General features: G+C 42.7%; 52 protein-coding genes, 1 tRNA gene and 1 other annotated feature (2 of these 54 only partly in view). Of the genes, 3 read left to right on the forward strand and 50 right to left on the reverse strand.

The genetic code is table 11. The features are described from left to right. Window positions 1-79: the start of a tyrosine-type recombinase/integrase gene (locus DWW70_RS01540; RefSeq protein ID WP_055144446.1), read on the reverse strand. Its footprint begins 986 nt before the window's first position; only the first 79 of its 1,065 coding nucleotides appear in the window; its start codon is at window positions 77-79; its stop codon lies off the left edge, out of view. A 273-nt stretch (window positions 80-352) separates the two neighbouring features. Further along, a complete protein-coding gene (yneA, locus tag DWW70_RS01545; RefSeq protein ID WP_015534940.1) occupies window positions 353-682 on the reverse strand; it encodes a cell division suppressor protein YneA in 330 nt (109 codons plus the stop codon). A 312-nt stretch (window positions 683-994) separates the two neighbouring features. On the opposite strand from yneA, the gene lexA reads away from it, so the two are divergent. Beyond that, window positions 995-1,615: a transcriptional repressor LexA gene (gene lexA, locus DWW70_RS01550; RefSeq protein WP_055272991.1), complete on the forward strand. Its 621-nt coding sequence runs from the start codon at window positions 995-997 to the stop codon at window positions 1,613-1,615. 295 nt (window positions 1,616-1,910) lie between these two features. Here the strand turns inward: lexA and DWW70_RS01555 are convergent, their stop codons facing one another. The 38 genes from DWW70_RS01555 to DWW70_RS01740 form a co-directional block, all read right to left on the reverse strand. Beyond that, the gene (locus DWW70_RS01555) at window positions 1,911-3,098 is read right to left on the reverse strand and encodes an HD-GYP domain-containing protein (RefSeq protein ID WP_055222651.1); all 1,188 of its coding nucleotides are present in this window, start codon (window positions 3,096-3,098) and stop codon (window positions 1,911-1,913) included. Window positions 3,099-3,152: 54 nt separating this feature from the next. Further along, window positions 3,153-3,503, reverse strand: a complete 351-nt coding sequence (rsfS, locus tag DWW70_RS01560; RefSeq protein ID WP_022216461.1) for a ribosome silencing factor — start codon at window positions 3,501-3,503, stop codon at window positions 3,153-3,155. A gap of 1 nt (window position 3,504) precedes the next feature. Further along, window positions 3,505-4,083 (reverse strand): bis(5'-nucleosyl)-tetraphosphatase (symmetrical) YqeK, encoded by a 579-nt coding sequence (gene yqeK, locus DWW70_RS01565; protein WP_082418046.1) that lies wholly within the window; start codon window positions 4,081-4,083, stop codon window positions 3,505-3,507. A gap of 69 nt (window positions 4,084-4,152) precedes the next feature. Continuing rightward, on the reverse strand, window positions 4,153-4,776 hold the full coding sequence (nadD, locus tag DWW70_RS01570) for a nicotinate (nicotinamide) nucleotide adenylyltransferase (protein ID WP_022216459.1): 624 nt from the start codon (window positions 4,774-4,776) through the stop codon (window positions 4,153-4,155). Between the two features lie 13 nt (window positions 4,777-4,789). Then, the gene (gene yhbY, locus DWW70_RS01575) at window positions 4,790-5,077 is read right to left on the reverse strand and encodes a ribosome assembly RNA-binding protein YhbY (protein ID WP_022216458.1); all 288 of its coding nucleotides are present in this window, start codon (window positions 5,075-5,077) and stop codon (window positions 4,790-4,792) included. A 14-nt stretch (window positions 5,078-5,091) separates the two neighbouring features. Beyond that, a complete protein-coding gene (gene obgE / locus DWW70_RS01580) occupies window positions 5,092-6,387 on the reverse strand; it encodes a GTPase ObgE (protein WP_055144437.1) in 1,296 nt (431 codons plus the stop codon). A 193-nt stretch (window positions 6,388-6,580) separates the two neighbouring features. After that, window positions 6,581-6,868, reverse strand: coding sequence for a 50S ribosomal protein L27 (gene rpmA, locus DWW70_RS01585; RefSeq protein WP_004850948.1), 288 nt, complete (start codon window positions 6,866-6,868; stop codon window positions 6,581-6,583). Window positions 6,869-6,873: 5 nt separating this feature from the next. Further along, window positions 6,874-7,200 (reverse strand): ribosomal-processing cysteine protease Prp, encoded by a 327-nt coding sequence (locus DWW70_RS01590; protein ID WP_118649147.1) that lies wholly within the window; start codon window positions 7,198-7,200, stop codon window positions 6,874-6,876. Window positions 7,201-7,228: 28 nt separating this feature from the next. After that, complete coding sequence (gene rplU / locus DWW70_RS01595; RefSeq protein ID WP_004850943.1) at window positions 7,229-7,537, reverse strand: 50S ribosomal protein L21; 309 nt, start codon at window positions 7,535-7,537, stop codon at window positions 7,229-7,231. Between the two features lie 156 nt (window positions 7,538-7,693). Continuing rightward, window positions 7,694-8,860, reverse strand: a complete 1,167-nt coding sequence (locus DWW70_RS01600; RefSeq protein WP_055222656.1) for a ribonuclease E/G — start codon at window positions 8,858-8,860, stop codon at window positions 7,694-7,696. A gap of 46 nt (window positions 8,861-8,906) precedes the next feature. Beyond that, on the reverse strand, window positions 8,907-9,605 hold the full coding sequence (locus tag DWW70_RS01605; protein WP_055222657.1) for a TIGR03936 family radical SAM-associated protein: 699 nt from the start codon (window positions 9,603-9,605) through the stop codon (window positions 8,907-8,909). Beyond that, window positions 9,589-11,457 carry a TIGR03960 family B12-binding radical SAM protein gene (locus DWW70_RS01610; RefSeq protein WP_055144429.1) on the reverse strand — a complete coding sequence of 623 codons (1,869 nt, stop codon included), beginning with the start codon at window positions 11,455-11,457 and terminating at the stop codon, window positions 9,589-9,591. The genes DWW70_RS01605 and DWW70_RS01610 overlap by 17 nt, the downstream gene beginning before the upstream one ends. 167 nt (window positions 11,458-11,624) lie before the next feature. Then, window positions 11,625-12,989: a PFL family protein gene (locus DWW70_RS01615; protein ID WP_022216453.1), complete on the reverse strand. Its 1,365-nt coding sequence runs from the start codon at window positions 12,987-12,989 to the stop codon at window positions 11,625-11,627. A gap of 36 nt (window positions 12,990-13,025) precedes the next feature. Then, window positions 13,026-13,298 carry an ACT domain-containing protein gene (locus DWW70_RS01620; protein WP_015534945.1) on the reverse strand — a complete coding sequence of 91 codons (273 nt, stop codon included), beginning with the start codon at window positions 13,296-13,298 and terminating at the stop codon, window positions 13,026-13,028. 73 nt (window positions 13,299-13,371) lie between these two features. Further along, the gene (locus DWW70_RS01625) at window positions 13,372-14,169 is read right to left on the reverse strand and encodes an MBL fold metallo-hydrolase (protein ID WP_117548954.1); all 798 of its coding nucleotides are present in this window, start codon (window positions 14,167-14,169) and stop codon (window positions 13,372-13,374) included. Continuing rightward, window positions 14,166-15,605 carry an ASKHA domain-containing protein gene (locus DWW70_RS01630; RefSeq protein ID WP_118649332.1) on the reverse strand — a complete coding sequence of 480 codons (1,440 nt, stop codon included), beginning with the start codon at window positions 15,603-15,605 and terminating at the stop codon, window positions 14,166-14,168. The genes DWW70_RS01625 and DWW70_RS01630 overlap by 4 nt, the downstream gene beginning before the upstream one ends. A 15-nt stretch (window positions 15,606-15,620) precedes the next feature. Continuing rightward, window positions 15,621-16,865 (reverse strand): threonine ammonia-lyase, encoded by a 1,245-nt coding sequence (ilvA, locus tag DWW70_RS01635; protein ID WP_015534949.1) that lies wholly within the window; start codon window positions 16,863-16,865, stop codon window positions 15,621-15,623. A gap of 107 nt (window positions 16,866-16,972) precedes the next feature. After that, window positions 16,973-17,950 carry a signal recognition particle-docking protein FtsY gene (gene ftsY / locus DWW70_RS01640; RefSeq protein ID WP_022216450.1) on the reverse strand — a complete coding sequence of 326 codons (978 nt, stop codon included), beginning with the start codon at window positions 17,948-17,950 and terminating at the stop codon, window positions 16,973-16,975. Between the two features lie 30 nt (window positions 17,951-17,980). Beyond that, complete coding sequence (gene smc / locus DWW70_RS01645; RefSeq protein WP_118649148.1) at window positions 17,981-21,538, reverse strand: chromosome segregation protein SMC; 3,558 nt, start codon at window positions 21,536-21,538, stop codon at window positions 17,981-17,983. Window positions 21,539-21,541: 3 nt separating this feature from the next. Then, complete coding sequence (gene rnc, locus DWW70_RS01650) at window positions 21,542-22,231, reverse strand: ribonuclease III (protein WP_117548951.1); 690 nt, start codon at window positions 22,229-22,231, stop codon at window positions 21,542-21,544. Further along, complete coding sequence (gene plsX / locus DWW70_RS01655; RefSeq protein ID WP_118649149.1) at window positions 22,231-23,241, reverse strand: phosphate acyltransferase PlsX; 1,011 nt, start codon at window positions 23,239-23,241, stop codon at window positions 22,231-22,233. The genes rnc and plsX overlap by 1 nt, the downstream gene beginning before the upstream one ends. 229 nt (window positions 23,242-23,470) lie before the next feature. Beyond that, on the reverse strand, window positions 23,471-23,653 hold the full coding sequence (gene rpmF, locus DWW70_RS01660) for a 50S ribosomal protein L32 (protein ID WP_004850916.1): 183 nt from the start codon (window positions 23,651-23,653) through the stop codon (window positions 23,471-23,473). Between the two features lie 13 nt (window positions 23,654-23,666). Beyond that, window positions 23,667-24,182 (reverse strand): YceD family protein, encoded by a 516-nt coding sequence (locus DWW70_RS01665; protein WP_117548949.1) that lies wholly within the window; start codon window positions 24,180-24,182, stop codon window positions 23,667-23,669. 118 nt (window positions 24,183-24,300) lie between these two features. Further along, on the reverse strand, window positions 24,301-25,494 hold the full coding sequence (locus DWW70_RS01670) for an acetate/propionate family kinase (RefSeq protein WP_117548948.1): 1,194 nt from the start codon (window positions 25,492-25,494) through the stop codon (window positions 24,301-24,303). A gap of 57 nt (window positions 25,495-25,551) precedes the next feature. Next, on the reverse strand, window positions 25,552-26,583 hold the full coding sequence (gene pta, locus DWW70_RS01675; protein WP_055222666.1) for a phosphate acetyltransferase: 1,032 nt from the start codon (window positions 26,581-26,583) through the stop codon (window positions 25,552-25,554). A gap of 132 nt (window positions 26,584-26,715) precedes the next feature. Continuing rightward, complete coding sequence (gene coaE, locus DWW70_RS01680; protein WP_242857267.1) at window positions 26,716-27,324, reverse strand: dephospho-CoA kinase; 609 nt, start codon at window positions 27,322-27,324, stop codon at window positions 26,716-26,718. After that, window positions 27,311-29,956 carry a DNA polymerase I gene (gene polA, locus DWW70_RS01685; RefSeq protein WP_118649150.1) on the reverse strand — a complete coding sequence of 882 codons (2,646 nt, stop codon included), beginning with the start codon at window positions 29,954-29,956 and terminating at the stop codon, window positions 27,311-27,313. Before polA ends, coaE begins: the two co-directional genes overlap by 14 nt. Window positions 29,957-29,998: 42 nt before the next feature. Then, window positions 29,999-30,538: an anti-sigma factor family protein gene (locus DWW70_RS01690; RefSeq protein ID WP_022216444.1), complete on the reverse strand. Its 540-nt coding sequence runs from the start codon at window positions 30,536-30,538 to the stop codon at window positions 29,999-30,001. 9 nt (window positions 30,539-30,547) lie between these two features. After that, complete coding sequence (greA, locus tag DWW70_RS01695; RefSeq protein ID WP_015534956.1) at window positions 30,548-31,045, reverse strand: transcription elongation factor GreA; 498 nt, start codon at window positions 31,043-31,045, stop codon at window positions 30,548-30,550. Window positions 31,046-31,248: 203 nt separating this feature from the next. Continuing rightward, complete coding sequence (gene ilvC / locus DWW70_RS01700) at window positions 31,249-32,274, reverse strand: ketol-acid reductoisomerase (RefSeq protein WP_015534957.1); 1,026 nt, start codon at window positions 32,272-32,274, stop codon at window positions 31,249-31,251. Window positions 32,275-32,344: 70 nt separating this feature from the next. After that, the gene (gene ilvN / locus DWW70_RS01705; RefSeq protein ID WP_015534958.1) at window positions 32,345-32,821 is read right to left on the reverse strand and encodes an acetolactate synthase small subunit; all 477 of its coding nucleotides are present in this window, start codon (window positions 32,819-32,821) and stop codon (window positions 32,345-32,347) included. A gap of 186 nt (window positions 32,822-33,007) precedes the next feature. Continuing rightward, window positions 33,008-35,434, reverse strand: coding sequence for a homocysteine S-methyltransferase family protein (locus DWW70_RS01710; RefSeq protein WP_118649151.1), 2,427 nt, complete (start codon window positions 35,432-35,434; stop codon window positions 33,008-33,010). A gap of 17 nt (window positions 35,435-35,451) precedes the next feature. Then, window positions 35,452-35,934 (reverse strand): ribonuclease HI, encoded by a 483-nt coding sequence (rnhA, locus tag DWW70_RS01715; protein ID WP_022216442.1) that lies wholly within the window; start codon window positions 35,932-35,934, stop codon window positions 35,452-35,454. Between the two features lie 15 nt (window positions 35,935-35,949). Next, window positions 35,950-36,765 carry a purine-nucleoside phosphorylase gene (locus DWW70_RS01720; protein WP_243017636.1) on the reverse strand — a complete coding sequence of 272 codons (816 nt, stop codon included), beginning with the start codon at window positions 36,763-36,765 and terminating at the stop codon, window positions 35,950-35,952. Between the two features lie 68 nt (window positions 36,766-36,833). Beyond that, window positions 36,834-36,921 (reverse strand) — tRNA-Ser (locus DWW70_RS01725). 9 nt (window positions 36,922-36,930) lie between these two features. Continuing rightward, on the reverse strand, window positions 36,931-38,535 hold the full coding sequence (locus tag DWW70_RS01730) for a L,D-transpeptidase family protein (RefSeq protein ID WP_055279944.1): 1,605 nt from the start codon (window positions 38,533-38,535) through the stop codon (window positions 36,931-36,933). 126 nt (window positions 38,536-38,661) lie between these two features. Beyond that, a complete protein-coding gene (locus DWW70_RS01735; protein WP_055222678.1) occupies window positions 38,662-39,516 on the reverse strand; it encodes a metallophosphoesterase in 855 nt (284 codons plus the stop codon). Between the two features lie 10 nt (window positions 39,517-39,526). Beyond that, a complete protein-coding gene (locus DWW70_RS01740) occupies window positions 39,527-40,774 on the reverse strand; it encodes a D-alanyl-D-alanine carboxypeptidase family protein (protein WP_118649153.1) in 1,248 nt (415 codons plus the stop codon). Window positions 40,775-40,923: 149 nt separating this feature from the next. On the opposite strand from DWW70_RS01740, the gene DWW70_RS01745 reads away from it, so the two are divergent. Next, entirely contained in the window at window positions 40,924-41,952 is a 1,029-nt protein-coding gene (locus DWW70_RS01745; RefSeq protein ID WP_022216437.1) for a 3-deoxy-7-phosphoheptulonate synthase, read from the forward strand. A 109-nt stretch (window positions 41,953-42,061) separates the two neighbouring features. Here DWW70_RS01745 and DWW70_RS01750 read toward each other — a convergent pair whose 3' ends face one another. From DWW70_RS01750 to DWW70_RS01785, 7 genes are all read right to left on the reverse strand, one after another. Further along, window positions 42,062-42,391 (reverse strand): SCP-2 sterol transfer family, encoded by a 330-nt coding sequence (locus DWW70_RS01750; RefSeq protein WP_015534963.1) that lies wholly within the window; start codon window positions 42,389-42,391, stop codon window positions 42,062-42,064. Window positions 42,392-42,405: 14 nt separating this feature from the next. After that, window positions 42,406-43,068, reverse strand: a complete 663-nt coding sequence (locus DWW70_RS01755) for a DivIVA domain-containing protein (RefSeq protein WP_055144408.1) — start codon at window positions 43,066-43,068, stop codon at window positions 42,406-42,408. A gap of 166 nt (window positions 43,069-43,234) precedes the next feature. Beyond that, on the reverse strand, window positions 43,235-43,681 hold the full coding sequence (gene dtd, locus DWW70_RS01760) for a D-aminoacyl-tRNA deacylase (protein WP_055144406.1): 447 nt from the start codon (window positions 43,679-43,681) through the stop codon (window positions 43,235-43,237). Between the two features lie 76 nt (window positions 43,682-43,757). Next, on the reverse strand, window positions 43,758-44,264 hold the full coding sequence (ilvN, locus tag DWW70_RS01765; RefSeq protein ID WP_022216434.1) for an acetolactate synthase small subunit: 507 nt from the start codon (window positions 44,262-44,264) through the stop codon (window positions 43,758-43,760). 81 nt (window positions 44,265-44,345) lie between these two features. After that, a complete protein-coding gene (ilvB, locus tag DWW70_RS01770) occupies window positions 44,346-46,070 on the reverse strand; it encodes a biosynthetic-type acetolactate synthase large subunit (protein WP_022216433.1) in 1,725 nt (574 codons plus the stop codon). 101 nt (window positions 46,071-46,171) lie between these two features. Next, window positions 46,172-46,460: a binding site (T-box leader), on the reverse strand. Window positions 46,461-46,534: 74 nt separating this feature from the next. Beyond that, on the reverse strand, window positions 46,535-47,845 hold the full coding sequence (locus tag DWW70_RS15070) for a GNAT family N-acetyltransferase (protein ID WP_243017638.1): 1,311 nt from the start codon (window positions 47,843-47,845) through the stop codon (window positions 46,535-46,537). Between the two features lie 15 nt (window positions 47,846-47,860). After that, window positions 47,861-49,237, reverse strand: a complete 1,377-nt coding sequence (locus DWW70_RS01785) for an MATE family efflux transporter (protein ID WP_118649154.1) — start codon at window positions 49,235-49,237, stop codon at window positions 47,861-47,863. A gap of 210 nt (window positions 49,238-49,447) precedes the next feature. Here DWW70_RS01785 and asnB point away from each other — a divergent pair, with 210 nt between their 5' ends. Further along, window positions 49,448-51,304 carry an asparagine synthase (glutamine-hydrolyzing) gene (asnB, locus tag DWW70_RS01790; protein WP_118649155.1) on the forward strand — a complete coding sequence of 619 codons (1,857 nt, stop codon included), beginning with the start codon at window positions 49,448-49,450 and terminating at the stop codon, window positions 51,302-51,304. 106 nt (window positions 51,305-51,410) lie between these two features. Here the strand turns inward: asnB and DWW70_RS01795 are convergent, their stop codons facing one another. The 3 genes from DWW70_RS01795 to DWW70_RS01805 form a co-directional block, all read right to left on the reverse strand. Next, window positions 51,411-56,621 (reverse strand): leucine-rich repeat protein, encoded by a 5,211-nt coding sequence (locus DWW70_RS01795; RefSeq protein WP_118649156.1) that lies wholly within the window; start codon window positions 56,619-56,621, stop codon window positions 51,411-51,413. Between the two features lie 42 nt (window positions 56,622-56,663). Further along, window positions 56,664-57,317, reverse strand: a complete 654-nt coding sequence (locus DWW70_RS01800) for a TetR/AcrR family transcriptional regulator (protein ID WP_117548933.1) — start codon at window positions 57,315-57,317, stop codon at window positions 56,664-56,666. A 163-nt stretch (window positions 57,318-57,480) separates the two neighbouring features. Next, window positions 57,481-57,671: the 3' end of a HipA domain-containing protein gene (locus DWW70_RS01805; RefSeq protein WP_117548932.1), read on the reverse strand. The gene runs 760 nt beyond the window's last position; the window shows 191 of its 951 coding nt (coding positions 761-951); its start codon lies off the right edge, out of view — the gene reads right to left on this strand; its stop codon occupies window positions 57,481-57,483.

Genomic DNA, 57,671 nt, shown 5'->3' on the forward strand with positions numbered 1-57,671 from the left:
GTGGTAACTCGGAAAGAATATCTCTGAGCAATAATATATTATTCTCATCGACCTGTTTGTTGTATGGCTTGGCTGGCATCGTTATATTTGAAACCTCCTGATATATGTTAATTTGTGGGCATATTCATGTATATGACTAAATGGATTATAGCATAATCTAATAAAATATGCTATATTTTTTCGTAAAACCTGAGTTTAGCGAATAGAAACATATAGACTAAAATACATTCCAACTGCACTGCTTTCACTGATTCTTACGACTCTTTAAGCAAAAATCTAAACAGAAAACGCATATAGAATCTATCATTTAATAGAATCTATATGCGTTGATCAAGAACATCTAATTCCTTGTTTAATTGAGATCAGTCACTTCATAATATGGTATTACCAGGTTGGTTCCGGCTACTATCGATGAATCGTTGTTCAGATTGTTGATCGAGACAACTTCATCGATATAATCCTGGGTTGATGTATATTCATCAGTCATATACTTCTGGGCTATATCCCAAAGTGAATCGCCAGACTCAACGGATATACATGTGTAATACTTGGTGCTGGCATTGGTGGCATCAGCTTCGGATGCATCCATGTGTGTGATCGAAACATATAATACTGCTGCTATGATTATGGCTACAATTATTGTCACCTTTTTATTGCTAATGAAATTAAATAATCTATTCATCTCTATCCCTCCTGAACGTATGTTTGTTACTATGTTCGTATTATATCGAACAGATGTTTTGTTGTCAAGTGATTTTCGAACACTTGTACGACTGCAGTTCGTATTGTAACTCTGAATCCTTAATACTCCTATATTATGCACTATCAAGTGTCCATTTTTATTCCCACGAAAGAATAGATCCGGTCAAGAATATTCAAAACAAAGCAAAATTAAAACAGAACATTCGTTTGCAATATCAGAACATATGTGCTATCATATTTTGTATATAACAGATTATGTTAAATAGAATTTATTTGTGGAGGTTCAATATACATGGGAAAAGGAAAGATATCTGATAAGCAGACAGAGATTTTGGAATATATCAAGGAAGAACAGCTTAAGAAGGGCTATCCACCTTCAGTAAGAGAGATCTGCAAGGCTGTTGGACTCAAGTCTACATCATCAGTACATGCTCATCTCGCATCTCTTGAGGAGAACGGATATATAAGGCGTGATCCAACAAAACCAAGGGCTATAGAGATAATAGATGATGATTTTGCATTGTCAAGGCGTGAGGTTATTAATATACCTGTTGTTGGACAGGTTGCAGCTGGACTTCCTATCCTTGCCACACAGAATATTATGGATTATTTTCCTATTCCACCGGAATATTTACATAACACCAATAATCAGACATTCATGCTTCGCGTTAAGGGCGAAAGTATGATCAACATCGGAATCAACGATGGTGATCTCCTTATTGTTGAACAATGCTCTTCTGCTTCCAATCGTGATATTGTGGTTGCACTTATCGATGACGGGGCTACAGTAAAGAGATATTTTAAGGAGAATGGTCATATAAGACTTCAGCCGGAGAATGATTATATGGATCCAATTATCGTAGGCCACTGCGATATACTCGGAAAGGTTATCGGATTATTTAGGCAGATGTAATTACAATATAATATAATAAATCCATTAAGAAAGAGATCCCCAGGTCAACATACGTCAGCAACATTTACGTATATGACCTGGGGATCAATTTATGTCATATTTTTTAAGAGGGGGCTTATTAAAAGTAAATTAACTTCAAAAATAGTTAATTTATATCAACTTGTTAATTACATTATACCAATTAATTAGCTTATTTCAAGTCTAAATCCAACAAAAATAGGCTAAAAAACCATAAAAGCAGTTTTTTAGCCTATTAGCTTAATGTATATTTAGCCTATTTTTAAGTAATCACATTTTAGTATATGTGCTTATCAGCATTCTGTTCTGCTATCTGTTTGAATTCCTTGAAATGAGCCTGGAATAATAATACCACCTTTGGATCAAACTGTTTACCACTCTGGCTTACTATCTCGGTATAAGCCTCCTCCATAGACCAGCCTTTCTTGTAGTATCTTGCTGATGTAAGGGCATCGAATACATCACATACAGCCATAAGCCTACTGATATATGCGATCTCTTCTCCCTTCATATGCAGATATCCAGAGCCATCCCACTTCTCATGATGTTCCTTGGCGATCGTTCTTGCAATCTGAAGGATCTGTCCCGGACATTTTGAGAGAAGTGCGTCGCCATATAATACATGACTCTTCATAATGGCGAACTCCTCATCTGTAAGACGGGAAGGTTTGTTGAGTATTTCTTCGCTGATCATCAGTTTGCCGATATCGTGCATCATGGCTGCGGTTGAAAGCATGTCAACATAATCGTCATCAAAACCGGATGCCTTTCCAAGAACCTCCATGTATTTTGCAACTCTCTTGATGTGCTCACCTGTTGATTTTGACTTGCTCTCAGAGAGCTCGGCAAACGCATATATGAGTTCCTTCTGATTAGTCTTGACCTCTTCAGCATGGTCTATAACATTATTGAGCATTGTTGAGTTTCTTGATACTATGAAATATGATACAAATGACATGATAAAAATGGCTATAACACATGGCGCTATGACCAGTATCATATTGTCAGCAAAATCATCATGTGCGGGTGGAATAACAAGATCACATAATCTGTAATTGACTATATCTGCAGCGAATACACCGACTGTAGATAAAAGCGCAGTATAGAGAACCATTGTCTTGTTATAATAAAGGGAAGCTACAAGCATAGGAAATATCCAGACGATCATAGCTGTGTACGATAAAGTTGTATTGAGTATGGAGCATATGAGTACAGCCAATGCAATTACCACATATTTTATACATTTGCCCTCATTGTTCTTAAGTAGATCAATAAAAATCGTAGGTATAAGGGTCAGAATACAGCATACTCCCATGCAGGAACACAGGAGCACTATATTGCACTGCCCTCCAATATATGTAAATACCCAGTACAAAAGTATCAATATAGCAAAAAGCCTCATACATTTGGAGGCAATATGATTGATCTTGATATAATTGTCGCTTAATAGCCTGTTACTCTCCATGTTTTAATCCCCAAATTCTTACTTGCAACCCAATCTTATTTTAAACTGAATATCTTATATGCTGTCCAGAGATACAATATCTCCGTCACTCCATATCTTCTCTATGTTATAGAATCTTCTTGATTCTTCAGAAAATATATGGATTATTATATCATAATAATCCAGCAAAATCCATCCACCTTCAGAATATCCCTCCACTCCCTTGTGGGAATATCCAGCTTCGTGCATATTGTCCTCAACATTATCGCTGAGTGCCTGAACCTGTTTTTTATTTGTTCCGTCAGCTATCACTATATAATCACATAAGGTTGAAATTCTGCTTATGTCTATGATCTTAATGTCAAATGCTTTTTTATCCTCAAGAGCAGCACATGCTATCTTGAGCATCTCTCTGGAATCTGCCATATTAGTCCTCACTGTTCAATGATGTATAATATTTATATGTCCGGACAGACATTTCGTCCGTGTCTCCACAGCTGCCACTGTCCAGATAAGTTAAAGTATTCTTTAATATGTGGGCCACCGAAGCGTCAATATCGGAGAATGCCTCATTTCTTATTTCATCTATCTCCGGCAAAGGCTTACGGTTCGGCTCTATATAGTCAGCCACAAAAACAATCTTTTCCAGAAGCGACATAGCCGGTCTTCCAGTTGTATGGAATTCTATAGCCGATCGGATGTCCTCATCGTCAACTCCGTATTTTTCTCTTGCGTAATATGCTCCCAGCTTTGCGTGTAAAAGCTCAGGGTTAGCAAATTCGACCTGGCTTATTGGAAGTCCGTGTTTTTTGCATCTTGCTATCTTCTCGTCTGCAGGCAGACATTTGGCGCAGTCATGTAGAAGTCCGGCAGTCAAAGCTTTGTTCACATCTGCTCCGTGAACCATGGCCAGGCAGCCTGATACATATTCCACACCAAGTGAATGTTCAAATCTTTTCTTTGTGAGCTTGTTTTCAAGGCGCTCACGCATCTCAAATCTGTTCATCTTATCTCCTATCTGTTGCAAATGTTCAAGTATAAGTAATATTCAATATATGTTGTTATACCTGCCAGATCAAACGTGATATAGACCATTGTCCCTGATATATGTTATCACGCTGTCGGGAACCATATCCCTGATATCTTCTCCTGACCGCACAGCAGCTCTTATATCACTTGAGGATATATCGTGCTGGTGGATGTACTCCCGGCGGATATCAGAAGCCGGAAACAGGCTTTGCAGGCTTGCTATCTTGTCGTTGATCATATCCTCAGGAGCTCCACTTCTTGTTGTGACAAGCAGCGTTGCATGCCTTGATATGATGTCAGGTCTGTGCCAGTGGTCAAAATACATAATGGAATCCCCGCCCATGATAAAATACCAGTGAACGTCAGGATATAACTCATGAAGGGCCTCAAGCGTATCTGAGGTGTATGTGATCCCGGGACGTCTGAGCTCAAAATCAGAATACTCCAACCCTTTTATGCCATCTATGGCAAGTTTTATCATGTTGACCCGGTGATCTGTTGTAACTTCGTTGGAAATATCTTTATAACCAGGCTTATTGTTGGGCATCACAAGCACTTTATCCAGTCTAAACTGTTCCAGTGCCTGTACGCCAAGCTCTATATGTCCATAGTGTATAGGATTGAATGTTCCGCCGAGTATACCTACATGTCCTGCTTTTTGTGCCAGCATGGCTTATTCCCCCCTATGGAAGTTCGATTTTCTTATGTTCCTTTGACTCCTTGTACAGAACGATCTTTCTGCCGATCACCTGAACTACCTGTGAGTGGGTTCTCTCACCGAGCATAGCTGCTATCTCACGAGGATCGTCAAGACAGTTCTTGAGAACAGAGATCTTGATTAGTTCTCTCGCCTCAAGAGCCTCTGCAACAGATTCTGTGAACTCAGGTGTGAGTGATGATTTGCCTATGTTGAGTATAGGCTGGATGGTCTGTGCCAGCCCCTTTAAATATGCTCTCTGTTTGCTATTCATACGTGTTTATTCCTTTACTTATAATAATCAAATTCAAGGAAATACATTCTTACAGTATCTCCGTCTACACAGCCAAGCTCCTCAAGCTGTGCAAGTATTCCATTGTCTCTGAGGAACTTCTGGAAGAAATCAAAGCCCTTCTCAGATTCAAGGTTCGTATATCCGAGCATCTTCTCGATTCGTGGACCCTCGACGATATATACACCCTCTTCCTCGTCTGACTTTCTGACTTCAAATGGAAGCTCAGGATCATCCTGCATGGACAGATCTATCTCAGGTTCAAATTCGATGATCTCCCTTGGAGACTGCTTTACAAGGTCATTGACATACCAGAGAAGTTCATTGATACCCTTTCCTGATACTGCAGATATAGGGAATATCTTATATCCTTCATCCTCCGGGAATTCCTCCTTAAGCATCTCTATGACAGTCTCATAGCCCATATCATCCAGAAGATCGACCTTGTTGGCTGCTATAACCTGTGGACGGTTCTCGATGTCTTTATTGTACTTCTTGAGCTCTTCATTGATTACGTGGATATCATTGATCGGATCTCTTCCATCCACCGAGGCTGCATCCACGATGTGGATTATAACCTTTGTACGCTCTATATGTCTTAAGAACTGAAGTCCAAGACCTGTTCCTTCTGACGCACCTTCAATTATGCCTGGAATGTCTGCGATCACGAAGCCGTTCTTATCCCCGAGATCCACCACACCCAGGTTCGGAACTAAAGTGGTAAAATGATATGCCGCGATCTTAGGACGGGCATTCGTAACTCTTGCAAGGAAGGTTGATTTACCTACACTTGGGTATCCGACAAGTCCTACGTCAGCTATACACTTGAGTTCAAGATCTACTGTAAGCTCCTTGGCTGGCTGACCAGGCTGTGCATACTTTGGCGCCTGCATGGTCGAAGTTACATATGTTCTGTTGCCACGGCCACCACGGCCTCCTTTAAGGAAAACAACAGGTTCCTTCTTGTATGCCATATCGAGAATAACCTTACCTGTCTCTGAATCTTTGACAACAGTTCCAGGTGGAACCTTGAGCACGATATCGGCACCATTGCTGCCATGGCAGTTCTTCTTGCCGCCCTCTTCACCGTCTCCGGCTTTGTATTTTGTCACATGTCTATAGTTAGTGAGCGTGTTCATTCCCTCGTCGACAACAAAGATAACGTCACCGCCATTACCGCCGTCACCGCCGTCAGGACCGCCGTTTGGAACATATTTCTCTCTTCTGAAGGATACATGTCCGTCACCGCCCTTGCCTGATCTCACATATATTCTGGCTCTATCGGCAAACATAATATACCGCCTTTCTATGTCAGATATTCTATACCGAATATTCAATGTCTAAACTACCTGTGTCAAGTTCTGCAGATACATCTGCACACTATTTCATAGTATACCCCATATCTGCACTTTTGTCTGTAAAAAAAGACTGGAATAATAAAAATTACTCCAGTCTCTTGATAGTATTACTTATATATATCCAATATTACTCGTTAACTACTGGATAGATAGAAACCTGCTTCTTGTCTCTACCCTTTCTCTCAAATCTAACGATACCATCAGCTGTAGCGAACAGTGTGTCATCTCCGCCGATACCAACGTTAAGACCTGGATGAATCTTTGTTCCACGCTGTCTGTAAAGGATGTTACCAGCCTTTACGAACTGACCGTCAGCTCTCTTAGCGCCAAGTCTCTTGGACTCTGAGTCTCTGCCGTTCTTTGTAGAACCTACACCTTTCTTATGAGCGAAAAACTGAAGTTCCATCTTCATCATGTCAATTACACCTCCTTAAAGGTCATACAAATATAATCGCCATAGGATTCTTCGATTCCGGATATACCGATCACAAGCGCCTGCATCAAAGTCTGTGCCTTGATATCCGGCTCCTCTGTGAATATGAAATCCATATTTCCGCTCTCCTGATCGCAGTCAAGTGTGAAATTCACATCTGAAAGCTTCTCAACAGAGTTCAGGATGGTTATCGTGATCGCTGAAACTGCGCTACAGACGATATCTTGTCCAGGATCATCATATTCCGCATGTCCATCTGTCTTAAATCCTATATATTCCGAATTGCTGTTCTGATAAATAACTACATCAATCATGTCTTATAATCGATACAATCAATACCAATTAAGCGTTGATCTTCTTGATCTCAACCTTAGTATATGACTGTCTGTGACCATTCTTCTTGTGATAGCCAGTCTTTCTCTTGTACTTGTAAACAATAACTTTCTTAGACTTGCCTTCACCAACTACTGATGCTGTTACAGATGCATTAGCAACTGCATCTCCACACTTAACGTCTGAATCAGTGCTTACTAAGATAACATCATCAAATGTTACTTCGCTTCCAGCCTCTGCTGCGAGCTTCTCAACCTTGATCACGTCTCCTTCAGCTACCTTGTACTGCTTACCGCCTGTTGCTATAATTGCGTACATGGTTAATACCTCCTTAATCAAACTCGCCAGTTTTGGTGGTGTCTGTTGACACACTTATACCTAACTGTGCGGCATACTCATATAATCTACCATTGAGATGATTATTTGTCAATAATTTTCTGATATATTTTTACAATATTTTTTGATTTATATTCATCAAAGCTTAACCATTTCGTGAAGCGGTCTCTTTAACTTCTTTCTGGTCAGCTCTATAAGTCCAAGCTTGGTGATATCTACGAATTTGGCTGGTACAGGATCGTCTGCCAGCTCTCTTATCAGGGTATCACGTATCCTGAGAATATCATCGGGATTCTTCATGTTTATAAAGTCTATGACTACTATCCCTGACAGATTGCGGAGTCTTAACTGACGGCAGGTTTCGATGGCAGCCTCGGTGTTGACCTTCAGCATGTGCTGTTCCATATCTCTGCCTGATATAGCCTTGCCTGTATTCACATCCACAACTACCATGGCCTCAGTCTGCTGGATTATAAGGTAGGCACCTGACTTAAGCCATACTCTCTCCTTTAGAGCTCCCTCCACTTCTTTATTGAGATTGTAGATTGCCGTAAGCGGACATTCTGTATCGGTATGAAGCGTTAAGTCTATTGTTCCAGGCTGTTTTTTCTCTATGTAATCCTCAAATACGTGGAATATTTCTTCATCATCGGTTACCAGTGAATCTAGCTTATTACTTCCCATGAAAGTTATGTTTTCTATATATTCCGGTGGATTCCGGTACAGACAGGAAAAGCATTTTCTGGTTGCTGCGGCCTTCAGGATCTGCGTGAGACGACCGCCCAGCTCATTCAGTTCACGTTTTATGAGTTCAGGGTCCGCATCCACAGCATTTGTCCTAATGATACAACCTATACCCGCCGGGAGGGTATTTCGCGCGATGTCCTTAAGCTCGTCCCGGAGCTTTCTGCTGCTTATCTTGTTCGATACACCGATCTGTTCCCCGGTGTGGACCACACAGTAATCCCCGCGGAGGGTGAGCTCCGATGAACCAACAGGGTTCTTGGTCTTGACTGCGTCACGGCTGATCTGAACGACTATCTCATCGCCGATCCTGAGCTTTGTGTGCTCCCTGCCATCGGCGTATATAATATCATTGTCATCCAGACTGTAGTAGCAGGGAAGTCTGTCACCGTAATCCACGAAGCAGGCATTTATATTGTTTACGATGTTGGCCACCTTGCCCACATAGATATTGCCGAGGACTGTACTGCCCTCTGACAGGTTAAGATCTGTGACTTTGCCAGCCTGTATAACAGCCTGTAATATTTTGTTGTCGTAGTGTGTAACTACCAGCTTTCTCATGTGATATTCCCCTTATAATCTTTCAAATATACGGTCAGGCAGACTCTTAGAATGGTGAACCGGCCTTGTATAGAGGTATTATATTGCCATCAGGGCCATCCATGTACGTCTCCAGTCTGTGAATATGATAATGGAACTGGTTGTGACTGACACCCGCATACGCGCAGAGAGCCTGCATGACGAGCTCCGGCTTGAGGTTGTATTCACTTCCGGTTGACAGCAGCATATATATCTGATCGTCCCTCAGCTCGCAGGTCATGATACCAGGTTTTATATTCTCCTCGCGTTCGCTCTTCTTTGTTTTTTTCAGAATGACGATCTGATCCTGCGACATGAAGGATTCCACACTGTCCAGTATATTATGCCGTTCTTCAGTTCCTGCTTTGTCAAGGAATGAGATGACATAGTCCGATGCTGACACAACTGACATGGAGTTCTTTGCATCATCGGGAAGAAGTACACACTCAGTGACCTTCATCTCATCAACCGATACGGCATTCAATGCGTCGATCATCTCTCTGGATGTTGTAACGGATTCAAATTCTCCGTCAAAGTATTCGCCATCAGAAGTGATCCCCATGGCCAGCGGAGCGGCAAACGAGATGATCTGGTGAGGCGAATATCCCTTGGAATAGCTCACATCCAGACCGGCACGTCTTATCTCCTTCTGGAAATATCTCATAACGTCAAGGTGTCCTATAAATCTGAGGTTACCGAGCTTGGAGTATTTAATTCTTATTTTCAAAACATACACCTCCTCCAAATCTTGCGGCACCACAGCCGGAACACTGCTGTCTGCAGTTAGGGGTTACCTTTTCGTTCTGGGCGTTCTCCCACTCTCTCTCAAGGAACTTTCTTGTGACTCCTATATCAATGAAATCCCATGGAAGTATCTCATCAACATTTCTGTCCCGGTATGTGTAGAAATCTATATCCAGACCGTGCTTTGCCATGGCGTTGTCCCAGTTTTCTTTTTTGAAGAACTCTGTCCATGCGTCAAATATCTGACCGGCCTTATAGACATCATATATTACATCGCAGAGCTTCCTGTCGCCTCGAGCAAGCAGTCCCTCAAGTATGGTGATATCTGCTTCGTGGTACTGGAACTTAAGACTCTTATGGTTTTTCTCTGCGCGGAATCTGTCCTTCACAAAGTATGCACGCTTGACAAATTCCTCAGGCCTTATCATCGGAGCCCACTGGAACGGAGTAAATGGCTTTGGCACAAAATATGATGCCGATGCGGTGACCATGACACGTCCATTTCGTTCTTCTCTTGGGATATTTGCAAAGAAAAGCTCAGTGATCTCCTCCGACAGGTCTGCAATCCCGGCAATATCGTCATATGTCTCAGTAGGAAGGCCCATCATGAAGTACAGCTTCACCTTATCCCAGCCGCCTTTGAAGGCCTTCAGGGCACCATCCATTATGTTCTCCTTTGTGAGACCCTTGTTTATAACATTTCTGAGTCTCTGCGTTCCTGCCTCAGGGGCAAATGTAAGTGAACTCTTCTTCACATCCTGGATCTTGCTCATGACATCCAGAGAGAAGGCGTCTATACGGAGCGATGGCAGAGAGATATTTACATGCTCATTGTCCATCTTCTCGATCAGGCAGTCTGTGAGCTCCGGAAGCTCCTCGTAATCACTCGACGACAGACTGCTGAAGGTTATCTCCTCGTGTCCTGTACTTGCCAGCATTTTCTCAGCATAGCCCTTTAACAGATTGACATCCTTAGGTCTGGTTGGTCTGTATATCATTCCAGCCTGGCAGAATCTGCAGCCTCTTATACATCCGCGCATGATCTCAAGAACAACTCTGTCCTGAGTGAGCTTCATGAATGACACAACAGGCTTCTCTGGGTATGTGACTTTGCTGTGATCCATGACGACTGTCTTGGTTATCGTGGCAGGCACATCTTCAAATCTAGGAGCAAATGAAGCTATCGTGCCATCTTCCTTGTATGTGACTTCATAGAGCTCAGGAACGTATAATCCCGGAATGTTGGACACCTTTATGAGAAATTCTTCCCTGGTCATATCAGAGTGCTTATACACCTTGTAAAGCTCCAGAAGTGCATCATATGATACTTCACCCTCACCCATATAGAATATGTCAAAGAAGTCTGCTATAGGCTCAGGATTGTATGAGCATGGGCCTCCGCCTATAACAAGTGTGTCTCCCTTTTTTCTGTCTCTTGTACGGAGTGGGATCCCTGCCAGATCAAGCACCTGAAGAATATTGGTGTAACACATCTCGTACTGGAGTGTTATTCCAAGGAAATCAAAATCCTTTATAGGATCCTGGGATTCCAGCGCGAACAGAGGGATGTCATGTTCTCTCATCTCCGCGTCCAGATCAGGCCATGGCGAATAAACTCTTTCACACCATGTGTCCTCTCTCCTGTTGAACATATCGTACAGTATCTGAATTCCGAGATGGGACATACCTATCTCGTATACATCAGGAAAACACATGCAGAAACGCACATCAACCTTGTCTTTGTCCTTCATAACACTGTTGTATTCTCCACCTATATATCTGGCGGGCTTTTCAACCTTCATCAGTATTTCATCCGGTAAAGCTAATCTTCTCATAAAATAATATCCTTAAATAATTTTCTTGTAATCATATTATCTGATATCTCCAAATGGAAATATTCAATTACAGCAAAAGAGATGCGCACGGAATATCCGTATTCAGTGCGCATCCTCTATATCTATATCGTATCAGGAACTGTGATCCTATACCGCATTATCCAATATTAGTTTTTGAAACTATGGATAGGGGCTGGAATACGTCCACCTCTGTTGACAAACTTATCACATGCAAATCTGTTGACAGGCATGATAGGTGCGTATCCGAGAAGTCCGCCAAATTCAGCCTGATCTCCAACTGTCTTACCGATAACAGGGATAAGTCTTACAGCGGTTGTCTTCTGGTTGATCATACCAAGAGCCATCTCATCAGCGATAATTCCTGATATGGTTGCAGGTGATGTATCACCAGGAATTGCTATCATATCAAGACCTACTGAACATACACATGTCATGGCCTCAAGTTTCTCAAGAGTTAATGCTCCTGCGGAAACTGCATCGATCATTCTCTGGTCCTCAGATACAGGGATGAATGCACCGGAGAGTCCTCCGACGTATGATGAAGCCATAACTCCACCCTTTTTAACCTGATCGTTGAGGAGCGCAAGTGCTGCTGTTGTACCAGGAGCTCCGGCGTATTCAAGACCGATCTCCTCGAGAATCTCACCTACACTGTCTCCGACTGCAGGAGTAGGGGCAAGTGACAGGTCAACTATACCAAATGGTACGCCGAGCATCTTGGATGCCTCTTTTGCAACGAGCTGTCCAACTCTGGTTACCTTGAAAGCTGTCTTCTTGATGGTCTCGCAGAGTTCCTCAAAGTTTTCTCCTCTTACCTTCTCAAGGGCTTTCTTTACAACACCAGGGCCGCTGACTCCGACATTGATGACACAGTCTCCCTCGGTAACACCGTGGAATGCACCGGCCATAAATGGGTTGTCATCAGGTGCGTTACAGAATACTACAAGCTTTGCACAACCGATGGAATCTGCTTCTTTGGTGAGCTCGGCAGTGTCTTTGATCATCTCTCCGAGAATCTTGACTGCATCCATATCTATACCGGTTTTGGTTGAACCTACATTTATGGAGCTGCACACCTTTCCTGTGCTTGAGAGTGCTTCAGGAATTGAACGGATAAGAAGCTCATCAGCAGGAGTCATGCCCTTATTTACAAGCGCTGAATATCCTCCGATGAAGTTGACTCCTATGGTGTCTGCAGCCTTGTCAAGAGCCTTTGCTATCTTTACAAAATCTCCGGTGGTCTTACATACGGAACCACCAACCAGTGCTATAGGTGTTACAGAAACTCTCTTGTTGACGATTGGTATACCATATCTTCTTGATATCTCCTGACCTGTTGATACAAGATCCTTGGCATATGTTGTTATCTTGTTATATATCTTTGTACATGTATCATCCACATCTGTGCCTACACAATCCAAAAGACTGATTCCCATTGTGATGGTACGAACATCCAGATTCATGTCTGAGATCATCTTATTGGTCTCGATTACTTCATTTATGCTAATCATGTATATCCTCTTTTCTGTCTGTCAGACTGTATATTATTAGATTCTGTGCATTGTCTCAAAGATCTTCTCGTGCTGTACCTTTATCTGTACTCCAATCTCTTCTCCGATCTGTCCGAGCTCTGATGCGATGAGCTCTGTTGATTTGGATGACTCCTGTGTATCAACCACCATCATCATGTTGAAGTACCCTGCAACTATAGTCTGTGATATGTCAAGTATATTGATCTGGTTGTTTGCCAGATATACACATACCTTAGCTGTGATTCCCACGCTGTCCTTACCTACTACAGTTATGATTCTCTTTTTCATTTCATTTATCCTCCTTGTTGATGATGGAGCCTGTACATACAGAACCCATCTTTATTCACTCCTAAAAATCAGCCTACGCTTCTATGGCAGCCATAGGCATGTCTCTTCTGGCTACTGCCAGCCCAAATTCCCTTACATCGTTGGCGTATGAATTGTTTTCAAGCTCCAGCTTGACTGTCTCGTATGCCAGCTCTTCAAAATTGTTCTCCTTGCTCAGATGTCCCAGAATGATACCCTTCACATGGTCATTCAGAAGTCTGTATATGAGCTGCCCTGATAATTCGTTGGACAGATGACCATAGTTGCCAAGGATTCGTCTCTTGAGATAATAAGGATATGGTCCCGCCTCAAGCATTCTGACATCATGATTGGCCTCAACTACCATTATATCTGAGTTGTCAAGCTTATCTACAATATAATCATTATAATTGCCCATATCAGTCGCTATGGACACTTTTTTGCCATCTCCATACAGGCTGTAGCATACCGGATCCGCTGCGTCATGCCAGATGGATGACGGATCAACGGTTATATCCTTTATCAGTATCTTTTCATCAGGACGAATCTCATGAAACAGTCCCTCATCGATACTGCCAAGGGAGGTCATCTTCTTCATCTCAGCTATGGTTCCTGCAGTGGCATATATAGGAACACCGTGCTTTCTTGCCAGAACACCTATGCCCTTCACATGATCTATATGCTCATGCGTTACAAGAACACCATCGAGTTCAGACGGCTTTATTCCCTCATCCTTAAGGGCGTTTTCAACCCTCTTGCAGCTTATGCCTACATCCACAAGAAGATGGGTATCGCTATTGCCGACGTAATAGCAGTTACCGCTGCTACCGCTTGCTATACTTAGTAATTTCATAATCTACTCTTCTGTTGTAATTTATTTGTACCATGTGACTGTGCGGTCCATGGTCTGAGATCCATATGACTGTAATATCTTCTGTCAAAGCCCTCAAGCTCACCGAGATTCACAGCAGTCAGGGTCTCTTTAAACGCATATATTCTATCAATAAAACTCTTATCAATCAAGCACTTATGTGCTCCGTGCAGGGATGTATTTCCTGCAAATTCTGATTTTTCCTGAAAACTGTCCGGAAAAAGTCCAAGGCTTACCGCACTTGATATATTAAGACTGCACCCGAAGCCTCCTGCCAGATATACACGTGATACGTCCTCTGCCGTTATCCCCGCCATATCCATGAGGGATTCTATCCCTGCACATATGGCTGCCTTTGCAAGGAGAAAGCTTCTGATCATATCCATGTCAATTGTCACTCCACCCGCAAGTCTGTAGCCGCCGTCTATATACTGATCAACCAGGACTCCATCGTCATTCACTATGTGTAGCAAATTAAGTCTGTTCAGCAGATCAAAGGCTGTGGTTGGAGCTGCAACACCTCTCCTCAGCATTCCCTCAAATGCCGGACCACATGCACATGAGGTGGCATAACCGATGCCCTGCTTTGCAAGTATGAGTTCTCCGTTTGTTCCGAGATCTGCAAACAACTGATATTTGTCAGACCTGTCAATGTTACAGACGACTGCACCGCACAATGCGTCAGCTCCAACAAATGCGCTGAGGTTAGGAAGACATGTGACTTCTGCACTGCAAAATCTTTCATCATCAAAGAAATCCTTCCCTGATACTGTTATACTGTCAGGATTCCTGATCTCAAATGGTGCATGCCCGAGATTGTCCAGAAGCAGCCGCTCCAGTATTGCATTCATGGTGGTGTTTCCGGAAATAATTATCCTTGATATATCTGCAGGGGCATCCCCCATTCCGGCCAACTCTGAGGAAATCCTTGTGACTACTGAGCTTCTGAGCTTTGTCAGTCCATCTTCTGTGGAGCCTGTTCGGATCCTTGATATGACATCGCTGCCATATTCAATTTGCGGATTCATAAATCCACATCTGTCCGTGACACTTCCATCAGACATATCTATCTGTTCTATGGCGATGGTGGTAGTGCCTAAATCTATAGCTATGCCTATACCACGACCATCGCCATTATATACGTTGTTGGATTCATCAGCACCCTTGTACGAAGCAAGGACTGACATGTTATCCTCACCTATGGTTATCTGTATGTTATCAGTGATAGTGTAGGTACAGCTTTTTACCGTGCCCGCACCTTTTACATCCACCAGACATCTCTGACACCTTCCAAGACCTCCGCAGTTTCCACTGAACACATATCCGGCGCTGCACAGCACCTTGAACAGATTGTCACCGCGTCTGCAGGCGATTATTTTGTTGTCATTTACGGTTAAAGTGAGTTCATTGTTAATCATCGATATCAACTACAATTAATTGTATATTCCCTTTGTCATGACTTCCTTTGGCTTGTAGCCCTTATCAGCAAGTGTGTTGATGATGAGCTGCTTGTGCTCAGGGCCAAATGCCTCCATAGTGATAACAAGCTCAACTGCTGAATTCCTGTTGATGGATACGAACTGGTTGTGCTCAAGCTTGATAACATTTCCCTGGAGATCAGCGATAACCTTTGAAATGTTCATGAGTGCACCCGGCTTGTCAGGAAGAAGTGTTGAAACTGTGAAGATCCTGCTTCTTGCGATAAGTCCGTGCTGTACAAGTGAGGCAAATGTTATCATATCCATATTGCCGCCCGACAGTATGCTTACGACCTTGGCACCCTTTACATCGAGATGCTTAAGTGCTGCCACTGTGAGAAGACCTGAATTCTCAACAAGAAGCTTGTGGTTCTCAAGCATATCGAGGAATGAAACGATGAGTTCGTTATCCTCTACAGTTATAATATCATCTATGTTCTTCTGTATATATGGGAAAATCTTGCTTCCCGGTGTCTTTACTGCAGTTCCATCTGCAATGGTGTCGACATATGGAAGTGTTGTAACCTTCTTGTTCTTCAGTGAGACCTGCATACAGTTTGCTCCGGCAGGCTCAACACCTATGACCTTGATGTTCGGATTCATCATCTTGGCAAGTGTGGACACACCTGTTGCCAGACCGCCACCTCCGATAGGAACAAGGATATAGTCAACGAAAGGAAGCTCCTTTATGATCTCCATCGCAACCGAGCCCTGTCCTGTGGCAACATCGAGATCATCGAACGGATGAATGAATGTATAACCCTTGTCCTCTGCAAGCTCAAGAGCGTATGCACATGATTCATCATATACGTCTCCATACAGTATAACCTCTGCGCCGTATGCCTTAGTTCTGTTAACCTTGATGAGAGGTGTAGATGAAGGCATAACGATGGTCGCCTTTACTCCATATGCTTTTGCAGCATATGCCACACCCTGGGCATGATTTCCAGCCGAAGCTGTTATCAGTCCCTTCTGTCTCTCTTCATCTGAAAGAGTGCTTATCTTGTAATATGCACCCCTGATCTTGTATGCACCAGTCTTCTGAAGGTTCTCAGGTTTGAAGTATACCTTGTTGCCTGTTATCCCACTGAAATAGTCACTGTATATGAGCTTTGTAGGGAGAACCACCTTATGTACAATGTCGTAGGCCTCCTCAAATTTCGCAAGTGTCAGTTTGTCTGTTGTGTTCTGTTCTGCCATTTGTTAATGTCTCCTTATGTAAAAATCCTTTTGAAAATCATATATGGTTGTGCACAGATATAAGTACATTGGCATACATACATATGATCATTATATATGCCGTAGTATTACATGTCATCGCCGATGAGCATATCGATCTCGGATCTGTCCTCGTCAAAATCTGCGAACAATGCGTTGACATATTCCTGAGGGTCAAATCTCTGGAGATCACCGATCTTCTCACCAACTCCGATAAACTTGACCGGTACGTCAAGCTCTGCCTGGATCGCTATCGCAATACCACCCTTGGCAGTTCCGTCAAGCTTGGTGATAACTATACCGTCAAGCTCAGTTACATTGCTGAACTGTCTTGCCTGTTCAAGGGCATTCTGACCTGTTGTTCCGTCCAGAACTATGAGCGCCTCAACATTTGCCTCCGGATAATCCCTTGTGATGATCCTTCTCATCTTTGCAAGCTCGTCCATGAGATTCTTCTTGTTGTGAAGTCTTCCCGCTGTATCAACGAGAAGGATATCCGTATCTCTTGCCTTGGCGGCAGCCACTGCGTCGTATACAACTGCAGCGGGATCAGCGCCCTCATTGTGTGAAATTATATCAACCTGTGCCCTGTCAGCCCAGGTCTTTAACTGATCTATGGCGGCAGCTCTGAATGTATCGGCAGCAGCCATGAGAACCTTCTTGCCTCTCTGGCGGTACTGGGCAGCAAGCTTTCCGATGGTCGTTGTCTTGCCGACACCATTTACCCCGATGACCAGCACAACAGACTTCTTATTCTCGAAGTCGTACGCTGAATCGTCCACAGACATCTGGTTCTTGATTATATTGATCACAAGTTCCTTGCAGGCAGCAGGTTCTTTGATGTGTGAATCCTCAACCTTCTGCTTAAGTCCCTCTATAACCTTCTCAGTCGTCTCATATCCCATATCAGCCATGATAAATGTCTCTTCAAGATTCTCATAGAAATCATCATCTATATGGGATGCACCGAATACATCTGTAAAGCTTTCTACTATATTATCTCTTGTCTTTGCAAGACCTGCCTTAAGTCTCGCAAAAAATCCTTTTTTCTCTTTTTCCTCTGCCATGACATACCTCCTGTTTAATATCTTCTATTGTTATTTATCCAGATCGTTCTCAATAAGGTTGACTGATACGAGGGTAGATACACCCTTCTCCTGCATAGTTATACCGTACAGGATATCAGCAGCCTCCATGGTTCCCTTTCTGTGTGATATAACTATGAACTGCGTATCCTTTGTAAGCCTGTTGAGATACTGTGCAAATCTTCTTACGTTCGAGTCGTCAAGAGCCGCCTCTATCTCGTCCAGCAGACAGAAAGGTGATGGCTTCAGACTCTGAATTGCAAATAACAGTGCTATGGCGGTGAGGGACTTCTCTCCACCTGACAACTGCATCATATTCTGGAGCTTCTTTCCAGGTGGCTGTGCTATGATCCTGATACCTGTTTCAAGAAGATCCTCGGTATCAACCAGCTCAAGTGCACCACGTCCACCACCGAACAGCTCCTTGAATACCTTGTCGAACATGACCTGTATCTCCTTGAACTTCTCGGCAAACTGCTCCTGCATTGATTTTTCAAGCTCCGCAATGATATTTACAAGGTTGGTCTCCGCACTGACTATATCGTCATGCTGTCCCTTGAGAAATTCGTATCTCTCAGAGACTTCCTTGTAGTCATCTATGGCATTGACGTTGACATCTCCAAGGGATTTGATCTTGGCCTTTACTGCAACGATCTCCTTCTTTAGTGCCGGCAGTTCAGGAAGATTATCGTCCTTGAGTTCCTGGGCACTGCTGTATGTAAGCTCATACTCCTCCCACATATAGTTGCTGAGTTCGTCTGCTTTCTCAGTGTTCTTCTCGATTACCGATGTGAGCTTGTATGAGTCCTTCTCGAGTCCTGCAATCTTTTCGGAAAGTTCTTCTCGTCTGGCAAAGAATTCCTTGTGGCTCTGCTGTAATTCCTCTCTCTTGACTGAGAATTCGTTTACCTTGTCCTCGTTGTCAGCGATACTTCCGGTTCTGCTTGCGATATCTGTCTTTATAGCAGCTATCCTGTCTTCCAGCTCTGTGATCTCACTGAATGATGACTCCACGCGGCTTGTAAAGCCCTCAAGTTCTTCCTTGTATTTTTCGATATCCATATTTATTCTTCGGATATTTTCTACAATGAAGTCCTCTTTCTGCTTGACGGAATTAAACTTAATCATAAGCTCAGATACCCTTGCGTTTGCAGCGGTGAGCTTATCCTTGTTCTCCTGTCCCTGTCCCTCAAGTTCTTCCACTCTTGCCTCAGCTTCAAGCCTCATGGCTTCATGCTTTTTGTTGTTGTCGGCAAGAGAATCCTTATTGTTGTTTATCTCCGTTATCTGATTATTGAGCTCTGCTACCTCTTTCTCGATCGAGACAAATACTCTTTCAGATTCGGCAAGTTTTTCTTTGACCTGGTCAATACTCATGGTCAGAGTATTCTTTTTCAGATATGCCTGCTGCAGTTCGGAGTTGTATTTGTCTATATCCTGTCTGAGCTGATCTCTTGAAGTCTTAAGTTGTGCGTCGAGAGCCGCAGCCTTTGACGCTGTTGATTTCAGGTTATCGATTTGCTCCTTGAGTTCATCCAGTTCTCTCTTTCTTCCGAGAAGGTTACTGGAATTCCTGAATGCACCTCCGGTCATTGATCCGCCCGGATTTATCAGTTCTCCCTCTATGGTGACAAGTCTGAGCGACTGATTGTTCTTACGCGCTACCGCCAGGGCATTATCGATATTGTCGACAACTATGATCCTGCCTAAAAGGTTCTTTACCAGCGTGTTGAATTTGGAATCGACCTCAACAAGATCTGATGCAACTCCTATGACTCCTTTTTCCCTGAGCACATCATTTTTGACGGAACCGCGGTCTGTTATGTTGTTAAGCGGAAGAAATGTTGCACGTCCGAGTCTATTGGTCTTCAGATATGAGATCATTCTCTTGGCAGTGGCATCGTCTTCAGTGACAATGTTCTGTATACTTCCGCCAAGGGCAGTCTCCACAGCGACCTCGTATTTCTGATTTACCGTGATTATGTCCGCAACAACGCCTATTATGCCCGGATTCCACTGCTTCTGTTCCATGACTCGTCTGATACTGTTGCCGTATCCGTCGTATCTCTCAGTTATATTTCTGAGAGCCTCCATCTTGGACTCTGTGGCCGAAAGCTTCTCGTTGGTGTTGTGGATCAGCTCACGGTTAGTTTTGTTTCTATTCTGATTCTGGGCAAGCTGATCGGTTGCACTGTCCAATCCCGCGAGAATGACCTTTACTCCCGCCTCAAGTTCGGCAAGCTGTGATGACAGTGACTCATATTCCTTCTTGTCCCCGGCATCGTCGCTCTTAAACTGCAGAAGTCTCTGGTTGAGCTGTGTCTTTCTAAAGTTGATATTCTCCAGCATGGCGTCATATCTTCCGACCTTTGCCTGGAGATTACCGCTCTCATGCATATATTCTATGATGTCAGCCTTGCAGCTCTCAATCTCCTGCTGGCAGGCCTCTATGTAGGAGGTCATGTCGGAGCTTTCCTTCTGGGCTGTTTTAAGTGCCTGTTCAACTTCTGAGATAGAGTCATCCAGTTCATCTTTCTGGGATGTGTAATCTGCGAGTTCTTTCTCGCCGGACTCGATCTGGCTGTTGATTCGGTCTATCTGATCATGTATGTTCTGATCGTTCATTTTGAGTGTGATTATCTGCTGGTTGATAACATTTATCTCACCTTCAGCACGCTCTTTTGCAAGCCTGTTCTCATGAATCTCGTTTTTAGATGATTCAATTATGGAATTGAGCTGCTCTATAGCAGTCTCTATCTGGTCGTATTCTTCCTTTGTCTGTTCATACGCCTGCTTGCTCTCATCTATATCATCGTTTACGATAGTGAGCCTGTTCTGATCTTCCTCGAGAGCTGTTTTAAGTTTCTCTGTCTCAAGAAGGAATGCATTCACATCGAGTTTTTTTAATTCATTTTTAAATGCCAGATATTTCCTTGCGGTCTCAGACTGCTCCTTGAGTGGTCCGACCTGTTTTTCAAGCTCCTTGAGAATGTCGTTGACACGGCTGAGATTGTCCCTCTCTGCTTCAAGTGATTTCTCCGCAGCAGCCTTGTTCTTCTTGAACTTTACGATTCCGGCAGCCTCGTCAAAAAGCTCTCGTCTCTCCTCAGGTTTACCATTGAGGATCTTCTCGATCTGGCCCTGTCCGATGATTGAATAACCCTCCTTACCGATACCAGTGTCAAAGAAGAGAGAATATACATCCTTCAGTCTGCTGACAGTACCGTTAATCAGATATTCAGACTCTCCTGATCTGTATACTCGTCTTGCAACTGTGACTTCATTATAATCTATAGGAAGGCTGTGATCGCTGTTGTCAAGAGTTATGGCAACATATGCGGAGCCCTGCGGCTTTCTGAGCTGTGTTCCCGAGAAAATGACATCCTCCATCTTGGAACCACGGAGACTCTTGGCACTCTGTTCACCCAGAACCCATCTCACTGCATCCGCTACATTGCTTTTACCCGAACCATTAGGTCCAACGATACAGGTTATTCCGTGATTGAATTTGAATACTATCTTGTTTGCAAATGACTTGAAGCCATTTACCTCTATACTCTTTAAATACATAAATTAATCCTGCTTTTTTCTTAATTGTAACAATGTTTTGTATGCAGCCATCTGTTCGGAGTTTTTTCTGTTTGAACCCTCACCTCTGGCTGTAGCCTGGCCATCTATCATGGCATCCGATACAAATATCTTGTTATGTTCAGGCCCCTTCTCCTCTATGAGCTCATACTTTAATTCTTTTCCATTCTTCTGGCAGAATTCCTGAAGGGTTGACTTTGCATCGTAGAACAATGATTTTGTCTCAACGTCATCCAGCAGGAACTGATGGACAAACTTCTTGGCGACATCCATTCCGCCATCAAGATACATCGCACCGAGAACGGATTCAAAGAGATCACACAGAATGGATTTCCTTGTCCTTCCGCCTGTCTGGGCTTCACCCTTGCTAAGAAGGACAAATTTGCCATATCCAAGACTCTCGGATATCTGTGAAAGAGTAAATTCGCATACGAGACTTGCCCTCAGCTTTGTGAGTTTTCCCTCCTCATATTCTCTCTTCTTGTGGAAGAGATAGTCACTCACAATATACTCAAGGATGGCATCCCCGAGAAACTCAAGTCTCTCATATGACTCAGTTTTATTAACCTTAAGCTCATTTGCAAATGACGTGTGTGTCAGAGCCGTTATCAGAAGTCTTATATCCTTGAATTCGTATCCTATTCTTTTTTCAAGCTCACCATAATCCTTCTTCATTATGCCTGCTCCTCACTCAGCTTATCAGCTATCTTGGCATTTACACCGGTCTCGCTGAAACTGATACACTGGAATATTGCACTTTTAACTTCTTCGTTATGTGAATTGCCGTGGATCTTGACAACAAGACCCTTGAGACCGAGGAGCGGTGCGCCACCCTTAGTCTTGGCATTAAATCTCTCCTTGAGCTCGCCGAGTGAACCTTTTATCAGTGCGCCTCCGATCTTGGATTTGAATGAGGACATGACCGCCTTCTTTATCTCTCCAAGAAGCATTTTTGCAAGCCCCTCATAAAGCTTTAATATTACATTTCCCACAAATGCTTCACAAACAATTACATCTGCAGCACCGTTTGGTATCTCACGAGCCTCTATACTTCCGATAAAGTTGATATCCTTACATTCCTTAAGAAGCGGGTATGTCTCCTTTACGAGAGCGTTGCCCTTCTCTTCCTCGTCGCCGATATTCACAATGGCTACTCTAGGTTTTTTGATCTTCTCTATGTTCTCCATATATACAGTGCCCATCTTAGCAAACTGAACAAGATGCTCAGGTCTTGCATCAACATTCGCACCACAGTCTATGAGCAGGGAGTATCCTTTTGTTGTTGGGATGAGAGGCGCAAGTGGTGATCTCTTAACACCTTTAGATCTTCCAACTATTAGCTGACCTCCTGCAAGTATGGCTCCTGAGCTTCCCGCAGATATTATCGCATCTGCATCACCGCTTTTCACCATATTCATTCCAACTGTAAGTGATGAGTCTTTCTTGCTTCTGATTGCCTGAACAGGTGCATCGTGACATGTGATCTCCTCAGTACAGTTCTTTATCTCTATCTTGGAGGTGTCATATGTGTATTTTGCAAGCTCACCCTTTATGACAGCCTCTTTTCCAGTGAGAATTATATGAGCCTTTGCCCCTTCGTTCACAGCTTCTACAGCACCTCTTATGATCCACTCCGGTGCATAATCTCCGCCCATAGCATCTACTACAATTCTTGTATCGCCCATATCAAAACTCTCCTATCTTACGTGTATTATGGGATATCCCACCATATAATTATTTTTAGGTGCAAACGCACAAGGTCATTATATATTTCTGAATTGTCAAAGTCAAATATTTCAGTACAAATATACAAACCGCTATGTATATATGTGCACGAAAAAAGACCTTCCTTATTATAAAAATAAGAAAGGTCTTGTTTATTCTACTACTCAAATACCGAGTGAGAACTGGAAATTACTCAGCAACTGAGATAATCTCTTTCTTGTTGTATGAACCGCAGTTCTTACAAACTCTGTGTGGAACCATTAACTCGCCACACTTGCTGCACTTAACTAATGCTGGTGCAGACATCTTCCAGTTAGCTCTTCTCTTATCTCTTCTAGCCTTTGAGCTCTTATTCTTTGGACAAATTGACATTATTCACACCTCCTCAATTCTTTAAGATGTCATTAAAAACTGATAATCTCGGATCAGGAACAAAATCATCACAGTTACATGTACCATGATTCAGATTCGTTCCACACACCTTACAGAGTCCCTTGCAGTCATCCCTGCACAGAATCTGTATTGGAACTAAACCCATCAGTTCCTTTTTCAACAGTGCGTCCATATCGATATTACAGTCTTCAAAATAGCTTAACTCATCTATCTCATCTACCTTATCAGAATCCAAAACGGAAGTATCAATAACTGTGTCGATATCTATATGGAAAGTTCTCTCAAACTCCTCCAGACATCTGTCACACACAAGCTCCATGACAACATCAGTGCTTCCGGTAACCTTGACTCTGTTCTTGCCGTCATTCGACAGATTCAGTTGAAAATCATCTGCCTGTCCAATCCGGTAGTCCATTCCCTTAAACTGGAAATTATCAAAGTCTACATGTACTTCAACGCTTTTAGTCAATCCCTCAGTGGATAAAATCTCAGATAAATCAATTAACATAATATCTCCTAAAAATCGCACATCTGCTATTATACATATACAGATATTTATTGTCAACAAAATATTGCAAAATTTTTATACAATTCCGTCAACTGAATCCTGTCGTTATACAGAAGACTTATTTTGTAACAAGCTCTACAGTCTCTCTTGCAATGGCAAGCTCTTCGTTTGTAGGAACTACCCATACCTGAACCTTTGAAGCGTCAGTGGAGATCTTCTGCTCTTCGCCGCGGATCTCGTTCTTAGTCTCATCTATATCGATACCCATGAATGAAAGATCCATTGTTGAAACTCTTCTTACATATGGATTGTTCTCTCCGATTCCTGCCGTAAACGCTATCGCATCAAGACCTCCCATTGCAGCTGCATATGCTCCAATATATTTCTTGACACTGTAGCAGAATACATCGAGAGCGAGCCGGCATCTGTCATTGCCTTCCTTCATACCAGCGTCAAGATCTCTGAAATCACTTGATACGCCCGAAAGTCCTGATACACCTGACTTCTTATTAAGAATAGTTGTTATCTCCTCAACGCTCTTGCCTTCTTTGCCGGCAATGAACTCAAGAATCGCAGGATCTATATCACCGCTTCTTGTGCCCATAGGAAGACCTGCAAGAGGTGTGAGTCCCATGGAAGTGTCCACTGACTTACCGCCGTCAACTGCTGTGATACTTGATCCGTTTCCAAGGTGGCATACGATAAGCTTGGTATCTTTGATATCCCTGCCTATAAGCTCTGCCAGTCTCTTGGATACAAAGCTGTGGCTTGTTCCGTGGAAACCGTATCTTCTTATCTTATAATTCTCGTAATATTCGTAAGGTATTGCATATGTATATGCTTTATCAGGCATGGTCTGGTGGAATGCTGTATCAAATACCGCAACCATAGGAACACCCGGCATATGTGCCTGACATGCTCTGATTCCAATGAGGTTGGCAGGGTTGTGAAGTGGTGCAAGATCATTACACTCTTCTATGGCCGCCATTACTTCGTCTGTTATAACCACTGAATTCGCAAACTTCTCACCGCCGTGAACTATTCTGTGTCCAACAGCGTCGATCTCTGACAGTGAAGCGATAGCTCCCTTATCTGTATCAAGAAGAGCGTCAAGAACAAATTTTACAGCAGCATTGTGATCCGGCATAGCGGCATCCACTGTATACTTATCTTTCCCCATGGTCTGATGTGTGAGCTTTCCGTCGATACCGATCCTCTCACACAGTCCTTTTGCTATAACAGCCTCTGTATCAGAATCAATAAGCTGATACTTCAGTGATGAACTACCACAATTAATTACAAGAACCTTCATTTCAATCCTCCTGCACAACTTATGTGTAAATAAATCATCTTTAAAAATTATCTTTTACTATCTCTCTTTTGGAGTTACCTTCATTCTGCCGTCCTCCTGAGCCTGAGCCTGGATAGCTGTTATGGCAACAACTCCAACTATATCGTCTGCAACACAGCCTCTTGACAGGTCGTTTACAGGCTTTGCAATACCCTGTGTAACAGGACCATATGCATCAGCCTTTGCGAGTCTCTGTACAAGCTTGTATCCGATGTTCGCTGCATCAAGATCAGGGAACACAAGAACATTCGCATGTCCTGCAACCTTGCTTCCAGGTGCCTTTGATGCTGCAACCTCAGGAACGAGTGCTGCATCTGACTGAAGCTCACCATCACACAGAAGGTCAGGGAACTCAGCGTTAACGATCTCTGTAGCTTCAATAACCTTGTCAACGTCAGGATGCTTTGCGCTTCCCTTTGTTGAATGTGACAGCATAGCCACAACAGGTGTCTCATCAACCAGAAGTTCAAATGACTTCGCTGACTGCTCTGCGATATCTGCAAGCTCTGACGCTGACGGGCTCTGATTGAGTCCTGCATCTGCAAATACAAATGTTCCATTGGCACCATACTGACAATCTGGAACTACAACCAGGAAGAATGCTGATACGATTCTTGTTCCCGGAGCAGTCTTCAGTGTCTGAAGTGCTGCACGGAGCACATCTGCTGATGCGTTGATCGCACCGGCAACCATACCGTCTGCATCATCCTGCTTAACCATCATACATCCAAAATATAATGGGTTTGTTAAAAGCAGTTCCTTGGCTCTTGCCTCGGTCATGCCCTTCTTTCTTCTCATCTCTACAAAAGCATCCACGTATTCATCAAATTTCTCATAATTCTTAGGGTCAACAAATGATGCTCCGCTGAGATCGATATCACCAGCTCTGCTCATGATATCTTCCTTGTCTCCAACCAGGATAATGTTCGCAATGCCCTCTGCCAATACCTTGCCGGCTGCCTCGATTGTTCTCATGTCTGATGTCTCAGGCAGTACGATCGTTTTCTTATTCTGTTTGGCTTTTTCTTTTAACTGATCAATAAACTTCATGTTTATTTCCCCCTTTGAAATAATGAAAACACACATAGTTAAAGTTTAACTCATTGCCCCATTATTCTCAATAGAAATAGCCAAAAAAATTGTCTTTTTATCCGTACAATCCGTGATAATAACTAAAAAAATCTAACACTCAATTCCCATCGCCAGCTTAAGCTGGTTTCTCAATTTTTCTAAATTGCCTGAATTGTCTATCTTTTTTGAACAATTTTTCTCATAATAGCTGTCAGGCTCCTGCGAAGCGATGACTTTTCTTGCTTTTTCATCGGTAAATCCGCGATAAGCGCACAAACGTTCAATTCGTTTTGAAACGTCTGCATAGACATACCACATCTCATCGCAGATGTCCAAATACCCATCCTGGATAAGCAGTGCAGCTTCAAGAACGTATAGTCTGCATCCTGACTTTTTCTGCTCCTCCATGGATTCAAGAATGGCCTTTTTTACATTTGGGTGGGTTATGGAATTGAGGATATCGAGCTGCTTCTGATCGCTGAAAACGACCGCTGAAAGTTTTGCTCTGTCGATCCTGCTGTCTTCATCAAGAATATCTCTTCCAAAGTGTTCCACTATGTCATTGTATGATATCTGTCCCGGTTCCATGAGTCTGTGAGCCAGGGCGTCGGCCTCCATAATGAATGCTCCGTAGTCTCGCTGCATTATATCAAGCACAGCGGTTTTTCCAGAACCGATACCACCAGTTATTCCTATGATCTTCATATTATTTTGCCTCATACCAGTTATTTCCTGATGCAACGCCCACCTCAAGAGGTACGGTCATATCTGCGGCATGCATCATCTCATCAACGAGAAGCTTCTTCACTATGTCCACTTCATCCTCGGCAGCCTCTATAAGAAGCTCATCGTGTATCTGCAGGATAAGCTGTGACTTCAGTCCGAGCTCCTTGAGCTTCATGTTAACTCTCACCATGGCGATCTTGATTATGTCCGCAGCGGTTCCCTGTATAGGCGAATTCATGGCAACCCTCTCGCCAAAACTCCTCTGCATAAAGTTGGATGACTTCAGCTCAGGGATAGGCCTGATCCTTCCGAACATAGTCGTCACATAGCCTTTTTCCTTTGCGTGGGCTACCTGTTCATCCAAATACGCTTTTATACTCTTATAGGTGTCGTAATACTTTGCAATGAAATCGGAAGCCTCTTTTCTGGATATACCCAGATCCTCACTCAGACCAAATGCGCTGATTCCGTACACGATTCCGAAGTTGACAGCCTTTGCATGCCGTCTCTGAAGAGATGTAACCTCATCGATAGGAACCTCAAACACTTCGGATGCGGTTGTGGCGTGTATGTCCACGTTGTTAAGGAAAGCGTTCTTCATAACCTCATCTCCTGACAGATGGGCAAGCACACGGAGCTCAACCTGGGAGTAATCAGCATCTACAAATACATATCCTTCCTTAGGGATAAATGCCTTTCTTATAAGTCTTCCAAGCTCCAGCTTCATAGGTATATTTTGAAGATTTGGCTCCGTGGAACTGATTCTTCCAGTTGCCGTGATGGTCTGGTTAAATGTTCCATGGATACGTCCGTCATCTGATATATAATTTACAAGCCCCACTGCATATGTGGAATTAAGCTTTGTGAGCTGTCTGTATTCCAGAATATCCCCTATGATCGGATGTTCGTTCTTGACCTTCTCAAGTACATCTACACTTGTAGAATAACCTGTCTTGGTCTTCTTGCCACCAGGTATTCCCATATCTTCAAAAAGGATAGGTCCAAGCTGCTTCGGAGAATTGATATTGAACTCTTTTCCTGCGTAACCGATTATCGAATCGTGAAGCTCCTGAATCCTCTTCTCAAGTTTTTTGCTATATTCCTCAAGTTCTGTCTTGTCGACTCTTATTCCGCGTTTTTCCATGTCGTATAAGGTGTAAACGGTAGGGAGCTCAACCTTATTGTACAATTCGAGCATGCCTTCTTTGGCAAGCTTATCCATGACGACATCCTTTGCAAGGAGCGGAACGACCGCCTTGTACGAAAATACTTCAAGGAAATTATCACTTATAAATGTAAATATATTCAATTCATCTTTGCCGATGAGTTCCTTCTCAGAAGGAAGTATGTTGCCAAGATATTCCTTTGCGACATCATCGTAATCGTATGAATCCTCCATCGGATTAAGGAGATATGCTGCCACTCCTATATCAAGTACATTTGTGTCACATTCATGAAAATCTACATATTTCAGCGCGCTCTTAAGATCCTCCATGCATATGATGATTCCGGCATTCTTCAAATCGTATATGAATTTGACTGCCTCATCAGGATCTATACCCGATGAACAGTTTATCACATACACATTCTTTGAATCACAGGCAACGGCTATGCCGAGCATCATGTCATCACTGTGGGCAACGTATACACCGACAGCTTCTGATTTCTTTGCAGCATCCTCGATATAAGTAAAGTCGGCTGTAGAATTTACCACTGTTATATCCGGTTTCAGTTCACTTACGGTCTGCTTGTTGTCAAACTTCTTTAAGAGACTCTTGAATTCCAGCCTTTTGAAAATGTTGTATGAACTGTCATTAAACGCGTTCTCATATGTGGTATCCTCAAGCTTGAAATCCAGTTCACAGTCAAGCTTGATCGCTGCAAGCTCCCTGGACATTATTGCCTGTTCTGAGAACTCCGCAAGATTTTTCTGGGCTTTAGGAGGTTTGATCTCGTCTATATGTTCAAGAGCTCCGGCCACAGATCCCCACTGCTGAATGATCTTGGATGCGGTCTTCTCGCCTATTCCGGGAACCCCTGGGATGTTATCTGACGTATCTCCCATAAGTCCCTTCATATCTATAAACTGGACTGGTGTAACTCCGTAGAGATCCTTCACATCATCTGCGTAATAGTTCTCTATCGTGGTTCCACCTGCTTTTGTCTTCGGAATACGGACGAGGATATTGTCTGTTGCAAGCTGCAGAAGATCCCTGTCACCCGATACTATCACGACTTTGTATCCGGCAGAATCTGCAACTCTTGACAATGTTCCTATAATGTCATCAGCCTCATAACCACCCTTCTCAACTATGGTGACGTTCATCGCTGTCAAGACTTCTTTTATGAGTGGTACCTGCTCCCGCAGTTCATCCGGCATAGGCTTTCTTGTGCCCTTATACTCTTTGTACACAAGATGTCTGAATGTAGGCTGTTTAACGTCAAATGCCACGCATACATTTGTCGGATTCTCTTCGTCGATTATCCTGAATATAATATTAAGAAAACCGAGGACAGCATTCGTGTGAAGTCCCTCATAGTTGGTGAGATCCGGAAGCCCGTAAAAAGCTCTGTTAAGTATGCTGTGTCCATCTATTATCAATATCTTTTTACCTGTATCTGGCATGAAAACCTCCTCTTATTTACCGCTCACCATAGAGTATTCTGACTATTCGATACCCTTATGATTTGCATTATATTTTTTGATATTCTGCATAAATTCCGTACTTTCATCCCTGACTTTGTTTTGTTCTTCGTAATATCTGTCGATATCACTGAGATCATAGCGGGAATCGTCCAAAAGTCTTGAGCCAAAGAATTCAGCATAATAGTATTCAGGTTGCTCACTGAGTTTGGAATTCTGTTCATAGTTGTAGACCTTGTCAAGAGCACCGCTGTACAGCCATATAAGTCCGGCAACAACGGCTGCAATTCCGACCAGTATCGTGGAATTTGCTATTCTCTTTACCGTGGTAAGTCTGTTCATCTCTTCCTCAAGATGCTTATCCAGGGCATTCTTAAAATCTGTAGATATATTATCAGACTCGTCCAGTTGTTTCATACCAACTATAAGCGTGTAATAGATATCCAGCTCTTCATAGCAGTTTTTGCATGATCTGACATGCTTAATAAACTCTCTGAGTTCATCGTCAGGGAGTTTATTCTCAATAAACGCCATTATCTTTGACTGTGCTTCCAAACAATTCATATGATCCACCTAGTTAATCTCAAATGATCCATCATCCTGTGTGTTTTCAATCTTTCTTATGACTAGATAATACGGTTCACCCTTCTCTGGAACGACCTGGACTCTGTCGCCAACCTTGTGTCCCATGATCGCCCTGCCTATAGGTGATACGTTGCTCACCCTTCCGTCAAGCACATCAGCACGAACGCTTGTGACAACTCTGTATGTTTCCTCCTCGTCGTCATCCTCAAAATAAACGGTTACCGTGTTATCAATTCCAACCTCATCGTCTGCTGAAGTATCATCTATTATATCTGCAGTCCTGACAAGCCTGTCCAGATATCTGATTCTTCGCTCATTGGCATTCTTGTCTTTCTTTGCTGCATAATATTCGAAATTCTCACTGAGATCCCCCTGAGCTCTGGCCTCCTTTACGGCTTCAAGCTTCTCCTTCCTGACTACACATTTTCTATATTCGATCTCCTGTTCCATCTTTTCGATGTCTTTTTTTGTAAGCTGCTTACCCATATCGATACGCCTCCAAATCTAACGCAATACTTTATATATACTATCACAAAATCCATTCAAAGTAAAATGAGGTGTTGCTGCACTGGTTATCATAGCGGCTGCCTGTATCCAGTGCGGATACGGCCCTCAAAAAAAATACCCGGCAACCACTGCATGCAGTAATTACCGGGTAAAGTGTATACGTTTAAATATATAACCAGAAATTAGTTGTTGATAAGCTTGTCTGACTCGTTGTTCCAGCTATAAAGTGCTCTGATCTGCTCTCCAACCTTCTCTGATGGATGCTCTGAAGCAAGCTTTCTCATAGCCTTGAAGTGAACCTGACGTCCTGCTGGTGACATGTCAAGGAGGAACTCCTTAGCAAATGAACCATCCTGGATGTCCTTAAGGATCTGCTTCATAGCCTTCTTTGTCTCTGCTGTAACGATCTTAGGACCTGTTATATAGTCACCGTACTCTGCTGTGTTAGAGATTGAATATCTCATTCCAGCGAATCCTGACTGGTAGATAAGGTCTACGATAAGCTTCATCTCATGGATACACTCGAAGTATGCGTTTCTTGGATCATAACCAGCCTCGCAAAGTGTCTCGAAACCAGCCTGCATAAGTGCACAAACACCACCACAAAGGACTGCCTGCTCACCGAAGAGGTCTGTCTCTGTCTCTGTTCTGAATGTTGTCTCAAGAACGCCGGCTCTTGCTCCACCGATTGCAAGTGCATATGCAAGTGCAAGGTCAAGTGCCTTACCTGTAGCATCCTGCTCTACAGCAACAAGACAAGGTGTACCCTTTCCTGCCTGGTACTCTGAACGTACTGTGTGTCCAGGTGCCTTTGGAGCAATCATTGTTACGTCAACATCCTTTGGTGGCTTGATACAACCGAAGTGAATGTTGAAACCATGAGCGAACATAAGCATGTTACCTGGCTCAAGGTTTGGCTCGATATCCTTCTTGTACATATCTGCCTGTAACTCATCGTTGATAAGAATCATAATTATATCAGCCTGCTTTGCAGCCTCAGCGGCTGTGTATACCTTAAATCCCTGTGCCTCAGCCTTAGCCCATGACTTGCTTCCCTCGTAAAGACCGATGATGACATTGCATCCTGACTCCTTAGCGTTGAGGGCATGTGCATGACCCTGACTACCATATCCTATGATTGCGATTGTCTTTCCATCAAGTAATGAAAGATTGCAATCCTGCTGATAATAAATCTTTGCTTCTGCCATTTCTTTAATCCTCCTAAATATGTATAAAATGACTTATATATTAACTACCACTTGGATAATTAAAAACGTATTAACCTCTGATGAGACCTGTGAGACCTGTGCGTACAAGCTCAACTATCTCATGTCCATCGAGCAGTCTGAGGAACGCCTCACACTTGGTTGTTGTTCCCGTAAGTTCTATAATAACCGAATCTTTTGAAACGTCAACTATATTTGCTCTGAAAATATCTGCAACTGAGATAATATCCTTTCTCTCGGACGGATTCGCTTTAACCTTGACAAGAACGAGCTCTCTGCATACAGACTTGCCAGGCTCAAGCTCCACTATATCCACTACATCCTCAAGCTTGTTGAGCTGTTTCTTGATCTGGATAAGGCTGGCTTCATCGCCGCTAACTGCAACAGTCATTCTGGAATAAGCGGGATTCTCAGTCTCTCCTACTGTCACACTGTCAATGTTATAACCTCTTCTACTGAACAGTCCTGACACTCTGCTCAAAACTCCCGATGTGTTGTCAACAAGCAGTGACAAAACAATATTACCCATCTATATGTACCACCTTTCAACTCGTCTCTTTAAAATGTACTAAATTATTATAGTTATAAACCACTTTAATGTCAATTTATAACGTGAATTTTGTAATTATTTTTATCTGTTATTTCTGATAATTTTTGTTGTGTATTTACAAATACCCCAAAACTTATAGTGAGATATCCGGATTTTTCCAAATATTTACTCTATGCCCAGAAGATTCTTGACTACAACCACGCAGTTTGCCGCATCCTCGGAATATCCATCCGCACCGATCTCCTCGGCGTAGCTCTCGGTTATAACTGCACCGCCTATAACAACTTTACTGTCCAGGCCATTCTCCTTCACAGCTTCAACAACATCCTTCATCTTGACCATGGTGGTTGTCATGAGGGCTGACAGTCCGATTATGCTGGCGTTGTTATCCTTTGCCGCTTGTATTATCACATCACAAGGAACATCCTTGCCGAGATCTATAACATTAAATCCATAGTTTCTGAGCATAAGAACCACGAGGTTCTTACCTATATCATGTATATCGCCCTCAACTGTCGCCACGACTATGGTAGGCATATCAGAGCTGTCCTTGTCCTTCAGAACAAGTGGACTTATAACACCTATCGCCATCTCCATGGTCTCAGCACTTGATATGAGCTGTGGCAGGAAATATTTTTTCTTCTCGAAGAGTCGTCCAACCTCATTTATCGCACCTATCAGATCGTTATCTATGATGGACTGGGGATCAGCTCCGCTGTCAAGCACAGCATGTACATCGTCAAGTATGGTCCTCTTATTTCCTTTGAGAACATCTATATAAATCTGACTTTTTCCTTCCAGATCAGATCCTGCTTTGCCGCCGGATGCACCCGCTCCCGGTGAGGCAAGCTCAAGAGGTTTGACATTCTCAATATAACGGACATCGCTCTCCTCCTTGAAAAGCAGCATATCAGAAGCAAATGCAGCATTCATAAGCATGGTCTGGGATGGATTTGCTATAGCCATCGTAAGTCCACGAGAGATAGCCATGGTGAGGAATGCTGTATTTACAAACATTCTCTCAGGAAGTCCAAATGAAATGTTGGACAGACCACAGATGGTTGCAAGTCCGTTGTTATAACAGTAGTTTATGGTTTTCAGGCAGTTGATGGCAGCGTCCTTCTGGGCACCGACCGTTGCAACAAGTCCGTCCACAACCACATCATTCTTCGTAAATCCCATCTCATACGCAGTGCCAAGCACCGTGTTGATTATGTCCTCCTTCTCCTGTGGACTCTCCGGAAGCCCCTTATCCGACAGAGGAAGAAGAATAAACATAGCTCCGTACTTCTTTACAAGAGGCAGTATCTCTTCCATCTTCACCTTCTCAAGGGATACTGAATTGACAAGCGCACGTCCCGGATAGATACGAAGTGCCGCCTCAAGTACCTCTGGTGAGCTGGAATCAAGGCATAACGGAAGGTTTACAGCCTGCGATACCTGATATACTACCTTAAGCATCATATCTCTCTCATCGATACCATTCATACCGACATTGATATCAAGTATTGAAGCGCCTTTATCTACCTGCTCTTCGGCCATATTCATGACAAGCTCAAGAGATCCCTCCCTGAGTTCAGCCTGAAGCTTCTTCTTTCCAGTCGGGTTGATTCTCTCTCCAACAACCTTAAACGGAGCATCCAGATCTATTATGAGAGATGAACGCTCAGATGATATACATCTGACATGCTCTGAACTTATCTCAGGAACAGGCATCTTGGAAGCCATATCAGCAAGAGCCTTTATGTGTTCAGGTCTCGTACCGCAACAGCCACCAACCATTCCGGCCCCGGCCTCGATTATCATCTTCATATCTTCAGCAAATTCCTCAGGGGTCATCCGATATACGCTTTTATCATTTACAAGCTCCGGCATTCCGGCGTTCGGCTTTGCAAATACAGGGATAAATGCGATGCTCTTCATCTGTCTAACAAGCTCGACCATCTTATCAGGGCCTGTGGAACAGTTTACACCTATAGCTGCCACTCCAAGATTCTGAAGAACATTTACTGCTGTCACAGGATCGGTTCCATACAGGGTACGTCCATCCTCGTTGAATGTAAGGCTGGCGATTATAGGGAGATCTGACACTTCATTTGCCGCAATAACCGCAGCTCTGGTCTCAGCGAGGCTCATCATGGTCTCGACCACAAGCAGGTCACAACCACTCTCGTCTATGACCTTTATCTGTTCCTTATACACGTCGACCAGCTCTTCAAACTTCAGTTTTCCCATAGGATAGAGCATCTCGCCGGTCATGGTGATATCGCCCGCCACAAGGCCATGGCCTACAGCCTTGACCGCTTCCTTAGACAATTTTACAAGTCTTCTGTTCATGTCCTCAAGGTCATCGGCAAGCCCATACTCGTTGAGTTTTATCCTGTTACATGTAAAGGTTGGAGCATACAGAATATCTGTGCCGGCGTTCAGATATGCAACCTGGAGGTCAAACATTATCTGTGGATGTTCAAGTATCCATTTCTCGGGGCACACGCCAAGAGGCATGCCTGCATTCATAAGATTTGTTCCTGTGGCTCCATCAAGTATAAGTATCTTATCATCAAACAGTTTTCTGAAATCTGTCTTTTTCATGTCTTATCTCCTCGTACTCAGGCCTGATCCAGGCCTTCATCAGTTATTTTTCCATCGCCGTCTGCGGCTGCTGTTGCAAGCATGTCACATCTCTCATTTCCAGGGTTGCCGGCATGACCCTTGACCCACAGGAATTCCACGTTGTGTGGTGCTTTTGCTGCAAGCAGACGTTCCCACAAATCCCGGTTTTTGACCGGTTCATTCTTGCCGCGCTTCCATCCTTTTTTGATCCAGCCCTCTATCCAGTGCTGGTTAAATGCGTTGCACAGATACTGTGAATCTGAATACAATTTCACATTACATGGCTTTATAAGAGCCTCAAGCCCGACTATCGCCGCCATAAGCTCCATTCTATTGTTTGTTGTCTTTATATATCCCTGGCTGTATTCTCTCTCATGAAGCTGTCCCTTTGCATCGATAAACTGAAGAACAGCGCCATATCCACCAGGTCCATTTGGATTGCCTCTGGCAGATCCATCAGTGTACAATATTACATCCATATATGATCTCCATAATTATATTTTCTGTATAAATGAGTCTATGATACGAACAAGTCTTCCTGACGCTTCATCGCCCGCCGCAATGATCTCCTCGTGCGAAAGCTCTCCGCCGAGGCCTGCAGCTTTGTTGCATATTGAGGAAAGACCTGCGACACGCATTTCCATATGTCTTGCAGCTATGGCTTCACATACAGTGCTCATTCCAACTGCATCTGCCCCCATTCCCGCAAACATTCTTATCTCTGCAGGAGTCTCATACTGAGGACCGGTGACCTGAATATATACACCCGACCTGAAATCAATATCATTTTCAGCAAATGCTTCTCTGATATAGCTATTCAGCTCCACATCGTAGACATGTGTCATATCGGGAAATCTCACACCCAATTTATTGTAGTAACTGCAAATGAGTGGCGATGGTACAAATGTTGAAATGTGATCACTTATCATCATGATATCGCCCGGCTCAAGCTTCTCAGATATTCCGCCTGCAGCATTTGTGAGCAGAAGTTTATCTACACCAAGCAGCCCTATGACACGGACAGGCATGACAACCTGGCTCATATCGTATCCTTCATAATAATGGACCCGTCCCTGCATGATAAGGACCTTTTTCCCGTGGATACATCCGTATACGAAGCGGCCTCTGTGTCCTGCTACTGTAGATACAGGAAAATGTGGAATATCTCCGTAATCCACATACACAGGGTTCTCAATAACGTCCGCCATATGTCCCAGACCACTGCCCAGGATAAAGGCTATATCAGGAACATCTCCTATCGCATGTCTCAAATACGAGGCAGCCTCCGTCAACTGATCGTATGTTACCAAATCATCACCCCCATAATACAAAACAAGGTCAGGATATTATTCCTGACCAGGATCTATATAAATTATAACGGAGACGGAGGGATTTGAACCCTCGCGCCGGTTGCCCGACCTACCGCATTTCGAGTGCGGACCCTTCAACCTCTTGGGTACGTCTCCAATTACACTTTAATAATAGCAGATGACAGGCATTCCGTCATATACTATATTAAACAACTGTTCTGCCGCGGATACAGGAAGATTTACACATCCATGGGATCCGCTGTTCTTGTATATATCACCGCCGAATGAACTTCTCCACGATGCATCATGGAATCCGATTCCCAGCTCGCCTATGAATGGCATCCAGTATGTTACAGGAGTCTCATAGTCATCGCCGATAAGCACAGCAGGTGTCTTCTTATACAGGATCGTATATACACCTTCAGGTGTTCTGTATTTGCCATTGTTTGCAAGGCTTCCGGTTACGCAGTCGGAATCCCACACAAGATTGCCGTCTACATATGCATATACATGCTGCTGGCCAAAATCACATTCGATATATGAATCACCGATATCATCGCCGCCATCGTGATAAACTGCAGCGTAGCAGTCAAACGGCGGTGTATGTGTTGTGGACTCTCCGGCTTCAAGAAGCTTCATGAGCTCTTCTGTCTCACCGTCCACATCGATCATCCAGCCATACCAGGTATTCGCCAGAGTGATGACATCACCATTATGAGTTCTGAAATTCCTCGGCACACCGTATGTATCGTATCTGCTTGCGATATTCTCGACATACTCACGCACCTTGTCTTCTGAGAATTTCCATTTTCCTTTTACGTTGCTGATCCAGTCGCCATATTCCTTGCTGGTAAGCTTCCATGACACCTGATCAATCTCATATGTAATGGTCATCTCAAGGATCTTTGCAAGATCCTTCTGCTCATTTACTATCTCTTCACTGTCGGCTGTGAGCTCAGGACTCTCGTATGCGTCACTTTCCGATACATCAAGCACGGATTCACCTTTAACAATCGCCTCATCTATTATACAGCATAATCTGTCAAAATCAAGATAATTTCCTTCAGAATCAGGAATAATTGTTGATTCTCCATCCTTGATCGTAACATAGGCATCTTCCGGTTTCTCCATCTTGGACTCGTCAAGACTGTCATAGCTCTTCAAAAGCTTCTCGAGAGCATCCTTGTCATACGACGCTGAATAGTAAAGGTCATAATCTTTTCTCTTTAGCATGTAATAAGGCCAGAGAAAACCATTTTGTTCGCTTATGATCTTCTTGGCTGTTATATTCGGCTTTATATCAAGCGATATATCTTCTGGTTTTATGACATGTTCCTCACCGCCCCTGAGCTTGAGTGTGAGGGAATAATCCTGTATGTAACTCTCTATGTATGCATCGACATCATCAAGTGAGTAAAACGAATAGTCTATATCATTGATGTATGTCTTGTAGTTGTAATGGAACATGAACCATATCGATATAACTATATATGTACATACGACCACCGCTCCAAATATAGCCGCTGTGATCTTCAAAGCTCTATGAGTCTTTTTTGCAGACTTGTCATCCGGTTCGTCCGCTTCATCAGAAGCTTCATTATCTGGGAATATCGGTATCCCTGCTCCATCGGGAATGGCTGCATCCGATGCCGCAGTCTCCGGTTTGGTCTCTGTCCCCCCGAATATTGTCTCTTCAGCAACTATCTCTTCAGCGGCATCAGTGTTCACATTATCTTTATCTATATTGTTATCATCTGTGTTATTGTTCATAAAATCACGCTCTTCCCCTTCACACATAATTCCATGCGAACTTACATCCAACATACATAATATTATATGCTATATTACTATAATTCAACACTTAATTATGTTTAAATATAAGAGGCTAACGCACTGTTATCTGGACAAATTGATGGTCACCAGATCCGGTTCGTTATTAACTCTGATTCGGATAGTGTGAAGTCCGAGTCCTGCACAGACTATCATATTATGTCCATCGCAGGAATATAACCCCTTATAGTACTTTGGAAACAGTCTGATCATAGGCGATATCACGCCTCCGAGAAATGGCAGGATCACAAGTCCACCATGTACATGGCCGGATACAGTAAGATCAGCGCCCCATCGGGAATATTCTTCAAAATAATCGGGATCATGTCCTATAAGTATATTGTAATCGGATCTGCTTATCGGTGGAAGTTCATTCAGCAGATACTCTTCATCCATATCGAGCTTTTTGAATCTTCTGTAATATTCCGTCTTCATGTCAAGTCCGTATATCGTGACATTGTATTCATCAAGATGAACACTTTCATTTATAAGCCAGGTGATGTTATCTTTTGTTCCTTCATATAACCTGTTCCACATATCACCATATTTTTCATATATGGATACGCGCATCTCATGATTTCCTTTTCCCATATACACAGGAAAACGCTTGCCAAGTTCATTCAGAAAATGTATACCTATATCTACTGTAAGTCCCGGCTTTCCGACTATTATATCCCCCGCCACCAGTATGAAATCCGGATTGATCTTTTCTATACAGCTTATAAGCTTCTCGTTGTCCTTTCCAAATTCCGCATTGTGGAGATCTGATATCATGACTATCCGGGCTTTTTTTCTTATTCTCCTGTCATGCAGTTGATAATTTGAAAACGAGATTCTTCTGTTTTCGCGGTAACTCTCTATCAAAACATTAACAAGCGTTATAATGCATAGTACGATAACTACAACTAAAAAAATCTTCATGTATTTAACCTCAATATGTAAATTGTAACTTGAGCACTTTAACGAAAGCGTACTTCATACTCATGGAATCAACCTTCTCCGCCGCATATATCGGCACTGAACCGATGCACCTCTCGCCAATATAATAGCTCATCTTTCCAAGCTCTTCACCACTGTCAACCGGGGCAGTCAGTGGATCTCTCATCTCCAGTTTCTTCTTCACATCCTCCGCGTGTTCTCCCGCAAGCAAGATCCCGGTGAATTGTGAGTCGGTCTTAATTGTAACACAACTTTCGGTGCCATTGTCTATGGAAATCTCTTTTTCCTGAAGAATATTCAGATCTGTATATTTCTGGCACATCGAATATCCATAATCAAGCAGCCTGCAGGCGTCTTTGTTTCTGATATCCTTTGTATCAGCTCCCATGATGACAGCAATAAGCTGTATGCCGTCCCTCTCAGCAGTCGCCGACATGCAATATTTTGCGGTATTTGTGAAACCTGTCTTAAGGCCGGTTGCTCCTGTATACATATTCAAAAATTTATTTGTGTTGACGAGATCAAACTGACTCTCGCCCCTTCGTGTTTTATGTATGATCGAATCCATCCATATGCCTGAATAATCAAATATGGCAGGATATTTTGTTATGAGTTCTCTGGACATTATGGAGATATCCCGTGCTGACATTTTATGTCCATCCGCATCCAAGCCACACGCATTTTTGAAACTTGCATTTGTCATCCCCAGCTCAGCAGCCCTCTCATTCATCTTTTTCACAAACGCTTCTTCGCTTCCGGCAACCTTTTCCGCCATGGCAACAGCCGCATCGTTTCCGGATGCAATTATAATACACTTTATCATATCTTCAACAGTCTGTTCTTCTCCTGCCTCAAAGAAGCATTGCGATCCGCCCATGGACGCAGCATGTTCACTCACAGTTACAATATCATCAAGAGTCATTTGTCCGGCCCCTATCGCCTCAAAAGCCAGAAGAAGCGTCATAACCTTTGTAACCGAAGCCGGAGCCATGGCTTCATCACAGTTTTTTTCAAATAACACCTGACCTGTGGATGCCTCAACGAGTATACAGCTTGGAGATTCCACCTCCAGAACTTCTGTCTGGTCTGCCGCCTGAGTCTCTGTCTGTTCCTCTGCATATACCATAAGATTCGTACTCATTGTGTTTGCAAATATGATAAAGATGAGTACCGTTATAACAGATAATCTTCTGATATTTTTCTTCCTGCCCATCTTTTTTCTATCCGGAAAATGCAGCATACAACTCCTCTTTCAGTTTCTGTTTATATATTATATTATGCATTTATCCGGCAATATGACTTTTTATCCCACCAATATAGTATTATTTTCTTTATTTTGTAAAGTTTTTCTGATATAATCAATGGCTAGAAAAAAGGAGGACATGTTTCATGAGTATGAAATTAGTTAAACGAGTACCAACTGGCGATGAGATCAAGGAACTATACCCTCTTTCAAGCGAGTTGAAAGCCATCAAAGCCAGAAGAGATGAAGAGATCAGAAAAATTTTCGTAGGCGATGATGACCGATTTATATTTATCATCGGACCTTGTTCAGCAGATAATGAGGATGCTGTTTGCGATTATCAGAATCGTCTTGCAAAGGTTGCAGATGAAGTTAAGGATAAGATACTGGTCATTCCACGTATATATACTAACAAGCCAAGAACTACTGGTGATGGTTACAAAGGAATGCTCCATCAGCCTGATCCTACAAAGGCATCAGACATGCTCGAGGGTCTTTACGCCATCAGAAAAATGCATATAAGAGCTATCAGGGAGACAGGACTCACCGCTGCTGATGAGATGCTTTATTCAGAAAACTGGCAGTATGTAGATGATATCCTCTCTTACGTTGCCATAGGCGCACGTTCTGTTGAGGATCAGCAGCACAGACTTACCGCAAGTGGAATGGATGTTCCTGTAGGTATGAAGAATCCTACAAGTGGTGACTACAACGTTATGATGAATTCCTGTATAGCAGGACAGCATCACCACACATTCCTCTATTCTGGATGGGAGGCACATACAGACGGAAATCCTTTGACACATTGTATATTGAGAGGTGCACTGAATAAGCATGGACAGTCTATATCCAATTATCACTATGAGGATCTCAGGCTCCTTGCTGACACATACAAGAAGTTCAACCTCGTAAATCATGCATGTATAGTTGATGCCAACCACAATAATTCTGGCAAGAAATTTATTGAACAGCCAAGAATTGTCAAAGAGATAATCCACAGCAGGAATTACGATTCTGAGATCAAGAATCTTGTAAAGGGTGTTATGGTTGAGAGTTATATTGAGGATGGCAACCAGCCAGTAGATGGTGGATGCTATGGTAAGTCTATCACAGATCCTTGTCTTGGATGGGATAAGACAGAGAGACTTCTCAAAGAAGTTGCTGATCTTCTGTAAAAAATACATTTTAAGCCTGCGCGCTTATACAATTACACGTGCTGTGCTTATACAACAAAAGAAAACCGGCGGATCTATCATGATACCACCGGTTTTCTTTATTTATCTGTCAGGCCGAAGCCTCGCAGAGTTTGACGAGTATGCATCTTCCCAAAGACACATCTCCCATCATCTTATATTTACTTGTAGTATACGCATACATCGGATCGACAACTCTTCTCAAAAGTCTTGAAAGAACTGGAACTGTAAATACATATTTAACCTTATACTCCCTGTCCGAATTCTCTGTTAATCTGGCAACATGATCCCTTATATCTATGTAGAACACCCCACTATCATTGCCGATAACATTGAACTGAAGACAACAATCATCAATATCCGCCAATTCCAAAGAACTGAGAACGCCGTCGATACACTCCACGCATTCTTTATACGTCATATAAACACCCAATCTTATAAGAACTCGAAGTCTGCATCCTCATCGCCATCTCCGATAAGTACCTGATTACGCTTTACTCCTTCTTCTACTTCACCAACAATAAGTTCTTCCTCTTCTTCCTCCTGAGCAGCCTGAGCACTCTTACCTGTGAATGCTGCCGGCTTTGGCTCTGCCTCTGGAGCAGCCTTTGGTGTCATCTTGAGCTTCTGAGGTGCATCTCCGCCCTGCGACTTCATCTTAAGCTTTGTTATAGGATCCGCCTCAACTGCAGCTTCAACCTTATTTGCAGCCTCAGCAACCTTTGCACTTGATCCGCTCTTGAGTGTCTCCATCTCTTCCTTGAGCTTGGCAAGCTCAGCCTTTGCATTTGCGATAACCTCGTTAGCCTTCTTCTTAGCGTCGTTTATTATCTTGTTAGCCTCAGCATTTGCTGCGTTGGCTTCCTTCTTGGAACCAGGAGCAGCCTGCTCGAGCTGCTTCTCAAGCTCATAAATCTTTACGCTGTTCTCCATAAGGTTCTTCTTTGACACTTCGTTCTCTGACTCAAGAGCTGCATACTTTGTCTCAAGTTCTGCATAATCTTCTGCAACTGAGCGCAGGAAGCTGTTAACCTCATCCTTATTATATCCAAAAAGTCCTTTTTTAAAGGTTTTAGATTCAATCTGATCCTTTGTCATTGTATAGTTCTCCTTTTCAGTATTAGTTCTCTCTATAATATTATCCTTTGCATATAGAAACTCCACTTGTAATTATATTAACAAATATTCATTTTTTCAACAATATTGTTGGATTTTATAAAATTTTCCCAATATATTACAATTTTTTCGGCAAATCATGGATATATTACAATTCATTACTGTCAAGTAATATGGTAAATGGCCCATCATTGGACAGATCCACTTTCATATCTGCACCAAATTCTCCATGTTCCACCACAGGAACAAACTCACGGCATCTTTCAATTATATACTCATACATCTCATTGGCCATATCAGGCGCTCCTGCACCAGTAAATGATGGTCTGTTGCCCTTCCGGCAGTCTGCGCACAAGGTAAACTGTGAAACGATCAGGAGTTGGCCGTTTACTCTGTTTATGTCAAGATTTGTCTTGCCATTTTCGTCGGCAAATATCCTCATCTTCACAAGCTTGTTTATCATCTTGTCAGCAATCTCTTTGGTATCCGAATCGTATACTCCGACAAAAACCAGAAAACCTTTCTGTATGCTGCCGATCACTTTGCCATCCACCTCTACTGATGCGTGATTTACACGCTGTATAACAAATTTCATTTTACGGATCCTTTCATAATCTTTTTACAGACTATTTTTTCAACAATATCATTGTGACAGTTATTTTCTGGTCATACTATCTGTCCGACATGCTTATCGCTTCAACTGCAACACTTCCGCCTCTTACAACCTCTATTCTGTTAGGAAAACTCTCTTTGAACAGTTTTATTGCATTGTCGTTCTTTGCATCAGTCTGAACACACTCAACAAGCACTGATTTCTTATTGTAGTCAGTGATCTTGTAGCCAAATGCATTTGCAATTCGGAACACCTCGTCCTTATCTTCATTTGAGCAGCTATTGACCTTGACATATAAGATCTCGTTGTTGTGGATTGCAATATCTGTGTAGTCGACGACCTTGATAACCTCAACACTTCTATTGAGCTGCTTTTTCACCTGCTCAAATGTCCTGTCATCACTGGTGAAACCGATGGTCATTCTGGATATTGTCTCATCCTCGGTTACTCCAACGGTTATAGTATCTATATTGTATGATTTGCTTGAAAACAAACCTGAAATTCTTGCAAGTACACCTACCTCATTCTCTACGAACAGGCATATCCATCTCTTCTTTACGCTCATTCTATATACCCCTTTCATCTGGATAATATACAAATCTATATATGTACATTCTATTACCAATATAAAATCAATTTATCAATATCAGCAGTCAAGTATCATGTCATTCAGTGACTTTCCACCCGGAACCATAGGAAATACGTTGGCCGTAGGATCGATGAAGAATTCTATAACTGTAGGTCCGTTTGTATTTGCCCTGGCAGCCTCAAATGCCGGCCTGATTTCCTCAGGCTTTGTAACTCTGATGCCCTTTGCATCATAGCTCTCTGCCAGTTTTACAAAGTCAGGAGAATACTTTGGACAGCATTTATCCGGATTCTGACAGTCTCTGTTGCATCTTCTTCTGTATCTGAGACATGTACTGCTGTATCTCTTATTGAAGAACAGCTCCTGCCACTGGCGTACATTGCCGAGATAGCCGTTGTTCAGTATACAGAGGGTAACAGGAAGCTCAAGCGCAACAGCTGTAGCCATCTCCTGAATGTTCATCTGGACTCCGCCGTCTCCGGATATACAGATAACATCTTTATCCATGTTGCCAAGCTTTGCGCCTATGGCAGCAGGAAATCCATAACCCATGGTTCCAAGACCTCCAGAAGTTAAGAGCTGTTTGTTCTCGTCTATATCAATGTACTGCGTTGTCCAGAGCTGATTCTGTCCAACATCAGTTGTAACGATGAGATTGCTGTACATATCGTTTATGGTTCTGATGATAGCCTCAGGGGTCACACCATCATATCTGTTCATGTTGATAGGATACTCAGCCTTGACATTCATAATGTCATCCACCCAGCCTTTGATATCAAGAGGTTCTGCATATTCAAGCATCTTGGATATGGCAACCTTGGCATCAGCAACGATAGGTATATCTACCTTTATATTTCTTGATATGGACGCTGCATCTATATCAACATGTATGATCTTGGCATTCTTGGCAAATGTATCTATAGTACCTGTTATTCGGTCGTTAAATCTACATCCGATGGAGAAAAGTACATCGCTCTCCATGATAGCCTTGTTGGATGCCATGTTACCATGCATACCGATGTTACCGACATAGAGTGGATGGTCAGTAGGAATAGCACCCTTACCCATAATTGTAGTAACTACAGGTATACCGGTCTTCTCTGCAAGCTCCTGCATTTCTTTTCTCGCATGTGCGATATTGACTCCGCCGCCGCAGAGGAACACAGGCTTCTTTGCATTCTTAAGCTCCGCAAGGGCTCGCTTGATCTGTCCAACATGTACACCCTCTGAAGGCTTGTAACCTCTGATATTTACTTCTGTAGGATACTCGTCACTTCCCATGGCAAGCTGTATATCCTTAGGAATATCAACAACTACAGGACCTGGCTTTCCGGTTCTTGCTATGTAAAAAGCATTTTTAATGATCCTTGCAAGATCTTCTCTCTTTCTTACTGTGACTGCATACTTACATATGCTTCTTGTGATTCCAACTATATCAACCTCCTGAAAAGCATCATTTCCAATAAGATTCATTGGAACCTGTCCTGTAAAACATACCAGCGGCACGCTGTCGTAGTTGGCTGTGGCAATTCCCGTTACAAGGTTTGTCGCACCCGGACCACTTGTTACCAGACACACTCCAACTCTTCCTGTTGAACGTGCATATCCGTCCGCTGCATGAACAAGTGCCTGCTCGTGTCTTGGAAGTATCATATCAATACCTTCTGCATCATACAACGCATCAAACAGGTCTATCGCCGTTCCACCAGGGTATGCGAACAGAGTGTCTACCCCCTCTTCCTGCAACGCTTTTACAAACATCTTTGCTCCATTGATCTCCATATCTTATACCTCCTGTAAAGTTCATGATAATCTAAACTTACGCCTCGGGATGTATATATGCACCCCATGCATAGAAAAAGCCCTAAGCGCAACTGTTTTACGCTTAGGGCGAATATGTTCATATCCGTGGTACCACCTAAATTCAGACAAATGTCTGCACTCATCAGATACTATAATAAATTATCACTGTAATCATTATTAATATCTTATTCCTGTAACGGGGAAAACCGTTGAAACCTACTCGACAACAGCCGACAAACATGTATGCTGCAATCTTTCAATCCACTGCTCGAAGGCTACCTTCCACACATTCCTGATGAAGACTCTCACCATCGTCTTCTCTCTGTTGATCGGGGGGATGCATGTACTCCTCCTCGTCATAGCATTTGACTATTTCCCGGTCGTTTTACGACCCTTAGATGTGATTATTTTATCATTAACATGAAGATGTGTCAACGATTCTTTTACTTGCCCGCCAGCAGTTCAAACCAGAACACATCATAACCTGCCGCAGCGGCAACTCTCTGGGAGGCTATATGGGACATGCCAGTTCCATAATATGGAATTTTGCCACATCTGAGTATATCCTTGGTCAGTTCAGATACCAGCGATGTACCCACATGCCTTCCCTCAGCATCTTGAACAACATTTATACCAATCTGCCAGAAGTCGTCACTGTCAGCGCTTGCGCCAGCCATACCAATAATCTCACCATCTGATACAGCAGCCACAGCCAGCACATCAGGTGTGTTATCATCAAAACAGAAAGCTTCATCCCATCTGTCATCTCCTTTAAATTGCAGGATTTCATCCCCAGTATACCTGACAAGGTTAAAATCTTCTTTAAACTTCGAATCAATCAGTTTATCTGTAGTATCTTTTCTCACTGCCTGTTCGCTCAGTTCCGTCGGAAGGTAAAATGGGTGGGCAGATTTCAATTTACATCCGTATCTGGAAAGAATACTGTCAAGCTCACGAAATTTCTCTATATCCATGAACCATTTGCCAGATGTATTCTCATAGCGTTTTCTGCATTCATCTACAATCTCTCTACGACCGGTAAATAACAGCTTGCCATTTACCACAGCTATTTTGAGCGGGCACTTTTCCTGTCCTTTGAACTGCCTCTGCCCTGCTATCTGTCTGTATTCAGAAAATATATTGTCACTGGAATATATATCGGCCGCATCACAGCAATAATCCCTGGCCAGCTGATCATACAGTGCATTCTTCATCTTTCCAGACAGCCAATGTTTTCTCGTCAGAATATTCGTATGTCCTATCCGGACTTCATTCAAAAGAGGCACATCCACTTCATCACAGGTATGATGAAACACAAATCCGAGCTTTTCCTGTACTATGCGTGACTTGGAATTGCCATCGTAGTAACCGCACCATATCGTTCTCATGCCCAGATCAAGGAATCCATGTTCTATAAGCCTCCCAGCCGCCTCCGGTGCGTATTCGTTGCCCCAGTGAGGCTTTCCTATCCAGTATCCAAGTTCACATTCGTCATCGCGGTCTGTCATATCTGTCCTTCCATTTAACAGTAATTCGATGGCACCGACAACCAGACCGCTGTCCTTCAGACACACAGCATAACACTCCGGCCCATTAAATACATTCCGTATCACATCAAGGCTGTACTCCCTGCTCTCATGCACAGGCCAGCCAGCTATAGGTCCCACATCAGGGTCACTTGCATATTCAAATAATATATCTACGTCACTCTCCTGCCAGTGACGTAATATCAATCTCTTAGTTTCTAAAATCAAATCATATATCCCCTTTCATATAAGACTTTCTTTCCCCCAGTCTGTGCTTTCCCAGTTCTTCACTATCCTCAGATATTTACCAAGATTGATAAATGCTCTCACGATCTCGTCCACTATGACTGCAAGGAAAACGCCTGCGATTCCAAGCTTAAGGACGAACACGAACAAAAGTGCCACAGAAACCACCCACACCGTGCCAAACAGCTGTGTTATGAGCATCCATATCGTGTTGCCGCTGCCCCTGATCGCATTGCCAACAACTATGTTTGCTGATTTTGCGAACAGATTGATACTGATAAAGATCAGATATATCCCACACGATGCAATTATACTCTTGTCGTTGGTGAAAAGTGATATGATCTGCTGCGGAAACGCAAAACAGACACCGAGTGTGATGATTCCAACTACTATGCACAAGCCATACGCACAGACACATACTCCCTTGTATTTACCCAGATCATTGTTTCCTTTTGCCTCACCGGTTAGTGTCATTGTACCATTTCCTATCGCTCCAATGATGACAACCGCCAGAACTTCAACACTGAATATGATGGAATAAATTCCGGCAGCCATCTCATTTATGGCGTTGAGAATCCTTATAAGCAGCAGATTGCCAAGATTCCATGCAAAATCCTCAAGAGCTGTGTTCACTCCCAGCTTTGCCGACAAAAGATACGGCTTTATATGTGCCTTTACTACCCATTTCATAGATGGTTTAGTGTTAAGTTTCTTGCTTGATACCACGAATATCACTGCAAATATAAGTCCAGAGTACTCCGCTATTGTCGTCGCTATGGCTGCACCCTTTATCCCCATGGCTGGAAACCCAAATCTTCCCAATATCATAACCCAGTCAAGGAGTATATTTACACCAGATCTTAATATTCCATATACAACAAGTGGTTTGGTATAGTTTGATGTCTGGAGTATGACGCTGAATGCACCGCCCAGTCCTGTTATCAAAAATACGGGCGCATAATACCTGGAATAATCAAGACACATCGGCATCAGGCCATCTGACACACCCATGAGTCTGAATACAAATTCAGCGCAGAATGTCCAGAAGAAAAATAACAGTATCGGTATGATATTATTGTATTTCACCATGGCACCGGAGTATTCCTCTATGTGTTCGGTATCTCCTGCACCAACGCTCTGACTTATCAGTATAGACGCTCCTGTCACGATGGAGAAACAGAACGACATGGTGGTCCACATCGGTGAAGTCACATTGCCAAGTGCGCTCATGTACATGCTGTTTACGTGTCCTAAAAATATTCTATCTATAAGCATCTGAAGCTGTGATATCAGATTGCTCAGCATGATCGGAACCGCAATATTTAACAGTCCCGGAAGGTATTTTTTGTTAGTCTTTATTAAAGTGTTTTTCATTGCAGTATTTCTCTTTCTATTATCAATATTTTGTAGGTTCAAATGTCATGATGTTTATTGCCGATTTTGTGTTCATACTCACCGAAAACAAATATGATACATTATATCAATACTTAACATATCTTGCATCAAACTTATATTATTATATAAAAGTTCTATAAAATCAACTCCCCAATATAATATATAGATACCACAAAAAGAGGTAAATATATGTGTTCCATCGCAGGATTCTATAACTCCAACAGGATTTTCAATACCGAACATGAACGATACTCATACATATTGAACGACATGAATAAGGCACTTGCTCACAGAGGTCCGGATGCACAGAATACAGTGCTGTCATCCCACTGTGGGCTTGCTCACACCAGACTGTCCATACGTGACGTGGCAAGAGGCGAACAGCCCATGAAAAAGACAATCGGAGAAAATGATATATACATAGTGTACAACGGCGAGATCTACAACACGAAGGAGCTGAAATCGGAGCTGCTCGCCCTTGGATATACATTTGACACAACATCGGATACAGAGGTCATACTCAACTGTTTTCTGCATTATGGCCCGGACTTTGTACATAAATTAAACGGAATATTTGCATTTGCAATATATGATGAGCATATCCAGACAATATATCTGTACAGAGACCACTTCGGCGTCAAGCCACTGTATTACTCAGTGACAGACGACAGGACTCTTGTATTTGCATCGGAGATAAAAGGGATACTATGCTATCCGGGCATACGACCTGTCATAGATGCAAATGGACTGTGTGAAGTGTTTGGAATCGGTCCATCCAAAACTCCCGGCTGTGGTGTGTTCAAGAACATAGATGAAGTGAAACCGGGACATTTTATAAAGTTCTCAGCATATGGAATGAGCAACTTCACATACTACCGTATCACAAGCACGCCTCACACGGACAGCTACGAAAACACGGTGGAAAAAGTTCGCTATCTAGTTAAGGACAGTATAGAAAAACAGATCGTATCAGATGTACCTATTTGTACTTTCCTCTCAGGCGGGATCGACTCATCAATCGTCAGCAGCGTATGCGCCACAAAACTCAGGGAGCAAGGGAAAAAGCTGCACACTTTCTCATTTGATTTCAAAGATAATTCTAAATATTTCAAGTCAAATGCATTCCAGCCGGAGCAGGATCGACCATATGTAGATATGATGGTAGCCCACATAGGTTCAGACCACACATATCTCACCTGCAATTACAGTGATCTTGCAGACTATCTGTATACTTCCGTGGAATCAAGGGATATGCCGACCATGGCGGACGTGGATTCATCACTTCTGTACTTCTGTTCATTGGTGGCAAAGGAATACAAAGTTGTACTAACAGGGGAATGCGCGGATGAGATATTTGGAGGATACCCATGGTTCTACAGAGAAGAACTGCTTTCATCTGATACATTCCCATGGATGAAGGATCTGTCGCCAAGGCTCTCAGTACTGTCGCCGGACATCATAGATAGTCTTGATATACCGGGATATGTGTCATCACTATACAATTCTCTCCTGTCCGAGATCAATCTTCTTCCGGGGGAATCCGATACAGAAAAGCGGCGCAGGCAGATATCTTATCTGAATATCAGGATGTTCATGCAGACATTGCTTGACCGAATGGACAGAACAAGCATGGCAAGCGGACTTGAGGCGAGAGTTCCATTTGCAGATCCACGAATACTTGATTATGTGTTCAATGTTCCATGGGAGTACAAATATTCCGAAGGCTGTGAGAAAAAGCTTCTCAGAGAGGCCATGAAGGATTATGTTCCGCACGAAATCATGTACAGAAAGAAAAGCCCTTATCCAAAGTCATATGACCCTCATTATGAGCAGGAGCTTGCAAAGAGGCTTCTCTGCGTGCTAAATGATCCGGAAAGTCCTCTTCTGCCTCTCATCGACAGAGAATATGTGAAAAACTTCATAAACGCGCCAAAGGATTACGGCAGGCCGTGGTTCGGTCAGCTCATGGCAGGACCTCAGATGATGGCATATCTTCTTCAGATTGATCACTGGCTGAGAAAATATGCTATTGTCCTTGACATATAAAAAGACTTCCAGACTTCTGTATACATGCGGCGTATCGAAAATGGCGAATACGCTGCATGTACAAGAGTTCTGAAAGTCTTGTTTTTACAGGCAATTTATATATTTGTTATTTATAGATTGCTTTCGCAGAAGGACTGCCCTTCTTTATCAGTTTCTTGTATGCTGTGGCCTTATTCCTAGGTACTGCAAATGTAATTTTGCTGTATGTTCCACTGAAGGCTTTTGCGCCAACGCTCTTGAGCTTAGCTGACTTTATCGTCATCTTCTTAAGGTTTTTGCATGATAAAAATGCGTTTGCCCCTATGCTTGTCACATTGTTGCCGATAGTGACATTCTTAAGAGCAGTGTATCTGCTGAATGCATTTGCGCTTACAGATGTTATCTTAAACCTTACATCACCTATAACTACAGTGTCTGCGATGGTCAGTGATGCAAATCTTTTATCTGACCTTGAGTACGTTGTTCCGGCAATTGCAACTGTTCCTGTGCCGTCTGCCTTTGCTCCGGTTATTGTGTACCTGAACTTTCCAACTGTATATGTCTTTCCCTTAGCAGCCTTTACTATGGCAAATGTCTTTGTTATTTTACCAGAATATGCATTCTTACCACATATTGTCACACTTGCCTTGCCCACCGCTTTGTTCTTGCTGTAGGTGACAGTGTAATCCTTGTTCAGTCTGAGCGTCTTTGTGCCAGCCTTGACAACAAGCGATCTCTGGGTGTGCGCTCTTCCATTGTAGATCTTGTTCTCTATTCCGGAAACCGTGATCTTGCTTGTCTTTTTGCTTATATCAGTTGTTGCAAGTTTGGCAATACTTGCTGTTTTCGCAGCCTTGCACACGGTACATGTGTATGTCCTCACACCGGCTGCTGTGTATGTAGGTTTCTTTGTTACCCTGCCGGAATTCCACTTATGTCCAAGTTCCTTTACACACACACCTGTGCTCATGACATCGCCGCAGACTGAGCACTCTGTATGTCCTGTTCCTGCCTTTGTGCAGGTTGGAGCCTTCTCTCCTTTTAGTGTATACTTTACAGTCTTACCATCTGAACATGGTGCTCTGTATATGGTTACCTTTAGCTCTGTGCTGTCATAGTTTTCCTTGTCATCGCCAGCGTATACAGCTGTTGCCACCACTGATCCGCCTGCCTTTATCGCAGTGGCTGTGTCAGCAGCAAGCCATACCCAGTCTCCCGGAAGTGCGATACTTCCAACGGTCTTATGTGTATTATCTACACTTAACAGCAGATTCGGCATTGCAGCCTTGCTCACATTTACCGTGATCTCAATTTCTGCTGTGTTGTAATTCACACTGTCAGCCGGCGTAAATACAACGGTGTACAGCGTCTTGTCACTGTCAGATACAAACGGCTTTAGAGAATCATCCTTCCATGCAAATGTTCCAAATATCTCAACCTTGTTAATACCGTCAAAATATGCTGTTCCTCCGTATAAAACAGACTTTGCAAGGCTGTCGCCATATGTTATTGCACTTGCTGTCGGCAGATCAGCTATGTTTACATTGGCCTTTAAGACATTTACCTGAATAGTTCCCCTGATCGAATTGTAGTGTTTCTGGTCATCCGGGGTAAATACTACATCATAGTCTGTTACATCAACCACAGGAACTGTGGAATCGTCAGCCCAGCTCCATGTTCCGGTTATGTTTTCTCCTGAAACTCCGATTACGGCTCCGCCCGAAATGCTTGCTTCATTTAAGGTTTTGTGTGGATCGTAACTTATCGGATCTGCCACCGGAAGTTCACTTATAACCGGATCAGCTTTAACTATATCGAATTCAGCCTTGCAGTTTATATCGTAATTTCCGCCCGTGGCATCCGTGATGGTTATCGTTGCTGTTCCAACTTCTGTGTTATCACTGTAAGATACTTCATATTCGCTTGAAGGAATGACTGTCTCACCGTCCATAAGAGCAAACTCAGGCTCTACCTTCTGTCCTGTGTATGTGTACTCAGGCTTAAGTCCGTCAAATGTTGGACTGCTGATCTTCTTTGGCTCAATGGTAAATGTCACGTTCTTTGTTCCTGAGTAAGCACCGATTCCTGTTACAATCGCAGTCGCTGTGCCAGCGTTGATATTGTCGGAATACGTTACATTATAATCTGAGCCTTCTTTTAGCTGTACAGAAAACATATTGTCCCAATTATAATATACCTTTACAGATGGTTTTAACTCACTTCCGGAGTAGATGATGTTTTTATTTTCATCTAACTCTGCATATACTTTATCGTTCAGCAATGCTCCAATTCTAAGCTTATTATCTTCTATACTTGTTGACAGATCAATTATAGAATCATCTGATGATGCGTTGAACCAATCTGACTTTAACGCAATGCCATCACCTGCTACAGCATATGCAGCACCTTGTTGTACACCTATTCCATCCAGAACAATCGGAATAACATTATGAGGCTCTGCATTTATAATTATTTTTTCTCCGTATATTCCATACAAATATATTCCGTCATTGATTTTTATATCACTGTTGTTAAAGTATAATTTTATTGTTTCATCAGCTAGAATTATCTTGTTTATATCTCCACCATTTAGTATCAATTGACCCATAGTATGTATCGTTCCCGAAATTTTTACATTACCAATTGTTACTGTTGAATCTTTTTTTATATCTAAATGACCTTTTACGTCTCCTCCCGTCTTAGAATCAATTATCGTTATTTTTCCGTTTTTTACATCAATATCATCTGTCTTATGTCCATTTATGTCTATAGTAAAATCAGAATCGGGATTGTTTATATCAAGAGCTGTATTTGTATCTTCCATAACGGTGACAACACTGTCCGGCATGTTTTCGGCATAACTTATTGCTTCTGGCAGTGAAACACAGGATATAGTCTCATCACCTTTTGTGACTGTCGCTGCAAGTTTCTCACCGCAGTATCTGCATATGCCATCCTCGAAGTTATGTTTGCCAAATACATCCTTTTTCTCATTGCTGTATGACACCGAGGCAACGTCAGATGAAGCGTTACAGCCTATATAAGTTATGCTCTTATATACCTTCGGGCCATGTAATACAGGATAGGTGTCTGTTCCGATGATCTGTCCCCAGATTTCTTCTGACTGACCGTTCTGCAGGAGATATGCAACCTCGCCGTTCCTATATTGTTCTGTTGTTTTACCTTCTACATTTTCGTATTTTCCGGTAATATCACCATATGCATACTTGTCTCCGATCGAATCCCCAGCATAAACGGTACTGTCATAATAGCAGTTTTTGATATCCCCTTTGCCATCAATATCTTCTCCACATATACCTCCAATCTTATCACCACTTCCAGAAACCGCACCCATACTGTTGCAGTATGATATTGCGCTAAAATTAGCCCCGCAGATACCGCCTATATATGTTCCTGATCCACGGATATCGCCAGAATTACTGCAGTTTGTGATATTGCTGGCATAACCGCCAGAACCACTATTTCCACATATCCCGGCAACTCTATAAACGCCGCTCACATTACCTGTGTTATAACAACGTGTGATCGGGCTTGTACTATCACCGCATATACCGCCTACATAAGTATCACCATTAACCACACCTGTATTATCACAGTCAGAAATCGTTCCTCTGTAAGTACTTCCGCATATACCACCAATCCCCAAATGAGAATTACCGGTTGTCCCATTGATGGTGCCTGCATTATGGCAGTTTACGACCGTTCCAAGGTGGCTCTTTCCGCATATACCTCCAACATCGGTAGCGCCACTGAAATATGAATCTAAAATACTTACATTGTAAATCTTGCCATCTTCAATACAGCCGAACAAACCTATAGACCGATCATCATCCTTTTTTAAATATAAGCCGCTGATCGTGTGGTTTTGCCCGTCAAATGTGCCACTGTATGGAGCAGCAAATGGCACATGGTTTTTTCCGTAATAAAATGTTCCGATAGGTATCCAATCTCTATACGTTCCTTCATTTAGTGTGCCATCTGATTTCAGAACATTTTCATTTACAACAATATCATCTGTAAGAACTACATTTATTTTTCCGTATGTATCATTGTTATTGAGCACTTTATCGCTAAACCAATACAGTTCACCTGTATTTCCAATCTCATACACCTTGTCCTTACTATCATCATTGTCGATATCATACTTGTCCGTAGTGAGTACTGCCGGCTGATACGCGTCGCAATCTGTACAAAATCCCTGCGAATTATAATTGTGTGATTTCGTTTCTTTAGTCACATATCCGATCGGACAGTCTTTGCATGCTACTCCTTTTGTATGTTCTTTGTCATCTTGCCAAATATATGTAATATTACCGTTTGTATTATGTTTGTGTTCAGCTCCATCTATCAGAATTGTGGCTCCATCTTCAACAATAAGCTTGTCCAGATTTGTGATGCTCGCACTACTCTCAAATTCTATGCTTTCTCCACTTGCAATCGTTAAATCTTCTTTTAAAGCGGCTTTACCATATACATATGTTTTCGTTACATCATCACCGGTATCAATGTCGTTCCATTGCTTTGTGATGACAGAGTTGCTGAAGTCACAATCACTTAATACAGGTTCTTGACAGGCTAAAGCACGGCTAACCACGATCTGGCTTCCTGATACATTAATTTGTTGATTTGATCTAATTACCTCACCTTCGTATCGTTCTGTTGTTGCTTTCGCTTCAACATAACTGTCTACTATATTAATTTTATCACCACTAATTACGTTTGAATGATCCTCCTCATTTGCTACCACATGGCTATTTTCAATCGTTAAGCTGCCGCTACATTCAATTTGGGAAGTCTCCAGCGTTGCTCCTATAATTTTTATATTATTATTATTTGAGCCTAAGTCATCTGCACTGATTTTTCCACAACTTAGACTTTCATTCTGATTGTTACCATTTATTTCTAATGTAGGCACAATTCCGCTTTCTGTTAAAATACTTTGAATCACCATATCTGATCTCATAGTATTTGTTCCGGATAACATAATCGAAAGATCACCGTTCTGAATCGTAATGTTTCCAGAAATAGACGCATTTTCCAGTACAAGCTGATTCCTCGTGATGTCATAGTACCAATTAGTTCCCTGATATATCGTGTCATCATTACCAGAAACTTCATCATCTTGAAATTCCCCATTATCAATAAGACGTGTTGAGCCCATCAATAAATATTCGGGTATTTTTTCCGTTGTAGTCTCCTCCGCCTTAGCATTCATCACTCCCCAGCCGCTTGCCCCCAGCGCCGGCGCAGACGACGTAATTAACGTTGCAGCAAGCGCAATTATAATTCCCTTCTTAAATAGTATTCCCTTTCTCATTCCATACCTCCATTTCCATAATAGTCTCTCCTGTGCACCCTGTTACTTTATCCCTTTTGTTGCATAATCAAGAATCATTTCCTTGATCATTATAAGCTCGTCCGTGTAATCCTTGTTGTCGTCCGATCCCCATATGAAGCCCTCCGCATAATGAGCGCAGGCCGTCATCATGGAGTGGACAGTGACACGCATGAATTCTGCTTCAGGAATGTCAGTCCGTATAGTTTTGTCCACCTTCGCTTTCTCATACATCATGTGAAGTCTTGTATCCACCGAATACAGTGAGCTGTGAAAATCTACAAGCTGATCATTGTTCTTACCCTCATGGGTTACATAGTAGTTGAAGTTATCGTTGTACTTCAGCAACGCCTTGTGGTTCTGATACATGTCTATGTAACTGTCCATGGTGAATATCAGTCTGTCTATGGCTGGTATGTCATGTACAGACGATATAGGTCTTCTCGCGTCCAGGCCATCCAGGTATCTCTTCCACTGATCAGCACATACCGCTATGACCAGCTCAAGCTTACTTGGATAGTACCTGAACAATGTAGCCCTTCCCACATCGGCAGCCCTTGCAATATCTCCCATGCTCACCGCCTCTATCTTCTTGTCTACGAACAGCTCAAATGCAACGTCAAGGATCTTTCTATTGCGCTCATCCATTTCCTCTTTTAGTTTTTCCAGATCTCTCATATATTACTTTACACTCCAAAGTTATATTGTGATACTCCCTGTCTCACAATAAATATTTTACAGGACTATCTTATGTCAGTCAACCAAAATCCCAGAAGTCACATTTCGAATCACATTTCGATAGTAAGTAACTTCTGGGATTTCGTATTATATTAAATTTTTATCAATCTGCCAAAATCAGCATTCTTTCCTCAATCAAATGATTGAAGTCTGATTTCATTTTTTCAGGTATATAAGATTCGTCACACATCTTTTTCATTTTATCCTTATTTTTAACTACCAAACTTATCATCTTCTCCGCTGATATCCGACTTAAACCACATACATCAGCAAATATAAGGAAATCTTTTCTTC

This window comes from Coprococcus sp. AF16-5, from assembly GCF_003479365.1.
In the GTDB taxonomy this organism is placed as follows: Bacteria; Bacillota; Clostridia; order Lachnospirales; family Lachnospiraceae; genus Coprococcus; species Coprococcus aceti.

Bases quoted from the DNA above. Each gene is read 5' to 3' on its own strand.
- yhbY (WP_022216458.1), bottom strand. From the start codon at position 5,077: ATGAATAGCAAACAGAGAGCATATTTAAAGGGGCTGGCACAGACCATC.
- nadD (WP_022216459.1), bottom strand. From the start codon at position 4,776: ATGCTGGCACAAAAAGCAGGACATGTAGGTATACTCGGCGGAACATTC.
- DWW70_RS01620 (WP_015534945.1), bottom strand. From the start codon at position 13,298: ATGAAAAAGAGAATCATAACTGTAGTAGGTAAGGACAGCGTGGGAATC.
- asnB (WP_118649155.1), top strand. From the start codon at position 49,448: ATGTGTTCCATCGCAGGATTCTATAACTCCAACAGGATTTTCAATACC.
- ilvB (WP_022216433.1), bottom strand. From the start codon at position 46,070: ATGGAGATCAATGGAGCAAAGATGTTTGTAAAAGCGTTGCAGGAAGAG.
- DWW70_RS01600 (WP_055222656.1), bottom strand. From the start codon at position 8,860: ATGAGAAAGCTGGTAGTTACACACTACGACAACAAAATATTACAGGCT.
- DWW70_RS01665 (WP_117548949.1), bottom strand. From the start codon at position 24,182: ATGTTAATTGATTTATCTGAGATTTTATCCACTGAGGGATTGACTAAA.
- rnc (WP_117548951.1), bottom strand. From the start codon at position 22,231: ATGAAGAAGGATTATGGTGAGCTTGAAAAAAGAATAGGATACGAATTC.
- DWW70_RS01795 (WP_118649156.1), bottom strand. From the start codon at position 56,621: ATGAGAAAGGGAATACTATTTAAGAAGGGAATTATAATTGCGCTTGCT.
- rplU (WP_004850943.1), bottom strand. From the start codon at position 7,537: ATGTACGCAATTATAGCAACAGGCGGTAAGCAGTACAAGGTAGCTGAA.
- coaE (WP_242857267.1), bottom strand. From the start codon at position 27,324: ATGAGGCAAAATAATATGAAGATCATAGGAATAACTGGTGGTATCGGT.
- DWW70_RS01615 (WP_022216453.1), bottom strand. From the start codon at position 12,989: ATGATTAGCATAAATGAAGTAATCGAGACCAATAAGATGATCTCAGAC.
- DWW70_RS01690 (WP_022216444.1), bottom strand. From the start codon at position 30,538: ATGAATTGTTTGGAAGCACAGTCAAAGATAATGGCGTTTATTGAGAAT.
- greA (WP_015534956.1), bottom strand. From the start codon at position 31,045: ATGGGTAAGCAGCTTACAAAAAAAGACATCGAAAAGATGGAACAGGAG.
- plsX (WP_118649149.1), bottom strand. From the start codon at position 23,241: ATGGGCGATACAAGAATTGTAGTAGATGCTATGGGCGGAGATTATGCA.
- DWW70_RS01630 (WP_118649332.1), bottom strand. From the start codon at position 15,605: ATGATTAACAATGAACTCACTTTAACCGTAAATGACAACAAAATAATC.
- DWW70_RS01755 (WP_055144408.1), bottom strand. From the start codon at position 43,068: ATGACAAAGGATCAGATTGAATCTAAAACCTTTAAAAAAGGACTTTTT.
- DWW70_RS01740 (WP_118649153.1), bottom strand. From the start codon at position 40,774: ATGCTGCATTTTCCGGATAGAAAAAAGATGGGCAGGAAGAAAAATATC.
- rpmF (WP_004850916.1), bottom strand. From the start codon at position 23,653: ATGTCAATTTGTCCAAAGAATAAGAGCTCAAAGGCTAGAAGAGATAAG.
- DWW70_RS01590 (WP_118649147.1), bottom strand. From the start codon at position 7,200: ATGATTGATGTAGTTATTTATCAGAACAGCAATTCGGAATATATAGGA.
- DWW70_RS01745 (WP_022216437.1), top strand. From the start codon at position 40,924: ATGAGTATGAAATTAGTTAAACGAGTACCAACTGGCGATGAGATCAAG.
- ilvA (WP_015534949.1), bottom strand. From the start codon at position 16,865: ATGGCAGAACAGAACACAACAGACAAACTGACACTTGCGAAATTTGAG.
- rnhA (WP_022216442.1), bottom strand. From the start codon at position 35,934: ATGGATGTAATATTGTACACTGATGGATCTGCCAGAGGCAATCCAAAT.
- DWW70_RS01610 (WP_055144429.1), bottom strand. From the start codon at position 11,457: ATGAGAAGATTAGCTTTACCGGATGAAATACTGATGAAGGTTGAAAAG.
- DWW70_RS01555 (WP_055222651.1), bottom strand. From the start codon at position 3,098: ATGGAGAGTAACAGGCTATTAAGCGACAATTATATCAAGATCAATCAT.
- DWW70_RS01800 (WP_117548933.1), bottom strand. From the start codon at position 57,317: ATGAGAGATCTGGAAAAACTAAAAGAGGAAATGGATGAGCGCAATAGA.
- DWW70_RS01735 (WP_055222678.1), bottom strand. From the start codon at position 39,516: ATGAAGATTTTTTTAGTTGTAGTTATCGTACTATGCATTATAACGCTT.
- smc (WP_118649148.1), bottom strand. From the start codon at position 21,538: ATGTATTTAAAGAGTATAGAGGTAAATGGCTTCAAGTCATTTGCAAAC.
- DWW70_RS01710 (WP_118649151.1), bottom strand. From the start codon at position 35,434: ATGAAAAAGACAGATTTCAGAAAACTGTTTGATGATAAGATACTTATA.
- polA (WP_118649150.1), bottom strand. From the start codon at position 29,956: ATGCCAGATACAGGTAAAAAGATATTGATAATAGATGGACACAGCATA.
- DWW70_RS01785 (WP_118649154.1), bottom strand. From the start codon at position 49,237: ATGAAAAACACTTTAATAAAGACTAACAAAAAATACCTTCCGGGACTG.
- rpmA (WP_004850948.1), bottom strand. From the start codon at position 6,868: ATGATGAAGATGGAACTTCAGTTTTTCGCTCATAAGAAAGGTGTAGGT.
- pta (WP_055222666.1), bottom strand. From the start codon at position 26,583: ATGAAGTTTATTGATCAGTTAAAAGAAAAAGCCAAACAGAATAAGAAA.
- lexA (WP_055272991.1), top strand. From the start codon at position 995: ATGGGAAAAGGAAAGATATCTGATAAGCAGACAGAGATTTTGGAATAT.
- DWW70_RS01730 (WP_055279944.1), bottom strand. From the start codon at position 38,535: ATGAACAATAACACAGATGATAACAATATAGATAAAGATAATGTGAAC.
- DWW70_RS01625 (WP_117548954.1), bottom strand. From the start codon at position 14,169: ATGAAATTACTAAGTATAGCAAGCGGTAGCAGCGGTAACTGCTATTAC.
- DWW70_RS01670 (WP_117548948.1), bottom strand. From the start codon at position 25,494: ATGAAGGTTCTTGTAATTAATTGTGGTAGTTCATCACTGAAGTATCAG.
- dtd (WP_055144406.1), bottom strand. From the start codon at position 43,681: ATGAAATTTGTTATACAGCGTGTAAATCACGCATCAGTAGAGGTGGAT.
- obgE (WP_055144437.1), bottom strand. From the start codon at position 6,387: ATGTTTGCCGATAGAGCCAGAATATATGTGAGATCAGGCAAGGGCGGT.
- DWW70_RS01750 (WP_015534963.1), bottom strand. From the start codon at position 42,391: ATGACGTATAAAGAATGCGTGGAGTGTATCGACGGCGTTCTCAGTTCT.
- rsfS (WP_022216461.1), bottom strand. From the start codon at position 3,503: ATGGCAGATTCCAGAGAGATGCTCAAGATAGCATGTGCTGCTCTTGAG.
- ftsY (WP_022216450.1), bottom strand. From the start codon at position 17,950: ATGGCAGAGGAAAAAGAGAAAAAAGGATTTTTTGCGAGACTTAAGGCA.
- yqeK (WP_082418046.1), bottom strand. From the start codon at position 4,083: ATGAACAGATTTGAGATGCGTGAGCGCCTTGAAAACAAGCTCACAAAG.
- yneA (WP_015534940.1), bottom strand. From the start codon at position 682: ATGAATAGATTATTTAATTTCATTAGCAATAAAAAGGTGACAATAATT.
- ilvN (WP_015534958.1), bottom strand. From the start codon at position 32,821: ATGGGTAATATTGTTTTGTCACTGCTTGTTGACAACACATCGGGAGTT.
- ilvN (WP_022216434.1), bottom strand. From the start codon at position 44,264: ATGAGCGTAAAGAAGAGATGGATATGCCTGTTCGTAGAGAATGAGGTA.
- ilvC (WP_015534957.1), bottom strand. From the start codon at position 32,274: ATGGCAGAAGCAAAGATTTATTATCAGCAGGATTGCAATCTTTCATTA.